Source organism: Pseudomonas sp. Irchel 3A5 (assembly GCF_900187575.1).
Classification (GTDB): domain Bacteria; phylum Pseudomonadota; class Gammaproteobacteria; order Pseudomonadales; family Pseudomonadaceae; genus Aquipseudomonas; species Aquipseudomonas folii.
This window is the reverse complement of record NZ_FYDU01000027.1, coordinates 1-46352: the sequence shown is the minus strand read 5'-3', so window position 1 is coordinate 46352 and position 46352 is coordinate 1. Positions and strand designations below refer to the sequence as shown.

Sequence of the window (46352 nt, the reverse complement as noted above, 5' to 3'; positions counted from 1 at the left end):
GCAGCAACCCAGCGACGTAACAAGCTAACGTCGATTGAGAAGTGTCGAGCGACCTTTCGATAGCCATCAACGTCATTCAGATAGGTCTGGACGGCTGTGTGTTTGAACTGCGCTGAATACTTACCCATGGAAAACACCCCAAAGTCTGACTAGGTGTCCAACTTTTGGGGTGCAGTTCAGCGATGTGGGACCGGCTTTAGCCGGGAAGGCTGCATTTCTGACGACAGAGATGTATTTGAACGTCCCGGCCTTTTCCCGGCTAAAGCCGGTCCCACGAATGGATTGTTCAATCCTGATCCAGCAAAACCGGTCCATTACCCTGTTCCCCCAACTTGTCCCCCCAATTGCGCAACGGGCAGGCTTGCATCGACAGGCAGCCGCAGCCGATGCAGCCGGTGAGCTGATCACGCAGGTCTGTCAGGCGGGCGATGCGCTCGTCGAGTTCTTCTTTCCACTGGGCCGACAATTTATTCCAGTCAGCCGCCGTCGGCGTGCGCTTTTCCGGCAGTGTTTGCAACGCGGCATGAATACTGGCCAGTGGGATACCCAGGCGCTGGGCGACTTTGATCAGGGCCACTCGCCGCAGCATTTCTCTGGGGTAGCGGCGTTGATTGCCCGCATTACGCTGGCTGCTGATCAACCCCTTGGTTTCATAAAAGTGCAGGGCAGTGACCGCAACCCCACTGCGGGCCGCCAGTTGGCCGACGGTCAGTTGTTTACTGGCAGGGCCAGACTTTTTGCTGGTTGTCATAAGTGACTGCTTGACCTCTAGTTAAGTAGAGGTTTTACCCTTCGAGGCCTCGGTTGGCAACACCGTGTTGTCACGGCAAACACAATCCCCTTTATGGGCTGCTTACACCACGCTGTCGCACAGTAGACAAGAGATCTGTAGGAGCGCACGAGCACCGCGAGGCCGCGATGGCGTCCTGCCTGATACACCGCCATCGCTGCCTCGCGGTGCTCGTGAGCTCCTACAAAAAATCTCAAAAAATCAGGTAGTCATATTTTTTTGACGGGAGGCTGTCATGCAGTCAGCAGAAGAGAATCCACGCTTCAACCAGCTCATTGAATTCACCGTAACTCCCGCTCAACAGTCTAGCCTGATGACGGCATTAACAGAGCAGTTCGAGCGCTATACCTGCACCTATCCCGGATTTATCAGCGCCAGCGTTCAGGCCAGCGATGATGGCTGCCGTGTGCTCGGTCAGACCCTCTGGCAATCACGGCGAGCCAGCGAAGAGGCGTTGCTCAATGCCGAGGCGAATGAGCAGGATTTTATCGCACTGCTGCGTCGGCATCAGGTCAGCGCAGTGACCTTCAATACCTGGCAGGTCACTCGGACCATCCCGGCCAGGAGCTGACAGGCACAGCACTGTTCAGACCGAAACCTGCATCACCCGGTCACCCTGCAAGTTTTCACCGGGCCGCCGCTTGTTCACCGCCAGTTCGCCAATCTTGATCAGTCGGGTACGAGTGACGTTGCGGGTCAAACCCAGTAGCGCAGCGGTGTGGACCTGGTTGCAGTGACTGAAACGGTAAGCCGCCCGCAGCAATGCGTCTTCGACTTTTTCATGCAGCGCGCCAGCCTGTTCCTCGAACAGTTTATGGAAAGCCCGCTCCAGTAACGCGTCGACAGATTCGTCGATTGCGGGTTGATCGTCCTGGCGCTCGATACGCAGATTGGTCAGACGCAGGTCATCACGTTGAATCAATCCGTCACGACAGATCAGCAGCGTGTGATGAATGACGTTTTCCAGCTCGCGAATGTTTCCGGGCCAGCTATAGTTTTGCAGCTTGCGCTCGGCTTCGGCAGTAATCCGGATCGGCCCATATCCCAGGCGCTGGCTGTAGGCGTCGATGAAGTGCCTGACCAACGGCAGGATATCGCCGGGACGTTCGCGCAACGGTTGCAGTTCGAGGTTCACCACATCCAGGCGGTAATACAGATCCTCGCGGAAATGCCCGGCATTGATTGCCTTTTCCAGCTGCACGTTGGTTGCCGCCAGTACCCTGACATTGATGGGAATACTTTTGCGCGAACCCAGCCGCACCACTTCGCGCTCCTGTAGCACGCGCAGCAGTTTGACCTGAATCGGCATGGGCAGATCGCCGATTTCATCGAGAAACAGCGTGCCGCCATTGGCCTCTTCGAACCATCCCGCCTTGGCGTTCAAGGCACCGGTGAAGGCACCTTTCTCGTGGCCGAACAGCTCGGCTTCCACCAGTGACTCGGCAAATGCCCCGCAATTGACTGCAACGAACGGCTGGTTACGACGTTCGCTGAGGTTATGAATGTGCCGCGCAACCAACTCCTTGCCGGTGCCGGTTTCGCCAATGATCAATACGCTGGCATCGCTGGGCGCTATCTGCTTGAGGTGGGCCAGCAAGGCTTTTGATTTCGGATCTTCGAACACCTGAGCCGTGGCGCGGATTGAAGTCGCCAGTGCGGGGTTCGGCGGTAGGGTCAGTAGCTGCATGGGGCTCACTTGTTTTTTGTTGGAGTCGACATTTACCTGTAGGAGCCAACTTGTTGGCGAGGCATTGGACCTGATTGCTCAGAAGCTCCGTCCCTCTAACACGTTGGCGTCTACTGAAACCTGACTCCTACTTCTGCGGCGGCAAATCGTTGGCAATCATTTCCCCGAACGGTCCGGTCAGGTTGGTGATGCCACGCCCGGCCAGGCTGCGATACGGCTCAGGCAGCAACGGGAAGACCAGTTCGGCGAAGCGATAGGCCTCTTCCAGATGCGGGTAGCCGGAGAAGATGAAGCTCTCGATACCCAGGTCGGCATATTCCTTGATGCGTGCGGCGACCTCCTGCGGGTTACCCACCAATGCAGTACCGGCGCCACCCCGAACCAGACCCACGCCTGCCCACAGGTTTGGCGCAATTTCCAGATTGTCCCGGCGGCCGTCGTGCAAGGCCGCCATGCGGCGCTGGCCTTCAGAGTCAAAGCGCGAGAAGGACTTCTGTGCCGCCGCGATGGTTTCGTCGCTGATGTGCTCGATCAGGGTGCTGGCTGCTTTCCACGCCTCTTCACTGGTTTCGCGGACAATAACGTGCAGGCGAATACCGAATTTCACCGTGCGACCTTTGCGTGCCGCACGCTCTCGAACATCGGCGAGTTTTTCTGCGACGGCGGCGGGCGGCTCGCCCCAGGTCAGGTAAACATCCACCTGATCAGCCGCCAGTTCATGCGCGGCTTCGGACGAGCCCCCGAAGTACAACGGCGGATAAGGTTTCTGAATCGGCGGATACAGCGCCTTGGCGTTCTGCACGCGCAGATGCTTGCCTTCGAAATCCACGGATTCGCCTTGCAATACACGGCGCCAGATCTGCAGAAATTCATCGCTCACTTCATAGCGTTCGCTGTGATCAAGGAAACTGCCGTCACCGCGATTTTCATCAGGGTCACCGCCAGTGACAACGTTGATCAACAAACGGCCGCCAGACAGACGATCCAGGGTTGCCGCCATGCGCGCCGAAACGGTAGGTGAAATGATGCCCGGACGAATCGCCACCAGATACTTCAGTTTTTCGGTCAACGGCACCAGCGCCGAGGCAATCACCCAGGAGTCTTCGCATGAACGACCCGTCGGGATCAGTACGCCGTGGTAGCCCAGATCGTCTGCCGCTTGAGCCACCTGTTTTAGGTAGTTCAAGGTCACCGGGCGAGCACCTTTGGTGGTACCCAGAAAATGACCGTCGCCGTGAGTCGGAAGAAACCAGAAAACATCCATGACAGAACCCTTGAGCCGCAAGCGGCGCTGATGTGTTGGTTGGCTGTTGCTCAGCCAGCAGTAGGTGGCTAGTTATAAAGGGTTGGATTTATTCCTCAAAAGAACGGATATCCATATTTTTATATCGTTTTAGAATATAAAATTTATTTGCAGATACTTGTCACTCAATGAGGTTAATCAAAAAACCGATGAGGTTGACAGTTTGGCAACGGGCATTTAAGGTTGCCAAAAAGTCAACAGGGATGATGGATGAGGGTTTTCAAAAAAATTGCGTTTGATGAGGCTTCGAGGCGGTATCCCAACGATGCAGCGAACCTTGATGCGACTTATCGCTTGCTCAGCCGTTCAGTGGCCTATACCTCTAGCGAGCTCAGAACTACATTCAATACACTGGATCGCTTCACCCATAGAAATGGCTGGTACGTGATCGATATCGGCGGCAACAATTTGCGTTTGATTGCTGCTATTGAATTCAGCAAGCAACTGGTTTTTGTGAAGCACATCTACACGCATGCCGAATACACCAAGGCCAACAAGTGGTACCAAAAACAGAAGACGGGGATCCGACCATGAGTCCTGTATTAGCCGAACGAACCGTAGATAAAACAGCCATTCGCGAATTGGCGCAGCGTATGGAAACACTTCGTCTGGACATGGATCGTCTGGGCGCGCATTTCATGCACCACATCGATTCCCCCGAAGACTATCAGCAGGCGTTAAAGGTCATTGATGAGCTTACGGACGGCCAGGAACTGACGTCTGTTGAAAATAATCTGCTCGAGACTCTCTGTGACACTGTTGAACGTTACGAAAGCAACGCGCCGCAGTTTTCGGCATTCAATGCACGTATAGCCGGATTGACGGAAGTAGATCTGCTCAAGGCATTGATGCTGCAAAATCAATTGACCGGTGCAGACCTTCCGGAAGTTGGCGATAAAAGTGTGGTGTCGCGCATTCTCAGCGGGCAGCGTCGTTTGACCATCGAAATGGTTGCCAGGCTTGCAGCGCGGTTCCATGTCGATCCCGGAGCGTTCGTTCCTCGCATCGCATAAGATCATTTGCTGACTGCGTTGAATAAACCCGCCAAGGCGGGTTTTTTCATACTCCACAACACCCCGTCACTCCCCTCGAAACTTTTGTCCTATCGCCCCGGTCACTTTTAAACACCTCATAAAGGGAATCAGGCGATGGCAAGGGCAATCTGGAAGGGCGCGATCAGTTTCGGGCTGGTGCATATACCCGTTGCGCTGGTTTCGGCGACCTCTTCGCAGGGGGTGGATTTTGACTGGCTGGACAAGCGCAGCATGGATCCAGTGGGTTACAAACGCATCAACAAGGTCACCGGCAAAGAGATGACCAAGGAAAATATCGTCAAGGGTGTGCAATACGAGAAGGGCCGCTATGTAGTCCTCAGCGAAGAGGAGATCCGCGCCGCTCACCCCAAATCGACCCAGACCATTGAAATTTTCGGTTTCGTCGCAGGCGATCAGATCCCGCTGCAAAACATCGAGACACCTTACTACCTGGCCCCTGACAAGCGCGGTGAAAAGGTCTATGCCTTGCTGCGCGAAACCCTCGTGCAAACTAAAAAAGTCGCCCTGGCCAATGTCGTCCTGCATACCCGCCAGCATCTGGCTGCGGTAATGCCGCTGGAGTCGGCCATGGTCCTGGTGTTGTTGCGCTGGCCGTCGGAAGTGCGTGGTCTGGACACGCTGGAACTGACTGACGCGGTCACCGATGTGAAGCTCAATAAAAGCGAACTGGCCATGGCCAAGCGTTTGGTGGAAGACATGAGCGCTGACTGGACGCCGGAGGAATACCGCGACACGTTCCAGGATCAAATCATGGAGCTGGTGGAAACCAAGGCCCGGGAAGGCAAGCTCGAAAGTGTCGAAACCGAGCCGGAGGACACAGATCGTAAAAGCGCCGACGTCATCGACCTCACCGAGCTGCTTAAACGCAGCCTTGCGGGTAAAGGGTCGGTCAGTAAGAAACCGGCAAAACCCGCCGCCAAAAAAGCCGAACCTGCAGAGAAAGCACCGACCAAACGCCGCACACCACCTCGCAAGAAAACCACCAAGGCATCTTGAGGAGTATTGCCTGACGTCGCAGAGGAACATCCATGGCCAAGCAGCCTAGCGAATACGCCCGCAAACGTAATTTTGATATCACCAGTGAACCTGCCGAGGCGCCGGTCAAGGCCAGGAAAGGCAAGGCCGCTCACGCCCTGAGTTTCGTGATCCACAAGCACGATGCGCGCAACCTGCATTACGATTTTCGACTGGAGCTGGATGGCACTCTGAAAAGCTGGGCAGTGCCCAAAGGGCCGAGCCTTGATCCGACCCATAAGCGTCTGGCGGTCCATGTCGAGGATCACCCGCTGGGTTACGGCAGTTTTGAAGGCAGTATTCCCGAAGGTCAATACGGTGCCGGTGATGTGATCGTCTGGGATAGGGGGATCTGGCAGCCCCATGGCGATCCGCAGCAAACGTATAAAGACGGCAAGCTCAAGTTCACACTGGTCGGGGAGAAACTCACCGGTGAATGGGCGCTGGTTCGTACTCACCTCAAGGGCAGTGGCGACAAGGAGCAGTGGTTGCTGATCAAGGAGAAAGACGAGATCGCCAGGCCCGGCGCTGAATACGACATTGTCGCCGATCAGCCGCAAAGCGTGATCAGCGGCAAGTTGGTGGGCAAACCGGCGTCAGGTAAAAAAGCGGCGTCGGCCAAAGCGACGGCGTCTAAAGCTGAACCTGCCAATGCGCAATCTAGAAAGGCAAAAGCTGCAAAGGCCAGCCAGGCCGCAAGCGTGGTCCCTGAAACGCTCGCCCCGCAACTCGCCACGCTGGTGGACGCTCCCCCCAACGGAGAATGGCTTTACGAAATCAAATTCGATGGCTACCGGATCATGACCCGGATTCTTGACGGTGAGGTGCGGTTGTTCAGCCGCAACGGCAATGACTGGACCGACCGTCTGCCGTTGCAGGCCAAGGCGCTGCAATCGCTGGGGCCAAAAGACAGTTGGCTCGACGGCGAAATGGTCATGCTCAACGATGAAGGCCTTCCTGATTTTCAGGCTCTTCAGAACGCTTTTGAAGTCGGCCGCAGCAAAGACGTGGTGTATTTCCTTTTCGATGCACCGTTTATTGAAGGGCAGGATCTGCGGGAAACCCCGGTGGAGGACCGCCGCGCTGCGTTGAAAAAGCTGCTTGGCAAAAGTCGTAGCAAGCTGTTGCGCTTCTCGGATGCGTTCATGTCCCGCCACAAGGATATTGTCGAGAGTGCCAGCGCCATGGGCCTGGAAGGCGTAATTGGCAAACGGGCCGGCAGTCTCTATCTCAGCAAGCGCAACCCGGACTGGATCAAGCTCAAGTGCCGCTTACGCCAGGAGTTCGTCATCGTCGGCTTTACCCAGCCACAGGGCTCCCGCAGCGGCTTTGGTGCATTGTTGCTGGCGGTAAACGGGGACGATGAGGGCTCGGGGCTGGTATATGCCGGTCGAGTCGGCACGGGGTTCTCCGAGCGGACGCTCAAACAAATCAGCGAACGCCTGAAAAAGCTGGAGCGCGATTCGTCGCCGCTGGCAAAAAAACTCACCAGCGCTCAAGGGCGTGGCGTTCACTGGATTGAGCCTGAACTGGTCTGCGAAGCGGAGTTCGCTGAATGGACGCGGGAAGGCATTATTCGGCAAGGGGCCTTCATCGCGCTGCGCAGTGACAAGCCTGCCAGTGAGGTCTTTCATGAGTATCCTCAGGCGGCCAAAAAACTCAAAAAGCCATCTCGATCCAAACCCGCAAAGGCTGAGAAACCTGCGGTTGTGAGCAAAGGCCGGGTAGTGATTGCCGACGTGAGTATCAGCCACCCAGAGCGGGTGATTGATACCGACAGCGGCACGCAGAAAGCCGAGCTCGCCCATTACTATGCAGAGGTTGCCGACTGGATCCTGCCGTATCTGAAAAGTCGCCCGGTGTCCCTGTTGCGCTGCCCGGAGGGTGTGGCAGGCGAGCAGTTCTTCCAGAAGCATTCTGAAAAGCTCGCCATTCCCAACATCAAGCAGCTTGAACCCGAACTGGACCCGGGACATGCACGCCTGATGGAAATCGATACCGTGCAAGCGCTGGTGGGCGCTGCCCAAATGGGCACTATCGAATTGCACACCTGGGGGGCGACCAGTGATCGCATCGAGAGCCCTGACCACTTTGTACTCGACCTTGACCCGGACGACGCGCTGCCATGGCGCAGCATGATCGAAGCCACGCAAATGACACTGGCAGTGCTGGATGAGTTAGGCCTGCAGGCCTTTATCAAAACCAGCGGCGGCAAGGGCATGCACATCATTGTGCCGTTGCAGCGCCAGGCAGACTGGGAAACAGTAAAGGCCTTCGCCAAGGCCATTGCTGAATTCATTGCCCGGCAATTGCCGGAGCGCTTTACCGCGACCATGGGGCCGAAAAACAGGGTGGGGAAGATCTTCATCGATTACCTGCGCAACAGCCGTGGCGCCAGCACCGTGACCGCCTATTCGGTGCGCGCCAGACCTGGATTGCCGGTGTCGGTCCCGGTGGCCCGCGACGAGCTGGAAGGCCTGAAGTCTGCGCAGCAATGGAACATTGGCAACCTGCAGCAGCGCTTGCGCAAGCTTAAGGCGGATCCGTGGAAGGGCTATGCCAATCGCCAGCGGATTACCAAAAAGATGTGGAAACAGTTGGGCGTTGAAAGGCGGTAAGCAGTTCGATTTGATGTGCGGGGAGCCGGGCTTGGTCTGGGCTGCATCCAGATGATCGGGTTTATAAATTATCGCGGGCAAGCCCGGCTCCCACAGATTTCCGCAATTCTGCGGGACCAGCTTTAGCCGGGATGAGGCCCTGACAGACGCTGAATCTTCATCTGCAGAAATACCGCCTTCCCGGCTATAGCCGGTCCTACGTCGTCAATCAGCTTGCAGGCCAACACTGAATCCCCCACCGGGAATCGCACTTTAATTGGATAGTGCGGTGATTTTACTCTCGGGTATTCGCCAGCTCCGCCGGGTAAAAATGGCCTTCCATACCCATGTTTTTCAGCAACTCCCGAACCTTGGCTTCGATGCCGACCACGGTTGCCTGGTCCTCGATGTCATCCACTTTTACCAGCAGGCGGCTGCTGTTCTGGTCGTGAGTGCCTTCGCTGAGCATGTCGTGAGTAAACACCTGCTCCGCGCGCCATAAACACAGCTCGGTGGATCCCCTCAGCCAGATCTCGTTGATTGTTCTAAGGTCAGTGGTAGCTAGTTGATCCGCAGTGATTGTCTTGTCCATGGTCTCGTACCTGTCAGTGAGTCGATACAGGTCTGACGTGCCCTTGTCACTCGTCGTTCAACCTTTCGAAACAGTTGCTGTTGAACCGGTACTCGTCATTTGAGTCGATCACTCAACGGTGCGAGGCAAGACACCAGCAAACAAAGGGGAACTCCATGACGCACCCTGCTGTTTTTACGCGCAGAAAGATACTCACCCTGGCCGCCGGTGCTTCGGCGGTGTTCACGTTCGATTCGGCTGCTGCGCAGCCCAGCCCGCCGACGATATCGTCGCCAACTTCGCCTTCGACCCTGGACACAGGAGCAAACACCATGCAGACCCGAGCCATCCCGTCGAGTAACGAGCCGCTGCCCATGATCGGGCTGGGCACCTACCGCGGTTTCGATGTCGCGACTTCAAGTCCGGCGTACAAGAGTCTCTCGGCAGTGCTCGATGCGCTGTTCGAAAAAGGCGGCACGCTGATCGACAGCTCGCCGATGTATGGCCGTGCCGAGCAAACTACTGGTGAACTGCTGTCGATACATAAACCTCGTTCTCCCGCGTTTCTGGCCACCAAGGTCTGGACCCGAGGTCGTCAGGAGGGGATTCAGCAGATGGAAGAGTCTTTCAAACTGTTGCAGACCGACCGCATTGATCTGATGCAGATTCACAACCTGCTGGACTGGAAAATCCACTTGCCGACGTTGCGTAAATGGAAGGAAGAAGGGCGCATCCGTTATGTCGGCATCACCCATTACACGTCGTCGGCGTATGACGATGTAGAAGCGGTGCTAAAGGCTGAGCAGATGGACTTTCTGCAGATCAACTACGCGCTGGATGATCGCGCCGTCGAGAAACGAATCCTGCCGCTGTGCAGGGAGAAGGGCGTGGCGGTGATCTGCAACCGGCCGTTTGGCGGTGGTGGTTTGCTGGGGCGGTTAAAAGGAAAACCGTTGCCGGGCTGGGCAGCGCAAGTGGGTGTGACCAGTTGGGCGCAACTGGCCCTCAAATTCCTCCTGGCGCATCCGGCGGTTACTTGTGTCATCCCCGGCACCGGGAATCCGAAATACATGCTGGAAAACGCTGGCGCCGGGTTCGGCCCGATGCTGACGGGCGCGCAGCGTGAGCAGTTGATTGATTTGGTTTGAAAATACAGGTGCGGGCTCTGGGATTTTCCTTTGTGGGAGCGGTGCTTGCCCGCGATAAGGCTGGGCGCGATCTTAAGTGAACCGCGTCCAGCCTTATCGCGGGCAAGCACCGCTCCCACAGGGCGATACCATCCCAAATCAACTGCCTCAGCGATTCACCAGCTTCGCGGGCAACGCAATCACCAGAAAGCTGCTCAGGATCAGGCACCCGGCGAAGAACCACATGGCGCCAGCGCTGCTGCCGGTGATGTCGATGGCGATCCCCATCAGCGAGTTGCTGACCAGCCCGGCGATGTTTGCCAGTGAGCACGCCAGTGCGAAACCGGTGGCGGCGGCGCGGCCTTTGAGGAAGGTGGCGGGCAAGCTGAAGAACACCGGCACCGCACCGATGATCGCCGCCGAGGCAATGGCAAAAAGCGCCACCGTCGCCACCAGGTTATGGGTGAAGAAGGTGCTGCTGGCCATGGCTACCGAGCCGATCAGGAACGGCACGATGATGTGCCAGCGACGCTCGCGATAGCGGTCCGAACTGGCACCGATCAGCAACATACCCAGCAACGCTGCAATGCTTGGCAAGGCTGTCAGTACACCGATATGAAACGTATCGACTACACCTGCATTGCGAATAAACGTCGGCATCCAGAAGCCCATGGCGTAGGCGCTGAGCAGGATCGAGAAGTCGATACCGCCGAGCATCCAGACCTTGAGGTTGAAAAAACCGTCGCGGAAGCTGTGCTTGCTGTCTTTGGCTTCAGCCTCATCCAGGCGCAGTTCGCTTTCCAGCAAGGTCCTCTCTTCGGCGTTCATCCATTTGGCTTCATTGTGGTTGTTCGGCAATGCCCAGAACGTGAGGATGCCCAGCGCCACACTCGGAATCGCTTCGAGGATGAACAGCCACTGCCAGCCGCGCAGCCCGGCAGTCTGGTCAAAGTGGCCCATGATCCAGCCGGACAGCGGGCCGCCGATCACACTCGACAGCGGCAGGCCGATCATGAACAGGGCAATGATGCGTCCGCGTCGATACGTGGGAAACCAGGTGGTCAGGTAAAACAGCACCCCAGGCAGAAAACCGGCTTCTGCGGCACCCAGCAGAAAACGCAGGATGTAGAACTGCATGGGCGTGGTGACGAGCATGGTGCAGGCCGACAGCAGACCCCAGGTGATCATGATACGGGCGATCCAGATCTTTGCGCCGACTTTCTCCAGCACCAGGTTGCTTGGCACTTCGAAGAGGATGTAGCCCACGAAGAACAGCCCGGCACCCAGGCCAAACGCGGTTTCGCTGAAGTGCAGCTGGTCGAGCATCTGCAGCTTGGCGAAGCCGATGTTGATCCGGTCCAGATAGGCAGCCAGATAGCAGAAGCACAGGAACGGAATCAGCTTCCAGGTGATCTTGCGATACATCGCTTTGATGGGGTCAGCGATGTCAGTCGCCGTTGTATTCACATTCGCAGAGGGCATGGTGGTCTCCTGGCGGAACCTATCGTTTTTGTTTAGCCGCATGTATCAGGCACTTCGGCAGCGCTGGCATGCGGCTTCCAAAGGCAGTGTCAGAAGACTGGAAAGCGCTCTTTCGAAGCGTCCACCCAGTGGGGTTGGCCGGTGTCGACCTGACCAGAGCTCTGTGGCCTGGTTCTTAACGGCAGTTGCGAGCTTCAAGCTATAAGCTGCAAGAGGCGGTGAGTTCAGCTTTTTTCTTGTAGCTTGGCGCTTGAAGCTTGCAGCTGCTTCATCGCCTCCACCTTGTTAACCACATCCCCATACTTGCTGTCGATATCGAACAGGTTCGCTTCATGGGGAGCGGGGTGGCGGTCGCCAACACATTCGCGGACCACGATGGTCCGGAAACCATGTTGAACCGCATCCACTGCCGTCGCCCGAATGCAGCCGCTGGTGGAGCAACCGGCCAACACCACGGTGTCGATCCCTTGTGCGTGCAGCATCGATGCCAGGCTGGTGCCGAAAAACGAACTGGCGTATTGCTTGCTGATCACCACCTCGTCGGCGTTGGGCAAAACTTCTTCGCAGAATGCGGCCAGCGGGTTGCCTTCCACCATGTCTTTCATGACCGGGGCCTTCTTGACCCAGATACCGCCGTCAGCGAAATGCCCGGCATGGTAGCGGATATTGGTGTGTACCACCGGTATCCCGTGCTGTCTGGCACAGGCCAGTAGTTCGACGCTCTCGGCGACCGCACTGACCACGCCCGGTGCATACAGCGGCGCGCCCGGTTGGGTGTAGCCCTGCATGAAGTCGATCATCAACAAGGCCGGCTTGTTGCCGAAGCCAATACGCTGGCCCCAGACGCCCTGATAGTTGGCATCGGCAGATTGTTGCTCGCTCATATCGTGCACTCCGTTTTCAGTTCCGCTCAAGGCTGCAGGTTCAGGCGATGGTTTCACCGAGGAAGTCACCGAAAGCTGCAAAGAATCCTTCCAGATCATCCCAAGGGATCATGTGCCCGGCGTTCGCGACATGGGCGATGCGCATGCCCGGTTGCAGCTCAAGGATTTCCGCCTCGTCTTCAGCCAGAATCACACCGCCACGGCCCGCGACGATCAGCAGTGCAGGCACCTGCAGCTTTGGCAGGTCCTGATGAAAATCGACTTCGTGAAAGTCATTGAACGCGCGGACGATCGCCGGTTCGTAACAGGTGTGCAGCCATTCGGCGCGCAGTTGCAGTTGCTCATCGGTCCAGGTGGCGCAGAACGCGCGCATGGCCTCGGCGTCCATTCCCGACTGCGCCTGGCGAATCGAGTCTACGTACCACGGCAGTTTTGACGGGTATTCGCGGCGGCCGGGGCCAGAGACGGGCGGGTCAATCAATACCAGCTTTTGCAGGCCTTGAGGTTGGCGCACAGCGCTGCGGGCGATAAACCGTGCGCCCATGGAATGGCCGACCAGGTGATAGGCGCCGAGGTCCATGGCCGCAGCAAACGCCGCGATGTCATCGGCGCAGGTGTCGACGCTGTAATCCAGCTCCGGCCCGGTGGAGGAGAGCCCGCGCCCGCGAGCGTCCAGCACGTAGGTATCGAAGTGCTGACCCAGCCGTTCGGCAACAAAGCCCCAGGTGATCGCCGGGCTGGTGATACCCGGGATCAGAATCAGCGCGGGCTTGTTGTTGTGGGCCGGCCCGCCGTAGCGCAAGTAATGTTGACGGATACCGTTGGCCTGGACGTTGCCGCCGTAAATAAAAGTACTCACGCTGGCACCGCCGATTTCAGTTCGTGACCATACAGGTCGTAGCCGAATACCCAGGCCGGATCTTCCTGGGTGCGCAGCCAGGTGTTGGCGTTGGAGACGGCCTGAACACGTGAAGCGCGATCCTTGCGGGCGGTTTCGTAAAGGTCGAATGCAGTGCTGTAATCGCTCAGACCGGTGGCTTGCAGGCAGCGGGTCAACATCGCGGCGTCCTCAATCGCCATGCCTGCGCCCTGGGCCATGTGCGGCTTCATGGGGTGGCAGGCGTCGCCCAGCAGCACCATGCGCCCGCGACTCCAGATTGGCAGCGGATTGCGATTGAGCAGTGGCCATTTGGTCACTGTTTCGCTGGACTCGATCAACGCCTGCACGGTGGGGTGGTAACCGGCAAACGCTTCGTACATTTCCTCGCGGCTGCTGTCGATCCAGTTGCCCTCGAACTCCCACGCTGGATGAGGCACGCCGGTGACGTAGTAGTACTCATCGCGTTTACCCGTGGTGTGGTAAACCATCATGTGCCGGTCGGCACTCCACCATTTCACACAGTTTTCGAAATCCAGGTTGTATTTGCTCAGCACGTGATTGGGAATCAGCGCCCGATGCGCTACCCAGCCGCTGTACAGCGGTGCTTCCTGACCGAGCAACTCTTCACGAATTTTCGAATTGATGCCGTCGGCACCGATCACGATGTCCGCCTCTGCGGTACTCCCGTCGGTGAAGCTCAGGCGCACGCCACTGGCAGTTTCCTCCAGGGTGCTCAGGCACTTGCTGAAGTGCACGCTGCCGGGTGCAATGCTCGACATCTGCAAGGCATGCAGGTCGCCGCGATGCACGGTGATGTAGGCCGCGCCGTATTCCTTGCGAGCGAACTCACCCAGCGGAATACGTGACATGTAATCGCCGCTGGCACCGTCACGGCTGAACCAGAAATCAGGGTGCGAGCCCATGTCGCTGAGTTGCTGTTCGATGCCCATGCGGCGAAAGATTTTCATGATGTTCGGACCCATATGGATCCCTGCACCGATCCGCGAGAACTCCGGCGCCTGCTCGTAGATGTCGACTTTGAAGCCCGCCTGCTGCAATAGCGTGGCGGCTGCTGCCCCACCCAGACCTGCACCGACGATGGCTATTTTTTGCGTATCTGGCATGGGCTGTTTCCTTCGTAACGGAGTCTTTGACGGTCGGGAGGTGATGGCCGTCCCGAGGTGTTTTTAAAGTGTATACGCTCTTTTTTTATGATTGGAATAGCTTTGTCGAAAAAATAATTCGCGGGTTATTTATCGATGTCACTCAATGTAACCCTCGTTTTATTGGTTTGTGTGAGTGGGTAACAATCTGGCGTGGCTATTGCAGACCGCTTCCGATTGATGTCTTATCGTAAATATAGGGTGTATACACTATAAAAATGCACTGACTTGTAGCGCTGCGCCTTTCTTTGGTGCGTGAAGGCGGCGAAAGCAGATACGAAACATCACAGCGTCGAGGCACGACGAAGGAGAAATGAAATGGCGGTAAGCGATTGCGAATTAACTCAGATGTTCGAGCACGTGCTGGCCTTGTCCAAGGTCGATGCGACCCAGAGCGTGGCGGTGCTCAAGAGCCATTATTCAAACCCCAGAACCGTGCGTGCTGCGATGGAGGCTTCCCAGCGTCTGGGGGCCAAGGTATATGCCGTTGAACTGCCATCGTTCAACCATCCCAAGGCCATGGGTAATGACATGACCGCTTACTGCGGCGACACCGCGCTGACCGGCAATCTTGCGGCGCAACGGGCCCTTGAAGCGGCTGATTTGGTGATCGACACCATGATGCTGCTGCACTCCCCGGAGCAGGAGCAGATCCTCAAGACCGGTACACGGATTTTGCTCGCGGTAGAGCCACCGGAAGTGTTGGCCCGCATGCTGCCGACCCTGGCTGATAAGGAGCGGGTGCTGGCCGCCGAGCAGGTGCTCAAGGAAGCCCGCTCCATTCATGTGAAGTCCAGGGCGGGCAGCGATTTTCGCGCTCAACTCGGTCAGTATCCGTCTGTCACCGAGTATGGGTTTGCCGATGAGCCAGGACGCTGGGATCACTGGCCCAGCGGCTTTCTGTTCTCTTGGCCAAACGAAGAAACCGCGGAAGGCGTGCTGGTTATCGACGTAGGCGACATCTTGCTGCCGTTCAAGAATTACTCCCGGGAACAGATCATTCTGGAAATCGACAAGGGCTTCATTACCGAGATCAAGGGCGGTTTCGAGGCTGAATACCTGCGCGATTACATGAAGTACTTCAATGATCCCGAGGTGTACGGCATCTCCCACATTGGCTGGGGTTTGCAGCCGCGCGCGCAGTGGACCGCTATGGGCCTGCATGACAAGAACGACGGCATGTGCATGGATGCCCGGGCGTTCTACGGCAACTTCCTGTTTTCTACCGGCCCCAATACCGAAGTTGGCGGCACCCGCAAGACGCCGTGCCACATGGACATCCCGCTACGCCGTTGCGATATCTATCTGGACGACAAGGCCGTGGTGCTGGGCGGGGAAGTGGTTGCGCCAGAGGCGTCGCTGGCGAAGTTGTGAGCCTGTTGGAGCGAGGCTTGCCCGCGAAGGAAGCGACGCGATCAGGAAGATACAACGCGTCATCATTCTTCGCGGGCAAGCCGCGCTCCAACAGAATATCTATATCGTCTGGATTTTCTAATTCCGCGCCCACAGGTTAACGTAACCCTCTTTCCCTCCTGCCCCGAGCTGCGCCGTGCCCGATCCAACACCAGACACCCAGAACAATTACACCTTCTCCGAACAGGTCGGCCATTTGCTGCGTAAGGCGTATCAACGGCACATGGCGATTTTTCAGCAGAACGTTGGCGACTCCCAGCTCACCGCTGTGCAATTCGTCACCCTGTGCGCCGTGCGTGATCGCGGCCCCAGTTCCCTGACCGAGCTGGTCAAGGCGACGGCGGTGGATCAGGCCACGATTCGCGGCATCGTCGAGCGCTTGAAAGCGCGTGATCTGATTACGCTGGAGCCAGATCCCGAGGACCGTCGCAAGGTCATCGTTGGCCTGTCCGACAGCGGTCGGCAACTGGTCCAGGCAACCGTGCCCCACGCAGCGCAGATCACCGAACTGACCATGAGCAACCTCAACCCCGCCGAGCGCGTGGCGGTATTGTTTCTGCTGCGCAAGATGATTGGTGGGGACGGGGAAGACTGATTGCGTGGACCTGTAGGAGCTGCCTAAGGCTGCGAAAACCATTCCCATGACACACCGCTTTCGCAGCCTTCGGCAGCTCCTACAGGAATAGTGCTCCCCTGAAGTTTTTGGCTGGCACGCTTCCTGCTCTCATTTCATGAAGTAAACACTTCATCAAATACCCCGTAGGGTCTCGGGTAACGGAGCAGGCATGAGTGAGCAAGCGCTGGCGCTGGAAAAGACCATGACGCTCAAGGTCAATGGGCAGACCGCTGAGATCACGGCCATGGCGGACACACCGTTGTTACTGGTGTTACGCAATGACCTGCAGCTCAACGGTCCCAAATATGGCTGCGGCCTGGGCGAGTGTGGCGCTTGTACGGTGATTATCGACGGCCTTGCGGCGCGCTCCTGCGTGTTTCCGGTAAGTGGTGCTCAAGGTCGGGAGATCACCACGCTGGAAGGCATCGGCACTCGCGCGTGTCCGCATCCGGTGCAACAGGCGTTCATTGATGAGCAGGCCGCGCAATGCGGCTATTGCATGAACGGCATGATCATGACCGCCAAGGCCCTGCTTGATCGCATCCCCAATCCCAGCGAAGCGCAGATTCGTAACGAGCTGTCGGCCAACCTCTGCCGTTGCGGCACCCACATTGAAATCCTCCGTGCGGTGCTGCGTGCCGCCCGCCAGAAGCCTTGAACGGACGTTGCCATGACCCAGACCTTGCTGACTCGCGATCAACTCATGAGCAAGACCGGCGTTCTGCTGATCGTCGATAACATCCAGCCGCCGTCCGGCCCGGTCGCCAAAGGTGGCGTCCCGGTGATCAAGCCCATGGAGCTGGCGCTGTTCATCGCCATCACCGATGACGGTCAGGTCTACGCGTTCAACGGGCATGTGGATTTGGGCACCGGAATTCGCACCTCGCTGGCGCAGATTGTTGCCGAGGAGCTGGATGTCGAGCCGGGTCAGATCAACATGATCCTCGGCGACACCGCCAGCGCGCCCAATCAGGGGGCGACCATTGCCAGCGCCACCTTGCAGATATCCGCCATTCCACTGCGCAACGCTGCTGCCGAGGCACGGCGCTTTCTGTTGCAGCGCGCCGCCGAGCGCATGAATGTTGCGCTGGAGACGCTGGCCATCAATGCCGGTGTAGTCAGCGCGCCTGACGGCCGTCAACTGAGCTTTGCCGAGCTGGTGGCCGATGAACATGTCGAGCTGAGCATCACGGGTAACGCGCCGCTTAAACCGATTGAGGACTACCGAATCGTCGGCAAAGACGCCGCACGGGTCGATATTCCCGCCAAAGCCACGGGCGAACTGACGTATGTGCATGACATGCGTCTGCCAGACATGCTCCATGGCCGGGTAGTGCGTCCGCCTTACGCAGGACTCGACAGCGGCGACTTCGTCGGCAACAGTCTGCTGGAAGTCGATGAGTCTTCCATTGCGCACATTCCGGGGATTGTTCGCGTGGTGGTGATTCGCGATTTCGTCGGCGTAGTGGCGTTGCGCGAAGAGCAGGCGGCCAAGGCGGCGCAGGCACTGAAAGTCACCTGGAAAGCCTGGAACCACAAGTTGCCGGACATGAGTGACATTGCCCAGGCGATTCGTGATAACCCTAGCGTGCAGCGCGTGGTGCTGGACAAGGGCGACATTGAAACGGCCCTTGATCAGGCCAGTCAGCGCATGCCGCGCACTTACCTGTGGCCCTATCAGATTCATGGCTCCATTGGTCCGTCCTGCGGACTGGCGGATTATCACGAAGAGGGTATCCGCGTCTGGTCCGGCACCCAGAACCCGCATTTGCTGCGCGCTGACCTGGCCTGGCTGCTGGAGTGTCCGGAAGAACGCATCGACATCATCCGCATGGAGGCGGCTGGTTGCTACGGGCGTAACTGCGCCGATGATGTGTGTGCCGATGCGGTGTTGCTCTCCCGGGCAGTCGGTTTGCCGGTGCGGGTGCAACTGACCCGCGAGCAGGAGCATGTCTGGGAGCCCAAAGGCACCGCGCAATTGATGGAAGTCGACGGTGGCGTGAATGCTGACGGCAGCGTCGCCGGTTACGACTTTGCCAGCAGTTATCCTTCCAACGGTGCGCCGACCCTGGCGCTGCTGCTGACCGGGCGGGTTGAGCCAGTGGCGGCGATGTTCGAAATGGGCGACCGCACCTCGATACCGCCTTACGATTTCGAGCATATGCGGGTCACCATCAACGACATGTCGCCCATCGTCCGGGCCTCATGGATGCGTGGCGTCTCGGCGCTGCCCAATACCTTCGCTCACGAGTCCTATATCGACGAATTGGCGTTCGCTGCCGGGGTCGATCCGGTGGAATACCGCCTGCGTTATCTGCATGACGAACGCGCCGCCGAACTGGTTCGAGCCACGGCCGCCCGGGCTGAATGGACGCCGCGTACCGAGCCGATGCTGACCCCGGAGCACGACAACGTGCTGCGCGGCCGTGGCTTCGCTTACGCGCGCTACATTCACAGCAAGTTCCCCGGCTTCGGCGCGGCATGGGCCGCCTGGGTCGCGGATGTCGCGGTGGACAAGCTGACTGGCGACGTTTCGGTAACCCGCGTGGTCATCGGCCACGACGCGGGCATGATGATCAATCCGGCAGGCGTCCAGCACCAGATTCACGGCAACGTGATTCAGTCCACCAGCCGGGTGCTCAAGGAACAGGTGACCTTCGAAGAGTCCACCGTGAGCAGCAAGGAGTGGGGCGGGTATCCGATCCTGACTTTCCCGCAGGTGCCGAAAGTCGATGTGCTGATGATGCCGCGCCAGAATGAACCGCCGCTGGGTGCGGGGGAGTCGGCCGCCGTGCCCAGTGCGGCGGCGATTGCCAATGCAATCTACGACGCTACCGGGATTCGCTTTCGTGAATTGCCGATCACCGCCGAGCGCGTGCTGGCAGCGTTGAAGGGCGCGGGTGAGGAGGCCAACAACAATCCGCCACAATCGCCAAAAGCCAAACGCTCCAAATGGCTGTTCGGTTCATTGTTTGCGGCTTTCGGCGCGATTCTCGGCGTCGCGGCAACCGCTTTGCCCTGGCGCGCGGAAATTGCTCCGATCACGCCGCCTGCCGCGGGCACCTGGTCAGCAGCGACCCTGGAGCGTGGGCGTTTGCTGGCCGCCGTGGGCGATTGCGCTGTGTGTCACACCGCACCGGGTGGCGCGACCAATGCCGGTGGTCTGGCAATGGATACGCCGTTCGGCACGCTGTACAGCAGCAATATCACCCCAGACCCGCAAACCGGCATTGGCAACTGGTCATATCCGGCGTTCGAACGCGCCATGCGCGAGGGCATCAGTCGCGATGGCAAGCATCTTTATCCAGCGTTTCCTTACACCGCTTTTCGCAATATCAACGACGCCGACATGCAGGCGCTGTATGCCTACTTGATGGCCCAGGATCCGGTCAGCCAACCGGCCAAGGCCAATGACATGCAGTTCCCGTTCAACCTGCGGCCGCTGATGGCTGGCTGGAACGCGCTGTTCTTGCGCAAGGGTGAAATCCAGGTGCAACCGCAGCAAAGCGCCCAATGGAATCGCGGCGCATATCTGGTCAACGGTCTGGGGCATTGCGCGGCCTGTCATTCGCCGCGCAATGCGCTGGGTGCAGAGAAGGGCGGGGCTTCGTTTCTGGCCGGTGGCACGGTCGATGGCTGGGAAGCACCAGCCTTGAATGGCCTGTCGAAAGCGCCGACGCCATGGACTGAAGATCAGCTATTCAATTATTTGAGCAGCGGCTATTCCGATGCTCACGGGGTTGCCACCGGACCAATGGGGCCCGTGGTCAGCGAGCTATCGAAACTCCCTAAGGCTGATATCCGCGCCATGGCGGTTTACCTGACGTCGCTGGACGGGGTGGCGCAAGCGGCTCCGGCTCCGGAAGCGGTTGCGCAGCCGAGCGCTTCGCAGCTGGCATTGGGCAATGGCAGACGGATTTTCGAGGGCTCGTGTCAGGGGTGTCATGCGGATGGCAGTGGCCCGACACTGTTCGGCGTCAGCCCATCGTTGGGCAGCAACACCAATGTCCACAGTGCGCAGCCGGACAACCTGATCAAGGTCATCCTGCAAGGCATCGCCACGCCTGCGACGCCGGATTTGGGTTACATGCCGGGGTTCAAGGACAGCTTGTCCGACACCCAGATCAGTGAGCTGACTGCCTACCTGCGCAATCGGTTTGCGCCGAACGAATCGCAATGGCAGGGCCTGCCGGAGAAAGTCGCGCACCTGAGGGCGAATCCGGGAACTCATTGAGTGTGTCAGGGCACAGATCAATGTGGGAGCGAGGCTTGCCCGCGATGAGGCTTGACGCGGTTCACTTTAGATCACTGAAACCTTATCGCGGGCAAGCACCGCTCCCACAGTCAGTGCTCGCTTGAGAACTCCATAACCCCACGCACCACCAGATCACTGATGAACCGCAGCCAGTCAGCTTGCTCGCTCGGCTGCGCGAGGTCATGGCCGAGGAATGAGGTCAGGGTGTGCTGGTTGGAGTTATAGAAATAACAAAGCGAGGCGATCATCAGATAAACGTGCTTGATGTCCAGATCCTGGCGAAACACCCCTTGTTGCTGACCCGCTTCGATGATTGGCCGCAGCACATCCACCGCTTCACCGGACAGCCTGCGTAACTCGCTGGACTGCTTGGCGTGCTTGCCCTTGTGCAGGTTTTCGATGCTTAGGATGGCGACGAATTCCGGGTGCTCAACGTAGTAACTCCAGACGAACGCCACCAGTTCGCGCAAGGTCTGCTCGGGTGTAGAAGGATCCAGTTTCAGCAGGCTTTCAGCATGGTTGAACTGCTCGTAGGTGTGTTCCAGCACCCGCACGAAGAGTTTTTCCTTGCTGCCAAAGTAGTAATAAAGCATCCGGTCATTGGACTCGGCTTCGCTGGATATCTGCTCGATCCGCCCCCCGGAATAGCCATCACGGGTGAACACCTTGATCGCCGCCTTGAGGATACGGGCGCGAGTCTGGTCGGCCTGTTGCGCCCTGACGCCGGTTTTCTTGTTCACGCGCTTATCCCTTATGCGTCAGAGGATGCGATACAGCAAACGCTCGGCGCGAACACGGCTGACTCGTCGCAGAAAAGTCCTCACGGCGTCTGGATACTCGTCAAGGGTGTCCAACTCATCGTATTTGCCGACGCGCTGGGTATTGCGCATCAAATGCTCCACCTCTGCTTCCCGTGGTGCGATCCACTGGCCTTTGGGGTCGTCGATCAACAGACCGTTTTCCAGATCCAGATTGAACGCCCGCGGATTGAGGTTATTACCGGTCAGCAAGGTATAACGATCATCGATCCACATGCCTTTGAGGTGGAACGTGTTATCGCCGTCCTTCCACAGATGCAGATTCAGCTTGTGGCGGGCGATAGCATTCTGGTGCTTCTGGGCAAACCGTCGCAGGCTGATTTCATAGAGATAGGGCAAGGCGGAAATGACTTTGAACGGCTCGTCGGCCGGAATGAAAAAGTCGTTGGCGGTCTTGTCGCCAATGATGATGTCCACCGTCACGCCACGCTTGAGGGCACGATTGATTTCGCGCTTGATCGACAGCGGCACGTTGAAATAAGGCGTGCAAATAGTCAGACGGGTTCTGGCGGCGGCAATCAACTCCACAATCGTGCGGTTGAGGGCATTACGCGGACCCACTCCAAGCAGCGGAATCACTCGCAGCTCGCCGTTCTCACGCTCGCCCTGATGGGTGTCGTAACTCGCGCGTTTGAGGTGATTACGGAAGGTGCGAATCTCGCTGCGCAAGCTGCGAGACGTCGGTGGCGACGGCAGGTCCAGACGATGCACCGCACGTGACGGCAGAATGTCGCGCTGCACCATGTCCTGGAACGAGTCTGCCAGCTCTTTACTGCTCAGAACGTGATAACGATCCAGACGATACTTGTCGAGCTTGTGCAGGTACACATTGTTGATGCTGGCGCCGCTGTAGATCACACAGTCATCGATCACGCTGCCTTTCAAATGCAGGACGCCGAACAGCTCGCGTGTCTGCACCGGAACGCCATACACCGGCACTTCCTGGTCGTATTCCAGATGCTGCGCCTGATACCAGGCCGCATTACCCAACTGCCGTCCGGCCCCGATCAGGCCGCGCTGAGCCCTGAACCAGTCGACGAGCACCACCACATCCAGCTCCGGCCGTGCAGCCTTTGCGGCATACAGCGCATCGAGGATTTCCTGACCGGCTTCATCCTGCTGCAGATACAGGGCGATCACGTAGATCCGCCGGGTCGCCGTGGCGATCTTTTCCAGCAGGCAACGACGGTAATCGGCAGCAGAGGGCAGAATTGTGATTGCATCGCCAGGCAGAGTAAACCCGCGCAAAGCGGCAAGGGTAGAACGACGGAAGTTGGACCGCATAAGCCTCTCGTGGGGTTAAACCAACAGTCTGTGAGCTTACACGAGAGCAGCGGGCTGGTCGTGGGCTGTTGTTGTGGGTAGGGTGAGTTTGAAACGCTTGCACCTGAAGCCGCAAAGCCTTAGGACACGGCTCAGATGAGGCCGGGCTAATTTAAGGCGCATTGTATTAGAGTGTGTCAAAACGTCAGATTAGTTTTTATATCGACGTCAGAGGTCCAGGCATGCCTGGATCTGCTGAATATATAGCAATTTCATAGCCCATAAAAAAGCGGGAGTCGTAACTCCCGCTTTGTTCGCTATCAACCTGTTTTTTTCAGTTAGAAATCGACTGACGCGCTGACCGAAAGCGTGCGCGGTGCACCAAGGACAAGGTAGTTGGAGCCTGGATATCCGCCTGTGGACGCCCAGTAGTCACGACCAGTAACGTTATCCACGCGTGCTCGCAAGGTGACATCTTTTTGCTCGACCTTGAAGCCATAGCGGGCGCCGAGATCCAGACGTGTCCATGATGGAATATCGAGGCTGTTGGCTTCATTGACGTACTGACTGCTGGTGTAGATAACACGGCTGGTCAGAGTCAGGCCATTAAGCCCCGGCACATCCCATTCACCGCCAATATTGGCCTGGGTCTTCGGTACGCCAATCGGTTCGTTGCCATCATTTGTTCCGTTTTGAGTCTTGCTCAACTCTGCATCCAGCAGGGTCAAACCGCCCAATAGACGAACGCCTTGCGCTGGCTCGCCAAAGAGGGAGAGCTCGACACCGCGATTGCGCTGCTCGCCGCCTTCTTTGAATACCTGATTTTCAACTATACCGACTGGCTTTTTGGTCTGGAACACTGCAACGCTACCGCCTATACCACCGCCGTCATACTTCAAGCCGATTTCAGTCTGCTTGGCGACGTAGGGCGCCAGCGACTGGCCCTCGTTGAGAACCGGCGCGGTAGAACCATCGGGTAGTGTAGTAGTGGCACCCGCAGTATCGCCTTTGGTCAAGCCTTCGATGTAGTTCGCGTAAACCGAGAATTGACTGTTCAGCTGGTAAACGATGCCTGCAACCGGCGTAGTTTCGTATTGCTTGTACTGCGAGTTTCGCGCCCCGGTATTACCGTCATACCCAGTAGTATCCAGCCCTTGGCGGCGGGCTCCCAAAGTGACCTGCAGCTTGTCTTCGAAGAAACCCAGAGTGTCAGCAATTGCGAGGCTTTGCGTGTGCGTGCGTGCCGTGATATTGGGGTCTGACATTGATCCGCTAAAGGTTACGTTCTCCGGCTTGGCAGCTTCAGAGGGGTTGTAAAGATCACCGGCAATTGAATCGGAGAAGTTGCCTGCCCATGCGTTTTTATCTTTAGTGTCGTACATGGATCCAGAAACGACCCACTGGTGAGATATCGGGCCGGTCTGCAGACTGAAACGCATGCCTACCTCACCTGTGGTGACGGTTTCCTCTCGGTAGTTGTCGAAGCGAGTTGCAGAAGTCACACCGGAAGCGTTTGAGGAGGGGTTGGCGAGAGAGTTCTTTTCTTCGCCCTTACGCATGCCAGCGGCTGCCCACGCGGTGACCGCATCTGAAAGATCGTATTCCGCGCGGAAAGTCCCGAACGTCTGCTTCTCTTTGGAGTATGTCCAGGACTGGCCGTAGTTTTTATCTGCGTCCGGCGCACTCGGTACCCCCCCGATAGGGGTAACGCTCGGCAGCGGGTTGTCGATGAAGTGATACTGATGGCCGACATCGGCAGATAGCCGTAGACGATCACCCTGATAGTCAAGACCCAGCGCGAACATGTCGAGTGAACGATCCTGATCCTCCACCGAGGTCTCACCGTCACGCTTGGCAACGTTCAGACGAACGCCGAAGCGATCTTCTTCACCAAAGCGGCGGGCAACATCTGCTGCTACGGTACCAAAACCATTGTTTTCCGCCCCTACGGTGAGTCGGGTCAGGGGCTCGGCTGGCGCGCGCTTGGGCAGGATATTGATTGCACCGCCGATGCCTGTTCCCCCCGGGGCCGCGCCATTGAGGAAAGCGTTTGCGCCACGAAAAACCTCTACGCGCTCGATAAACTCCGACGCCACGTACTGCCGAGGCAGCAGTCCATAGAGTCCATTGTAAGAAATGTCATCGGAATACAGCGGGAAGCCCCGCACCATGTAAAGCTCCTGGAAGTTGCCAAATCCACGAGCGATGCGAACTGAAGGATCATTCTGCAGGATGTCTGCGACGCTATGCGCCTGTTGATCCTGAATAAGCTGATTGGTGTAGGACGTGGAGGTGAACGGTGTCTCCATATAATCTTTGTTGCCCAGAATGCCAACCCGGCCGCCACGAGCCACTTGCCCGCCTTCGAATTCTGGTACCAATCCATCCTTTGAGGCGTCGGCACTCGCAGAGATTGCAGTCTCTTCCAACTCCATCGTGGCGCCTTGACTGGCGCCGTTTTCTGCCTGCTGCGTCTCCTGTGATGGAATCTCTACTGCTGTCTGCGCATATACAGCTGCAGAGGAAAAGCTGGCCATGAGGCATATAGGCAGCCACACGGAGTTGACTGCCAACTTGAGTGGAAAAGAGGGGGTAGACATGCGCAATCCTGCTGATTGTTAAGGGGCGTTTAGATGGGTATTTGGAGGCTAAACGACAGCATTATAGCGAATAGGAATCTTTCGCATAGACATTATTGATAGGGTGCTTGCACATGTCGCTTTTGAGATCGCAATTACGACCGTGCGCACTCCAGAACTATCGATTTCTGAAGCCTGCTCTAAACAGTTGTGGGAGCCGAGCTTGCTCGCGATGCAGACGCCGCGGTTTTCAGTTGAACCCGGTCGCCTTCATCGCGAGCAAGCTCTGACCACAGGACACATTGGCGACGTGGGACCGGCTTCAGCCGGGAAAGCTACCTGTCAGACGCCACACATCCAGCGATTGTCCCGGCCTCTTCCCGGCTAAAGCCGGTCCCACGTCGTCACATTAGCTTGCAGCCCAACATGGAATTACCCACAGACCGCTTGCCCGTCATAGGCGAGGATGCAGCGCGTCTCCTGAACTTACCCCGCACTCACCACCGCCGCACCCGCTTTTGCCACTTGCGCGTCCTGCGCCGCCTGAACACCTGACACGCCAACTGCGCCAACCACCTCGCCATCGACAATCACTGGTACGCCGCCTTCCAGCGAGGTCAGCAATGGCGCCGAAAGGAACGCGGTGCGTCCGCCGTTAACCGACTCTTCGTAGCTTTTCGATTCCCGACGGCCTAACGCGGCGGTACGAGCTTTTTCGATGCCGATGTAGCTGCTGATGGGCGAAGCGCCGTCCAGACGTTCGAAGCCCAGCAAATGGCCGCCGTCATCAACCACGGCGATGGACACCGGCCAGTTGTTGCTGATGGCTTCCTGGCGAGCTGCGGCTAGAATCTGGGTCACTTCGGTCTGGGTCAACACAGCTTTGGTTTTCATCGAATACTCCATGAGTTGTTGTTAAGGGAGGCTGTTAAACAATGGGCTGCAAAGCATCGTCAAGCAGTTCGATCCAGTGCCGCACCGGGGTTCGACCTGCTCCGGACAGATGGGTCTGGCAACCGATGTTCGCCGTGGCGATCACGTCCGGTTTGCCGCTTTCCAGCGCGTTCATTTTGTTGTCGCGCAACTGGCGGGACAGCACCGGTTGCGTGATCGAGTAAGTCCCTGCCGAGCCGCAGCATAAATGGCTGTCGGGCACGGCGGTCAGGTTGAAGCCCAGCCGCAACAATACACTTTCCACTGCACCGCCGAGTTTCTGCGCGTGCTGCAAGGTGCAGGGGCAATGAAACGCCAGGCGCAAATCGCTGCGAATGCCGAGGGTTTCCAGCGGCGCCTCGCGCAGCACTTCCACCAAGTCCTTGGCTAAGCCGCTGACCCGTTCCGCCTTGGCGGCATACTTCGGGTCGCCACTGAGCAGGTGCCCGTAATCCTTGACGAAAGCGCCACAGCCGCTGGCGGTCTGAACGATGGCCAGCGCACCGTTTTCGATGGCTGGCCACCACGCGTCAATGTTGCGCCGGGCGCGATCCAGTCCAGCGGCCTGAGCATCCAGATGGTAGTCCAGCGCGCCGCAGCAACCGGCCTCAACGATGGGCGTGACGCTGATCCCCAGGCGATCCAGCACCCGCGCCGTGGCGGCGTTGGTATTGGGTGACAAAGCGGGTTGCACGCAGCCTTCAAGCATCAGTACTTTGCGCGCGTGCCGTACGGCTGGGCGGGCTTTGGGTTGAGCGATGTGGGTCGGCAGTTTTACTTTCAAGCTGTCCGGCAACAGGGGCCGGAATGTCGTGCCCAGTTGCGTCAGCGATTTGAATAATCCGGCATTGGGCAGCACATGGCGCAGGCCTTCACGCAGAGCCCGCTGTCCCAGTGAGCGAGGCACGGCGGCGTCCACCACGGCGCGGCCGATGTCCAGCAGGTTGTGATAATCGACACCGGAAGGGCAGGTGGTTTCGCAGTTGCGGCACGATAGACAACGGTCCAGATGGAGCTGGGTTTTTTCGGTGACTTCGTTGCCTTCCAGCACCTGCTTGATCAGATAGATGCGCCCGCGAGGGCCGTCCAGCTCATCACCGAGCAATTGATAGGTCGGGCAGGTCGCGTTGCAGAATCCGCAGTGCACACAACTGCGCAGAATGCTTTCGGCTTCTTCGGCACGGGGCAAACTTCGGGCCTGGTCGCTCAGGGTGGTCTGCATGGTCAGATCTCCGCGTACATCCGCCCCGGATTGAATATTCCGTGGGGATCGAGTTGGGCCTTGAGCTGGCGGTGGTAGCGCATCAACGGTGCGGGCAGCGGCTGGAACGGGCTGTCTTGCAAGCCATGGTTGTAGCAGATGGCATGGCCGCCAGCGGCGCTGAACGTGGCGCGAATGACTGCGCCGTCGGCATCGGACTTCAGCCAGCGTTGGGCTCCAGCCCAATCGATCAATTGCTCGCCGGGCACATCCAATACGCCGGTGTTGTTGGGCAGTGATACGCGCCACAACGGTAAACCACTGGTGAAAAAATCCAGTTGATGTTCGTTCAGTTCCTGCCAATAACCGGGGTCGATACGTTCGCCGCCAAGCCGTTCATGGGCGGCCGCCACCGAGCCTTCTCCGCCTTCCAGACGCAGGCGCAGAACGTCGTTTTCAAAACTGGCAGCGCTGATGGGCAATGGCTGCTGGCCCCATTCAGCAAGGCGTGCCAAGGCGCGAGCACTGTCCATTTCCAGCGCGATGCTGCTGCATAAACGCGGCTTGGGCAGGACCTTCAGGGAGACTTCGGTGAGGACACCCAGACAACCAAAGCTTCCTGCCATCAAACGTGAAAGGTCGTAACCGGCGACGTTCTTCATGACTTCGCCGCCGAAGCGCAAATGTTTGCCCAGGCCGGTGATCACCCGCGTGCCCAGCACAAAATCCCGGACGGAGCCGGCCCAGGGGCGACGTGGCCCGGACAGCCCGGACGCGACCATGCCACCCACCGTCGCTTCGCCAAAATGCGGCGGCTCACAGGGAAGCATCTGCCCGGCGGCATCCAGCGCCGCACACAATTCCTGCAGCGGCGTTCCGGCACGGGCGGTGATCACCAGCTCAGTCGGGTCGTAGCTGACGATGCCGCGGTGTGCGCGTGTATCGAGTATTTCCCCGGCCACCTCGCGGCCGAGAAATGCTTTGCTGTTGCCTCCCTGGATTCGCAGCGGCGTCGCCGTCTGCAAAGCTTGATTGACCTGCTCCAGCAGCGCGGCGCTGGCGTCGTTGTCCGGGTGATGACCAAGCGAATCGGCGATCATCAGAAGCGCTCCAGTTCAGGGAAAGGCAGCTTGCCCATGTGCACATGCATCGCGCCGAATTCCGCGCAGCGGTGCAGGGTCGGGATGTTCTTGCCGGGGTTGAGCATGCCGCCGGGATCGAACGCGGCTTTAACGGCATGAAACAAGGTCAGTTCGTCGCTGTTGAATTGGGCGCACATCTGATTGATCTTCTCGCGGCCCACCCCATGCTCGCCGGTGATGCTGCCGCCGACTTTTACACAGAGCTCGAGAATCTTGCCGCCCAGTGCCTCGGCACGCTCCAGTTCGCCGGGCTGGTTGGCATCAAACAGGATCAACGGATGCATGTTGCCGTCACCGGCATGGAATACGTTGGCAACCCGCAGGCCGTATTCCTCGGACAAGGCCGCAATGCCTTGCAGCACGCCGGGCAGCTCCCGGCGCGGTATGGTGCCGTCCATGCAGTAGTAATCCGGCGACAGTCGGCCGACTGCCGGAAAGGCATTCTTGCGACCGGCCCAGAAACGCACGCGTTCGGCTTCATCTTTGGCCTGGCGCAACTCCGTCGCACCAGCTTTGGTCAGCACCTCGCGAACCCGTTCGCAATCGTCATGAACGTCGGCTTCAACCCCGTCCAGTTCACAGAGCAGAATGGCTTCGGCATCGACCGGATAACCGGCGTGAATGAAGTCTTCAGCAGCGCGAATCGCCAAGTTGTCCATCATCTCCAGGCCACCGGGGATGATCCCAGCCGCAATAATTTCAGCCACGGCGCGCCCGGCTTTTTCCACGGAATCGAATGCCGCCAGCAGTACTTTCGCCACCTGAGGCTTGGGCAGCAGTTTGACCGTGACTTCGGTAATGATGCCAAGCATGCCTTCCGAGCCAGTGAACAGGGCCAGCAGATCAAAGCCCGGGGAGTCCAGCGCCTCGGAGCCAAGCGTCAGATGTTCACCTTCGACGGTGAGTATTTCCACTTTGAGCAGGTTGTGCACGGTCAGGCCGTACTTCAGGCAGTGCACACCGCCCGCGTTTTCCGCGACATTGCCGCCGATAGAGCAGGCGATTTGCGAAGACGGGTCGGGCGCGTAATACAGCTCGTAAGGCGCGGCCGCCTGGGAAATCGCCAGATTACGCACGCCGGGCTGTACCCGGGCGAGACGTGCGGCGGGATCAATTTCGAGGATTTTATTAAAGCGCGCCATGACCAGCAGCAGTCCCTTTTCCAGCGGCAGCGCGCCACCAGACAAACCCGTACCCGCGCCGCGAGCTACCACTGGAACGTGGTGTTGGTGACAGATTTTCAGCAGGGTTTGTACTTCTTCAAGGTGCCGAGGCAGGGCCACCAGCATGGGCGTGGTGCGATACGCTGACAGCCCGTCGCACTCGTACGGGCGCAGTTCTTCCGGGCGATGGAGGATGTCCAGGTCCGGCAACTGGCGTTGCAACTCAGCCAGCAATTGTTGCTTGTCGACAACCGGCAGCACGCCATCGACGCGTTCGTCGTAGAGGATGTTCATGATCCGTCGTGACCCTGTGTTGTTTTTATAGGGCAGTCTTGGGACATCAGGCAGCTTGCATCATTAAGGGTTTCGGGCGGATCTGTCCATGTTTTCGACTCGGCCTTTAGTCTGAGGCGCGATTGACAGCTTGATCGTAATCGCGCAATTTACGCATAACGTAAATCGTTTACGTTATTTGCCAAGGGCTTTGGCGGGATGTGAATACGCGAGCCTCCTCCCGGCTAAAGCGGAACGCCGCCCGGCCGGTCCCACAGAATAATAAAAATGACTCAACCACTGGATCTGTTCACCTATTACCGTTCGACATCCAGTTACCGGGTGCGCATTGCGCTGGCGTTGAAAGGTCTGGAGTACACCGCGATCCCGGTCAACCTGATTCGTGACGGTGGTGAACATCTCAAACCTGAATACCGGGCTATAAATCCGCAGGGCCGTGTGCCCGCTTTGCGCATCGACGGTGGTCACGTCATCACTCAATCCACAGCGATCATCGAATACCTCGAAGAGCGTTTTCCCGAGCGTCCGCTGTTGTCTTCAAATAGAGAGCTGCGTGCCCGACAGCGTGCGGTTGCGTCGCTGATCGCCTGCGACATCCATCCGCTGCACAACGTCTCGGTACAGAATCATCTGCGAGGGCTCGGTCATAGCGAGGGTGAGGTCCATCAGTGGATCGGTCATTGGGTCGGCGAAGGTTTTGCGGCGGTGGAGCAGATGATCGACGACCAGGGCTACTGCTTTGAGAGGGAACGCCCAAGCGTCGCCGATGTTTATCTGCTGCCGCAAATTTACGCAGCCCGCCGTTTCAACGTCGATTTGACGCCGTACCCACGCATCCTGCGGGTTGAAAAGCTTGCACTGGACCATTGGGCATTTCAGGCGGCGCATCCCGATGCGCAACCGGACAAGCCGGAGTAGTCTGTCCCTTATGAAAATTCTTGGCCTGCAATTGATCTTTGGTGATTTTCTGGCACGCAGCGTGCGGGGCATCGCCTGTGCGCCGCCCGCTGGAAAGGGACGTTGAAGAAACGCTAATCCACTTTCCAGCACGGAGCCAGACCATGGCTGATTTATATGAGAACCCAATGGGCCTGATGGGCTTTGAGTTCATCGAGTTCGCTTCGCCGACGCCCAATACCCTTGAGCCTGTGTTTCAGATCATGGGCTTTACCAAGGTGGCGGTGCATCGCTCCAAGGATGTGGTGCTGTATCGCCAGGGCGATATCAACATCATCCTCAACAACGAGCCCAACAGCCCGGCTTCGTACTTTGCCGCCGAGCATGGGCCGTCGGTGTGCGGCATGGCTTTCCGCGTCAAGGATTCCCACCTCGCCTACCGGCGGGCACTTGATCTCGGCGCCCAGCCCGTGGAAATCGCCACCGGGCCGATGGAGCTGCGCCTTCCAGCCATCAAAGGCATTGGCGGTGCGCCGCTGTACCTCATCGACCGCTTTGGCGAAGGCACTTCGATTTATGACATCGACTTCAACTTCATCGAAGGCGTAGATCGTCACCCCGTGGGCGCAGGCCTGAAGTTTATCGATCACCTGACCCATAACGTCTATCGCGGGCGCATGGCTTACTGGGCGAACTTCTACGAAAAACTATTCAACTTCCGCGAGATTCGCTACTTCGACATCAAGGGCGAATACACCGGCCTGACCTCCAAGGCCATGACTGCGCCGGACGGCATGATCCGCATTCCGTTGAACGAGGAGTCGTCCAAAGGGGCAGGGCAGATCGAAGAGTTTCTGATGAAGTTCAATGGGGAGGGCATCCAGCACGTGGCGTTCTTCACCGACGACCTGATCAAGAGCTGGGATGCGCTGAAAGCCATCGGCATGCGCTTCATGACCGCGCCGCCGGAAACCTACTACGAAATGCTCGAAGGCCGCTTGCCCAACCACGGCGAGCCGGAGGCCGAACTGAAAAGCCGCGGCATTTTGCTGGATGGTTCTTCTGATGGGGGCGAGCGGCGTTTATTGCTGCAGATCTTCTCGGAAACCCTGATGGGGCCAGTGTTCTTCGAATTCATCCAGCGCAAGGGCGATGACGGGTTCGGCGAGGGCAACTTCAAGGCGCTGTTCGAGTCGATTGAGCGCGACCAGATCAAGCGTGGGGTTTTGGCGGTGGAGTAGGGCTGGAAAGTGTTTTAACTGTGGGTTCGAGGCTTGGCTGAGATTGGGTTAACACACCATCGCGGGCAAGCCTCGCTCCCACAAGTAGAATGTATTTACACGCTTCTTGAGTTGAAAATACGGCCCTGTGGGAGCAGAGCTTGCTCGCGATGATTTGCGAACCCAATCCAAGGCAACCACTGCTTTCCCAGTTAAAACCCATTCCAGATAACGCCCTGCATCCATCACTGGAACAATGAAACATCCCCACCCATCCGCGAGCTGATCACCCGCGCCGTCGCCCGCAGCCGCTGTGCTGCTTTAGCCTGGCGTTCGTCGGTAAACACTGATGCCGATCCCACCATGGTGATCACCCCGGCGAGCTTGTTGCCGACGCTGAAGAGCGGTGAGGACACCGCATTGACTCCCGCCATCAACAACCCGCGAATCTGATGCACACCGTTGCTGCGGATATCGCTGAGGTGTTGTTCGATCTCACGCAATTGCGCAGCGTTTAAATGAGCCGACTCCTGATCTTGCAGCTCAGCGGTTTCGCTGTTCGTGAGGAAGCTGTCGAACACCAGTCCTGTAGAAGAACCGAGTAACGGCAGCACCGAGCCGACCTGAGTCACCAGGGTCACCGCACCGCTTGAAGGTTCGACATAAACGACTGTCGGGCCCTTATTACCCCACACCGCCAGAAAGCAGGTTTCATTCAGCTCGTCGCGCAACACCGCCAAATGCGGTGCGGCGATTTTCAGCACATCCAGGTGACCCACCGCAGCCAGGCCCACATACAGCGCCTCACGGCCCAGTGCGTAGTGGTTGGTAACCGCATCCTGCTCGGCGAAACCACTGGCAATCAGCGCCTGCAGATAGCGATGCACTTTGCTGGCGGGCATGGCCACGTGTTCAGCCAGCTTCGACAGTGAAGTGGAGGGTGCCAGTTCGGCCAGCGCCTTGAGGATGCCCATGCCGACTTCTGCGGCCTGAACCTTTTGCTGACGCCCGCCTGCGGGGCTTTCGGTGTCTGTGGTCATTACGCTCATTTCAAAAAGGGACGAGCTACGCCGGTCTGAGGAGGCTGCTTTATAGCTTGACCGGCTTTCAAACTCAAATTACGTTATGCGTAATCGTTTTCTGTTAAATGTAATTTTTTGCCCGTGCTGCCCCTGAAAAAAGATGCAATTTGCGGAATTGAAATGCATTCCTGTAGGAGCTGCCGAAGGCTGCGAAACATTTATCCTGACACACCGTCATCGCAGCCTTCAGCAGCTCCTACAGGTCATTCGGTGTCATGGACACAACGCAATAACTTATAAAAACAAAAAGAGGTTCCGATGTTTACTCATCAGTCTCCCGAGCCGCTGGTTTATCAATCGGGCTTCGGTAATCAGTTCAGCAGTGAAGCGCTGCCTGGGGCATTGCCGTTGGGGCAGAACTCACCGCAGAAGCACACTTTGGGTCTTTACGCTGAATTGTTGTCAGGCACCGCGTTTACCGTACCCCGTGCAGAAGCCCGACGAACCTGGCTTTATCGCATCAAACCCTCTGCTGCCCATCCCCATTATCAGCGGCTGGATCGACAGATCATCGGCCAGCAAATGGGGCCGGTTACGCCTAATCGTCTGCGTTGGAATGCTTTTGACTTACCGTCCGAACCGACGGACTTCATCGATGGTCTGCAGGTCATGGCCAGCACCCACGCCGCCGATCAGACTGAGGGCGTGACGCTCTACAACTATGTCGCCACGGCCTCGATGCAGCGAGCTTTTTTCAATGCCGACGGTGAATGGCTGATCGTCCCGCAGATGGGCCGTTTACGCCTTGTCACTGAACTGGGCCTGCTCGATATCGAACCGCAAGAAATCGCTGTGTTGCCCCGTGGCATGCGCTTCAGCGTGCAGTTGCTGGATGCGACGGCCCGAGGTTACGTGTGTGAAAACCACGGTTGCGCGTTGCGCCTGCCTGAGCTGGGGCCGATTGGCAGTAACGGGCTGGCCAACCCTCGGGATTTTCTCGCGCCCATCGCCTGGTTCGAAGAGCGCGATGAGCCGGTAACCCTGGTGCAGAAATTCCTCGGCGAACTGTGGAGCACGCAGCTCGATCACTCACCCTTCGACGTGGTGGGGTGGCATGGCAACAACGTGCCGTACAAGTACGATCTGCGCCGTTTCAACACCATTGGCACCGTCAGTTACGATCATCCTGACCCATCGATCTTCACCGTGCTGACTTCTCCGGGCACCGTGCATGGCCAGGCCAATATTGATTTCGTGATCTTCCCGCCGCGCTGGATGGTGGCCGAAAACACCTTCCGGCCGCCATGGTTTCACCGCAACCTGATGAATGAATTCATGGGCCTGATCGAAGGTGCCTACGATGCCAAGGCCGAGGGCTTCATGCCCGGCGGCGCATCGCTGCACAACTGCATGAGCGCCCACGGCCCGGATAACGCCACGGCTGAAAAAGCCACGGCTGCGCAATTACAGCCACACAAGATCGATAACACAATGGCCTTCATGTTCGAGACCAGCAAAGTCTTGCGCCCGAGCCTGCATGCCCTGCAATGCCCGCACCTGCAAACCGATTACGACGCCTGCTGGACCGGCATGGCGAAGACCTTCACTAAGGGAATGCCGAGATGAATACGCCTGCACACAGCCGCAGTTGGGTGACTTCCGCCAACGGCCATGCTGATTTTCCATTGCAGAACCTGCCGCTGGGCGTTTTCAGTCGGGGCGATTCTGCCAGGCGTGGTGGCGTAGCGATCGGGGATTCTATTTTCGATCTGCAAGCGGCCCTGGCAGCGGGCTTTTTCAATGGCGCTGCGCGTGGGGCTGCCGAGGCTGCCAGTCGCGATCAGTTGAATGATTTTTTTGCCCTCGGTGCTCATGGCCGTCGAGCGTTGCGCAGTGAATTGCTGCATCTGCTGGACGAACACAGCCCACAGCGGGCGCGTCTGCAAGCGTCCAGCGAGTTGCTGCTGCATCCCATGAGCGAATGTCAATTGCACATGCCTGCTCGTGTTGGCGATTACACCGATTTCTATGTCGGCATTCATCACGCGATGAACGTCGGCAAGCTGTTCCGTCCCGACAATCCGCTGCTGCCCAACTATAAATACGTACCGATTGCCTACCATGGCCGCGCTTCGACGCTGTGTGTGTCCGGCAGCCCGGTCAAACGTCCCGATGGCCAGACGCTTCCGCCCGGTCAGGACGTCCCCCAGTTCGGCCCATGTAAACGACTGGATTACGAACTGGAAATGGGCGTCTGGGTTGGTCCAGGCAACCCTGACGGAGAGCCCATCGGGATCGCCGATGCGCAGCAGCATATCGCGGGGTTGTGCCTGCTCAACGACTGGTCGGCCCGCGATCTGCAAGCCTGGGAATACCAGCCACTTGGACCCTTTTTGTCGAAGAGCTTTGCCACGACCCTTTCTCCCTGGGTGGTCACGGCCGAAGCGCTGGCGCCGTTCCGCTGCCCGCAACCGGCGCGGCCCGAGGGTGATCCTCAGCCGTTGCCATACCTGCTGGATGAAGCCGATCAGCAGGGTGGTGCGCTGGATATCGAACTGGAGGTGCTTTTATTGACCCGGCAGATGAAAGCCCAGGGTTTACCGGCTCAGGTTCTGGCTCGCAGCAACACCTTGAACATGTACTGGACCGTGGCGCAGATGCTCACCCACCACAGCGTCAATGGCTGCAAACTGCAACCCGGCGACCTGTTCGGCACCGGCACCTTGTCTGGCCCGCAGCCGGGGCAATTTGGCAGCCTGCTGGAAATGACCGAGGGCGGTAAGCACACCGTCGAGTTACCGAGTGGTGAAGTGCGGCGTTTTCTGGAAGACGGTGATGAGGTCACCCTGCGTGCCCGCTGCCAGCGGGAAGGGCAGGTGTCGATCGGGTTTGGCGAGTGCCGGGGTGTGGTGGTGGGTTAGTTCTGGTTTGGAGTGGGTTTTAACTGTCAGTGTTTGTGCTTGCCTTAGATTTGGTAACCCAATCTAAGGCAAGCACAATTCTTACAGCTAGACCCCATTCCTATAGAAACCCCTCGATAAGCGACCCACTCCTCGGCAAAAACCTTCCTTGCCGCTCACCCTGCGCCTTGCCGTCTGCATAGCTCAATTGTCCATTGACCCAAACCCCGTCGATGCCTTCGGCGGCGCGTTGTGGGTCTTTGAAGTCGGCGACGTCGCGCACGGTTTCAGAATTGAACAACACCAGGTCCGCCCAGTAGCCTTCGCGAATCAGGCCGCGTTCATGCAAGGCAAAGCGCGCTGCCGATAGTCCGGTCATCTTGTGCACGGCGGTATGCAGCGGGAACAGCCCCAGATCGCGGCTGAAATGCCCGAGCACACGGGGAAACGCTCCCCATAGACGTGGATGCGGAAACGGATCTTCCGGCAGTCCGTCAGAACCGATCATCGACAGCGGATGACTCATGATCCGTTCGACATCCTGCTCATCCATGCCGTAATACACCGCACCTGCCGGTTGCAGCTTGCGGGCGGTATCCAGCAGCGACAGTTGCCAGTCGGCGGCGATGTCTTTCAGGTCGCGGCCGCTCTGATCCGGGTGCGGTGTTGACCAGGTAATAGTGATGCGAAACGCGTCAGTTACCTGCTTGAGGTCCAGTGTCGACGAACTGGCGGCGTAGGGATAACAGTCGCAGCCCACCGGATGAGTCTGAGCGGCTTTTTCCAGCGAGGCGAGTAACTGCGGGCTGCGTCCCCAGTTACCGGCGCCTGCGCATTTCATATGGGAAATGACCACCGGCGATTTGGCGTGGCGACCGATATCGAAGGCCTCATCCATGGCGTCCAGCACCGGCTCGAACTCGCTGCGCAAGTGAGTGGTGTACACCGCACCGAACGCGGTCAATTCTTCGGCCAGTTGCTTGACCTCGGTGGTCTCTGCGGAGAACGCGGAAGCGTAAGCCAGGCCGGTAGACAACCCAAGCGCACCGGCTTCAAGGCTGTCGCGCAACTGTTCGCGCATGGCGCTGATTTCTTCCGGGCTGGCGGTGCGCTGCAGATCGTCCATATGATTACTGCGCAGCGCCGTATGGCCGATCAGTGCGGCGACATTGACTGCAGGACGCGCTTCGTCCACGGCATTGCGATAGTCGCTGAAACGCGGGTAAACGAATGCGGCGGCGCTGCCGAGCAGGTTCATCGGATCAGGTGGATCCCCGGCCAGGGAAACCGGTGAGGCGCTGATTCCGCAATTGCCGACGATCACTGTCGTGACCCCCTGGCTGATCTTGGGCAGCATCGCGGGATGGCGAATCACGACCGTGTCGTCGTGGGTGTGCACATCGATAAAGCCTGGCGCCAGGACGCGGCCTGCGGCGTTGATTTCTTCTTTTGCCTTCGCGCCGTCGAGGGGGCCGACACGCAGGATGCGGCCCTCGTAAATTGCCACGTCGGCGCGGAAACCGGGGCTATCGCTGCCATCGATCACCAGCGCGTCGCGAATGATCAGGTCATAAAGCATGGTTCAGTCTCCAAGCGGCAAGCCGTCTTCACCGCCGCGATAGTCATCGAGGGCCAGCTTGATCCGCCGCAGTCGCTCCTGATTTTCTTCAGGGGCGAGCAGGGCCAGTTCGGTGGCGAGCACGTCGATGGTCAGCAGCATGCCGTAGCGGGCGGCGGTGGGTTTGTAGATGAAATTGGTTTCGGCAATCTGCAACGGCAACACCACATCGGCGATTTGCCCCAATGGTGAGTCGGGCAGGGTGATGGCCAGGATTTTAGTGCCATAGCTGCTGGCCAGTTTCACAGCGTCCAGCAGCTCCGGCGTCCGACCGCTGAGCGAACAGGTAATCAGGCTGTGTTCCGGCCCAAGCGTTGCGGCGATCAGGCGCATCATCACCGGATCACGGCTGGCGGCGATGGGATAACCCAGACGCACCAGTCGGGTCTGCAATTCTTCGCTGCACAGGCTGGAACAGCCGCCCATGCCAAACGCATGAATCATCCGCGCCTTGCTGACCAGTGCGACGGCGGCGGCAAAGCGCGACTCGTCAAACCCGGCCAGTTGCTGACGCAGCGTGGATTCAATATCGCCGACGATCTGCGTGAAAAACGCCGACTGCTCTGGCGCTTGCTCGGGCTTGAGAAAGCGGCTGCCGACGCCACTGGCCTGAGCCAGTTGCAGGCGCAGGTCGCGCAGGTCCCGGCAGCCGATGCTGCGAGCAAAACGCGAGAGGGTGGCACTGCTGACTTCAGCCCGTCTGGCCAGCTCGTCGAGGCTGGCGCTGGCGGCAAACGCCATGTCACTGAGGATCAGTCTGGCAATCCGGCTTTCTCCCGCGCTGAGTGAGTCCTGACGCGCGCGGATCTGGTAAAGAATATCCACTCAGAGCACCTGAGCCAGGCCGAGCGTCAGGGCGAATGCGACAATGGAAATCAAGGTCTCCAGCACCGTCCAGGTTTTGAAGGTTTGTGCCACGGTCATGTTGAAGTACTCCTTGATAAGCCAGAAACCACCGTCGTTGACGTGGGAAAAGATCACCGAACCTGCGCCTGTTGCCAGCACCAGCAACTCCGGATGGGGATAGCCAAGACCGAGCGCCACGGGGGCAACGATACCCGAAGCCGTGGTCATGGCCACCGTCGCTGAACCCGTAGCAACCCTCATCAATGCGGCGAACAGCCAGCCCATGAGCAGCGGCGAGAGATGAAACTCTTGAGCCAGACCGACGATTTCATTGGTGACGCCGCTGTCGATCAGAATCCGGTTCAAGCCACCACCGGCACCCACCAGCAGCGTGATGCTCGCCGTCGGCGCCAGACATTCATTGGTGAACTTCAGAATCGAGTCGCGGTTGAAGCCTTGGGCGATACCCAGTGTCCAGAAGCTTAGCAAGGTGGCCAGCAGCAGGGCGATCACCGAGTTGCCGATGAACAGCAGGAAACTGTTGAAGGCACTGCCCGGCGTGCTGATCAGGTTGGCCCAGCCGCCCAACAGCATGAGCACCACGGGTAACAGAATCGTGGCCATGGTCAGGCCAAAGCTTGGCAGTTGCTGACGCGGTTCTCGGTCCAGAAACTGCTTGCCCAGTGGGTTCTCGGCGGGCAACTGGATACGCGGCACGATGAACTTTGCGTACAGGGGACCGGCAATGATCGCGGTAGGAATGCCGATCAGAATGGCATAGAACAGGGTTTGCCCGACCGACGCCTGATAGGCCTGAACCGCCAGCATCGCCGCAGGGTGCGGCGGCACCAGCGCATGCACCACCGACAGACCGGCCACCATCGGCAGGCCGACCATGAGGATCGAAACACCAACCCGACGCGCCACGGTGAAGGCAATCGGCACCAGCAGCACGAAGCCGACTTCGAAGAACAGCGGCAGGCCCACAAGGAAGGCGATGCAGACCATGGCCCAGTGCGCATTGCGCTCGCCGAAGCGGTCAATCAAGGTCCGCGCCACCTGCTCTGCACCGCCGGATTCAGCCATCATTTTGCCGAGCATGGTGCCCAGTGCCACGACCAGAGCAATGTGCCCGAGGGTCTTGCCAACACCGGCTTCATACGACGCAACGACCCCCGTGGCAGGCATGCCGGCGACCAGAGCCAGGCCTACTGAAATCAGCGTGATGACAATGAACGGGTTGAGGCGATAACGGGCAATCAACACGATCAAGGCGATGATCGCGACGGCAGCGTAAACCAACAGTGAAATACCAGCGGACGGCGGCATAGAGCGGTTCCTTGCAGAGAGAGGTGATCGAATGGCTCAGCACAGGCAGGAGTAACCCGTCAGTGAAGAGGCGTTCCGGAAAAACTCGGCAGAGGTATCGCTAAAGGTTTGCACGCTGGAGCAGGGGTGGAGCAGCGGCGATCACAGGCAGTCATTATTGTTATCTCTGTTTTCGTGATGAAAATAAATTACACGAAATCAAAAATAGAAATCAATATATGAAAATAGTTTTCTTTTAAGGAGGGCTATGTTGTCAATGAGTTTGTGGGGGATTCCATGTTTGCCCGCAAGCTGACGTGGGACCGGCTTTAGCCGGGAAGGCTGCATTCCTGACGATAGAAATGCTGCGCCTGTACCGGCCCTTTCCCGGCTAAAGCCGGACCCACGACTGTTATTCCTGTGGGAGCAGAGCTTGCTCGCGATAAGGCTGGACGCGATCTGAAGTGAACCGCGTCCAGCCTTATCGCGGGCAAGCACCGCTCCCACAGGACCGCATTCCAAGCTGGAGTCTTGAGATTCATCACCCGCTAAACCGCTCCCGATAAGCCATCGGCGTCACCCCAAGCCCTCGCAAGAAGCTACGGCGCATGGTCTCTTCACTGCCAAACCCACAGCGCGCCGCCACGCGTTTGATGGGCAGTGTGCTGTCCGCCAATAACCGTCGGGCCGCTTCAACCCGCAGTTGTTCGATGGTCTTGGCCGGGGTGATGCCGGTTTGCGCGCGGTAGTGGCGGACGAAACTGCGTTCGCTCATGCCCACCTTTGCGGCCAGAGCGGCAACGCCGAGGTCGCTGGTCAGATTTTCGATGATCCAGCCATGCAGATCGGCAAAGCGTCCATCGTCCGTGACGCTGGCGTGTTGCATCGACAAGGTGGCGCTGAACTGCGACTGGCCGCCCGGTCGCTTGAGGAACACCACCAGATCACGCGCCACGGCCAGTGCCATGGCGTGGCCTAGATCCTCCTCGACCAATGCCAGGGCCAGATCGATACCCGCCGTTACCCCTGCCGAAGTCCAGAACCCTTGGTCATTGATGAAGATCGGATCGGGATCGACCCGTAGCGCCGGGTATTGCCGGGCCAGCGCCTCGCAACTGTGCCAATGGGTCACAACGCGGCGGCCGTCGAGCAAGCCGGTCGCGGCCAACAGAAACGCGCCACTGCACACCGAGGCGACGCGTCGGCTTGCACCGGCGCGCTCATGCAGCCAGTGCACCAGTTGAGGATCGCTGGCCGCCACCTGAACGCCACGACCACCCGCGACGATCAACGTGTCACTGCGTTCGCTGGCCGCAGGCAGAGGAAAGGTCAGCAAGCCCAGCCCTGCTGACGATTCGATGGTGTGGTCCTGGGCGGCGATGACCTTCATTTGATAAGGCACGGGGAGACCCTGTTGTTGGGCCTGAAGGTTAGCCGAGGCGAAGACTTGCAGCGGTCCGCAGACATCCAGCAACTGAACGTTGGGGAACGCAAGAATGTGCACGGATCGTGGCTGATCGCTCATTGGCTTTATCTGAAGTCGTTGGCGTGAAAAGTGGGTACTATGGCGTATCCGCCAAAGGCTAAACCGCTAGAGTTATCGCGTCTACCCCAACCTCAAGCGGACTTCATATGACTCTGCACATCGGCTTGCTCATATTTCCAAAAGTGCAACAGCTGGACTTGACCGGCCCTTATGACGTATTTGCCTCGACGTCCGACGTGACTGTGCACTTGATCTGGAAAGACCTTGACGCGCTGCATTCCAGTACCGGCCTGCAACTCAAGCCCACTCAGACTTTCGCCGGTTGCCCGCCACTCGATGTTCTTTGCATTCCCGGCGGTCAGGGCATCGACCCCTTGCTGGAAGACGAACAAACCCTGGCGTTCATCCGCAAACAGGCCCTGACCGTTAAATACCTGACGTCGGTCTGCACCGGCGCTTTGGTACTGGGCGCAGCCGGGCTATTGAAGGGCAGGCGGGCGACGACTCACTGGGCCTCGCATGAATTGCTGGAGAGTTTTGGCGCAATCGCGGTGCATGAGCGGGTGGTCCGCGATGGCAACCTGATGACCGGTGGCGGGGTGACCGCAGGAATTGATTTCGCCTTGACGCTGGTCAGCGAATTGTTCGGAGAGGTGCGGGCGCAGACCGTGCAGCTGCAGCTGGAGTACGCCCCGGCAGCGCCTTTCAACGCAGGTCATCCCTCAACCGCACCCGCCGAAGTCCTGGCATTGGCCAGCGAGCGACTCCGGGAATCCATTGAGCAACGCCGCGCAATCGTGGCGCGAGTGCTGGCAAAGTCTTAGGTTTTTGCTACCGGGATTTCGTACCAGCCAAGAAACATGTCCAGCGTCGATTCAATGACATCGGCTTGTTGTTCTGCACTCAATATCGGCCTGTTGAAAGTCACTTGAGGCCAGAACGCAAAGCCCTTGAGCAGACCATGCATCTGGGTGGCGGCGAACGTCGGGTCGGCGGCCTTGAGTCGACCATCGGCCTGGGCGGCGCGGATCCAGGCGGCGAAGGTTTCTTCACGCTCATCCAGGCGTGCCAGCCAGACTTGTGCACGTTCGGGTGAATGAATGGTTGCCCCCAGCGCCACTCGCGCAAGGTCCAGGCAGTTGGTATCAGAGAGCGTCTGCATTTTGGCCTGCAACATAACGCGCAACTGATGACGCAGTGTCACACCCGGCCGATAGATTGAATCCCGATTCTCGCCAATACGGCACCAGAGGCGCTGGAGGATTTCCGCGAACAGTTCTTCCTTGCTGGGGAAATGGTTGTAGACCGTGCGTTTGGAAACCTCGGCCCGTGCGGCAATGCGGTCCATGCTGGTCACTTCAAACCCGGTGTCGCGAAACTCGGCAATGGCTGCCAGCACGATAGCTTCGCGTTTTCGGTCGGTGAGTCGCAGGGGAGCAGTCATAGGTCTCGCTTCAAACAAGTGTTTTGATAAAAAGTACACCCGGCAGTTTACTTGTCATCAATGATGATGCAAGCTTAAAACTACACTGTGTAGTGTAAACGCAGGTTACACATTATTTGCCTTTTCCGCTATTGCAAAGCGGCGGCGATGATGAGCAGCGCGGCAAACTCCCGGAGTCAGCAGACCATGACCAAGATCACAGAACATTCGTCAGCTCAGCCTTTACCAACCCTGCAAAAGCACGAGGGCCGTTATCGCAACCCCGTGCCCATGAGTCGGATGGGCTTTTTCAAGACGCTGGGGATTTTCTGGAACATGGCTTTCAAGAAGCCCTCGGTTACCCGACCTTCGGGGGAAATTCCAGTGCAATCACTCTCGCGCCAACAGCTTCTGGCTGCGCCGGACTACACGGTCTACCGCTTGGGACACTCCACGGTCTTGCTGAAAATGCGCGGGGTTTTCTGGCTCACTGATCCGGTGTTCGCCGAGCGTGCATCGCCGGTGCAGTGGGCGGGGCCGCAGCGCTTCCACCAGCCGCCGATCAGCCTGGAAGAACTGCCGCCGATCAAGGCAGTGATTCTGTCCCATAACCATTACGATCATCTCGACCACATGACGATCAGGGCACTGGAGGCTAAAACCGAGCACTTCCTTACGCCGCTGGGCGTGGGCGATACCTTGATGGAGTGGGGCGTACCGGCGCACAAGATTCAGCAACTGGACTGGTGGCAATCCACCGAAGTGCATGGCATGCAGTTTGTCGCAACGCCTTCCCAGCATTTCTCCGGCCGTACGCTGCTGGACGGCAATCGCAGCCTTTGGGCGTCATGGGTTATGCACGATGAGCATCAGCGGATTTTCTTCAGTGGCGATACCGGTTACTTCGACGGCTTCAAAACCATCGGTGAGCAATACGGGCCGTTCGACCTGACGTTGATGGAGACCGGTGCCTATAACGTCGACTGGCCCGACGTGCACATGCAGCCTGAAGAAACCCTGCAGGCGCACATTGACCTGCGCGGTCGCTGGTTGCTGCCGGTCCATAACGGCACCTTTGACCTGGCCATGCACGCCTGGCACGAACCTTTCGACCGCATTATCGCGCTGGCCTGGGAGAAAAATGTCTCAATCACCACGCCGCAAATGGGACAGCCGTTTTACGTGCAATTCCCATGTCGCGGTACTGCCTGGTGGCTGGGCATGGAAGGCGTGCGGGAAGTGCCGTCGGAGAACATCCGCGGTTTTCAGTACGTGCGGCGCAATGCTTGAAGCCTGTCTGTGCAGGCGAACTCGCTGCCACTGACAACGCGCGGAGTCCTGTGGGAGCGGTGCTTGCCTGCGATTGGGTTTGCAAATTATCGCGGGCAAGCACCGCTCCCACATGAGATCACCGGTACTACCCTCAACCCTGCTTCGGATCCGCCGGCGTACCTGGTCTCGGCTGCTCACCCTGTTCATTCATCTGCTTGTTCTTCTCGCCAATCTTCCCGGCATTTTCCGGTTTGTGGTCGAGGTCTTCGCGGTTCGATTCCTGATCTTTCGTTTGCTCGGTCATCACGGCATCTCTTGTTGTCTGTGGGCTGGTTTGTAGTCGTTAGAGATTGGGCAACACAGCACGCGCAAGATTCGCAATATTTTCCGGATTGATCGCATCCGATCCAGACCGTTGAGCGTTATTATCAGCACCCCGCGGCCGCTGGGGGGGAGATACATATCGCAACGAATCAGTTGAATGGGGCAGCAGGGATGAAGAGTTGGAACGTTATCAGGGTTTTATGGGGCGCGATGATACTGGCCTCGTCCTCTGCTGTGCATGCCTACACGGTGAATGAGTGCACCGAAAAATGGTACCCACTGGCAAAGCCTGGTCAGCAAAACTTTAAGCAGCATCCTGAGAAGACCGTAACTTGCGTGAAACACAACATCAACATGAAAGGTCGCCAACTAGCCGAGATCGATGGAAAAGGGTATTACATCACTGACTCAAAGACGGAAAGCACGGCGTGCCCGCGCGCTGGCGTATACGTACCCGTCCCTGCGTGCATACTCCCATCAAAGATGCAGCGCAATGTGGTGCGTGAAGAGCGTGGTTATTATCTGTTGACGCCCCATGGCACCGACTTGCGACGCTTGGGTGATTCCTGGTATTCGACTGATGGCCGTAAGGTGTTTCTCCTGACTACTCCCATTGAAGGCGCGGACCCAGCCACTTTCGAGGCATTTGATACATCGGGCGCCGACGGGCACGAGGATTGGGCAAAGGATCGCAACCACATTTATCACGGTGACGAGCCGATGCCGGACATGGCGTTGGGGGAGATGCAGTTCGTCGGGCCCTTCGTGATCAATGCCGGCCGTGTATTCGAGGTTGGCCTGAGCAGCGTGAAGGAGAGACCCGATGTCCTGCCGACGCTGACTATGCTTGTTCCTGAAAACTCTCGTAGGAGTCTGGTCAGCGACGGGCGTCGTCTCTATCTGAGAGGAAAGGCAGTGGACAGCCTTAGCGAACTCGATGGCTTTAATGGCGCTGACATCAAAACCTTATCTCCAACCTGTCCAATAGCGGGCCATCCTGACCTTCGCTGCAAGGCGAATCACCCTCAGGTTTTCGATAACGGCCCGGAATCACGCCTCGCCCTTGCAGGGAATGATGTGCTGTATTTTCGTGGCGTGAACGATGTGAAGCGCATCTCGAGCGTGCCCGACCTGGTGTTCTTCCGGCCGGACAATACGCCGTATGTTCTTGGGATCAGTGGGCAGCGCTTGTACTACATCAGCGGTCCTGACACCTCTCCGGTTGCCGGTCCATCCTTTCGTGGACACCTCAGCGGTCCGATAGCCGGGGCGCTTGTCGACGAGGAGGGCTTCATCACCTCTTTCCCGCAGTCGAATCTGAAGAAGTGCTCTGCAAATTCTCGCGTGCCAGCCTGGCCGAAAGCGGGCGATTCGAGTCGTCTCGGCGCACTGCGTCAACTGGCTGAGACAGAAACACCCGAAGGCTTTGCAGTGGCGCTGGAAAACGACCGCTACCGTTACCTATTTGTCAGCCGCGAGAAACGAAGCGCTGGCGATACCGTGATAGATCGCAACGATGGCCGGCTCGTGCTTGCTGATTGCCGTCAGGACTAGGCGGGGTTCTATCGAACCTCGCCGTCGCGCAGCAGACATAGGACCTGTAGGAGCGCACGAGCACCGCGAGGCCGCGATAGCGATTTATCAGAAAGACCGCCATCGCTGGCCTCGTAACCTCGGTGAGCTCCTTATCTGTTAGCAATCTGTCAGATTAGGTGCCGAGAGTCGACGTGGACGATCGCTCGCTCCTCGATTTAGCCGATCGTTCTGTAGCAAGGTCTCCACGTCGATATCTCCTCACACACGCCC

At 58.2% G+C, this 46352-nt stretch carries 40 protein-coding genes; 17 read left to right on the top strand and 23 right to left on the bottom strand.

All coding sequences use genetic code 11. The features are described from left to right. The coding region (locus tag CKW31_RS29715) for a transposase (RefSeq protein ID WP_141230203.1) at positions 1-128 on the bottom strand (128 nt) is incomplete at its 3' end. A gap of 158 nt (positions 129-286) precedes the next feature. After that, complete coding sequence (gene soxR, locus CKW31_RS28880) at positions 287-751, bottom strand: redox-sensitive transcriptional activator SoxR (RefSeq protein WP_095102566.1); 465 nt, start codon at positions 749-751, stop codon at positions 287-289. Between the two features lie 274 nt (positions 752-1025). On the opposite strand from soxR, the gene CKW31_RS28875 reads away from it, so the two are divergent. Next, positions 1026-1361 (top strand): antibiotic biosynthesis monooxygenase, encoded by a 336-nt coding sequence (locus CKW31_RS28875; RefSeq protein ID WP_095102563.1) that lies wholly within the window; start codon positions 1026-1028, stop codon positions 1359-1361. 15 nt (positions 1362-1376) lie between these two features. On the opposite strand, the gene CKW31_RS28870 is transcribed toward CKW31_RS28875, so the two are convergent. Both CKW31_RS28870 and ssuD read right to left on the bottom strand, forming a co-directional pair. After that, complete coding sequence (locus tag CKW31_RS28870; protein WP_095102561.1) at positions 1377-2477, bottom strand: sigma-54-dependent Fis family transcriptional regulator; 1101 nt, start codon at positions 2475-2477, stop codon at positions 1377-1379. A gap of 127 nt (positions 2478-2604) precedes the next feature. Then, positions 2605-3741 carry an FMNH2-dependent alkanesulfonate monooxygenase gene (ssuD, locus tag CKW31_RS28865; RefSeq protein WP_095102558.1) on the bottom strand — a complete coding sequence of 379 codons (1137 nt, stop codon included), beginning with the start codon at positions 3739-3741 and terminating at the stop codon, positions 2605-2607. A gap of 249 nt (positions 3742-3990) precedes the next feature. On the opposite strand from ssuD, the gene CKW31_RS28860 reads away from it, so the two are divergent. From CKW31_RS28860 to ligD, 4 genes are all read left to right on the top strand, one after another. Beyond that, positions 3991-4314: a type II toxin-antitoxin system HigB family toxin gene (locus CKW31_RS28860; protein WP_095102555.1), complete on the top strand. Its 324-nt coding sequence runs from the start codon at positions 3991-3993 to the stop codon at positions 4312-4314. Next, complete coding sequence (locus tag CKW31_RS28855; RefSeq protein WP_095102552.1) at positions 4311-4793, top strand: type II toxin-antitoxin system HigA family antitoxin; 483 nt, start codon at positions 4311-4313, stop codon at positions 4791-4793. Before CKW31_RS28860 ends, CKW31_RS28855 begins: the two co-directional genes overlap by 4 nt. Positions 4794-4928: 135 nt before the next feature. Continuing rightward, a complete protein-coding gene (locus tag CKW31_RS28850; protein ID WP_095102550.1) occupies positions 4929-5831 on the top strand; it encodes a Ku protein in 903 nt (300 codons plus the stop codon). A 32-nt stretch (positions 5832-5863) separates the two neighbouring features. Next, a complete protein-coding gene (gene ligD / locus CKW31_RS28845) occupies positions 5864-8467 on the top strand; it encodes a DNA ligase D (RefSeq protein ID WP_095102547.1) in 2604 nt (867 codons plus the stop codon). A 274-nt stretch (positions 8468-8741) separates the two neighbouring features. Here the strand turns inward: ligD and CKW31_RS28840 are convergent, their stop codons facing one another. After that, a complete protein-coding gene (locus tag CKW31_RS28840) occupies positions 8742-9038 on the bottom strand; it encodes a hypothetical protein (RefSeq protein ID WP_095102544.1) in 297 nt (98 codons plus the stop codon). 155 nt (positions 9039-9193) lie between these two features. On the opposite strand from CKW31_RS28840, the gene CKW31_RS28835 reads away from it, so the two are divergent. Beyond that, positions 9194-10165, top strand: coding sequence for an aldo/keto reductase (locus CKW31_RS28835; RefSeq protein WP_095102541.1), 972 nt, complete (start codon positions 9194-9196; stop codon positions 10163-10165). Between the two features lie 147 nt (positions 10166-10312). Here the strand turns inward: CKW31_RS28835 and CKW31_RS28830 are convergent, their stop codons facing one another. The 4 genes from CKW31_RS28830 to CKW31_RS28815 form a co-directional block, all read right to left on the bottom strand. Continuing rightward, complete coding sequence (locus CKW31_RS28830) at positions 10313-11626, bottom strand: MFS transporter (protein WP_095102538.1); 1314 nt, start codon at positions 11624-11626, stop codon at positions 10313-10315. A gap of 224 nt (positions 11627-11850) precedes the next feature. Further along, a complete protein-coding gene (locus CKW31_RS28825) occupies positions 11851-12510 on the bottom strand; it encodes an N-carbamoylsarcosine amidohydrolase (protein WP_095102535.1) in 660 nt (219 codons plus the stop codon). Between the two features lie 40 nt (positions 12511-12550). Next, on the bottom strand, positions 12551-13369 hold the full coding sequence (locus CKW31_RS28820; RefSeq protein WP_095102533.1) for an alpha/beta fold hydrolase: 819 nt from the start codon (positions 13367-13369) through the stop codon (positions 12551-12553). After that, on the bottom strand, positions 13366-14514 hold the full coding sequence (locus CKW31_RS28815; protein ID WP_095102530.1) for an FAD-dependent monooxygenase: 1149 nt from the start codon (positions 14512-14514) through the stop codon (positions 13366-13368). The genes CKW31_RS28820 and CKW31_RS28815 overlap by 4 nt, the downstream gene beginning before the upstream one ends. 357 nt (positions 14515-14871) lie before the next feature. Between CKW31_RS28815 and CKW31_RS28810 the strand changes: the two genes are divergently transcribed. The 4 genes from CKW31_RS28810 to CKW31_RS28795 all read left to right on the top strand — a co-directional run bounded on the left by CKW31_RS28810 (position 14872) and on the right by CKW31_RS28795 (position 20816). Continuing rightward, entirely contained in the window at positions 14872-15927 is a 1056-nt protein-coding gene (locus CKW31_RS28810; protein WP_095102528.1) for a 2,5-dihydroxypyridine 5,6-dioxygenase, read from the top strand. A 175-nt stretch (positions 15928-16102) separates the two neighbouring features. Then, a complete protein-coding gene (locus CKW31_RS28805; RefSeq protein WP_256582751.1) occupies positions 16103-16561 on the top strand; it encodes a MarR family winged helix-turn-helix transcriptional regulator in 459 nt (152 codons plus the stop codon). 190 nt (positions 16562-16751) lie between these two features. Next, the gene (locus tag CKW31_RS28800; RefSeq protein ID WP_095102526.1) at positions 16752-17240 is read left to right on the top strand and encodes a (2Fe-2S)-binding protein; all 489 of its coding nucleotides are present in this window, start codon (positions 16752-16754) and stop codon (positions 17238-17240) included. A 12-nt stretch (positions 17241-17252) separates the two neighbouring features. Continuing rightward, the gene (locus CKW31_RS28795) at positions 17253-20816 is read left to right on the top strand and encodes a molybdopterin cofactor-binding domain-containing protein (RefSeq protein ID WP_095102523.1); all 3564 of its coding nucleotides are present in this window, start codon (positions 17253-17255) and stop codon (positions 20814-20816) included. Between the two features lie 110 nt (positions 20817-20926). Here the strand turns inward: CKW31_RS28795 and CKW31_RS28790 are convergent, their stop codons facing one another. From CKW31_RS28790 to glcD, 7 genes are all read right to left on the bottom strand, one after another. Next, positions 20927-21577 (bottom strand): TetR/AcrR family transcriptional regulator, encoded by a 651-nt coding sequence (locus CKW31_RS28790; protein ID WP_095102521.1) that lies wholly within the window; start codon positions 21575-21577, stop codon positions 20927-20929. Between the two features lie 18 nt (positions 21578-21595). Continuing rightward, positions 21596-22939, bottom strand: a complete 1344-nt coding sequence (gene pssA / locus CKW31_RS28785) for a CDP-diacylglycerol--serine O-phosphatidyltransferase (RefSeq protein ID WP_095102518.1) — start codon at positions 22937-22939, stop codon at positions 21596-21598. A 317-nt stretch (positions 22940-23256) separates the two neighbouring features. Beyond that, positions 23257-25518, bottom strand: a complete 2262-nt coding sequence (locus CKW31_RS28780) for a TonB-dependent siderophore receptor (protein ID WP_095102516.1) — start codon at positions 25516-25518, stop codon at positions 23257-23259. 465 nt (positions 25519-25983) lie between these two features. Next, positions 25984-26391, bottom strand: coding sequence for a heme-binding protein (locus CKW31_RS28775; protein ID WP_095102513.1), 408 nt, complete (start codon positions 26389-26391; stop codon positions 25984-25986). 34 nt (positions 26392-26425) lie between these two features. Beyond that, complete coding sequence (gene glcF, locus CKW31_RS28770) at positions 26426-27652, bottom strand: glycolate oxidase subunit GlcF (protein ID WP_095102510.1); 1227 nt, start codon at positions 27650-27652, stop codon at positions 26426-26428. A gap of 2 nt (positions 27653-27654) precedes the next feature. Beyond that, a complete protein-coding gene (gene glcE, locus CKW31_RS28765; protein ID WP_095102507.1) occupies positions 27655-28731 on the bottom strand; it encodes a glycolate oxidase subunit GlcE in 1077 nt (358 codons plus the stop codon). Continuing rightward, the gene (glcD, locus tag CKW31_RS28760; RefSeq protein WP_095102503.1) at positions 28731-30230 is read right to left on the bottom strand and encodes a glycolate oxidase subunit GlcD; all 1500 of its coding nucleotides are present in this window, start codon (positions 30228-30230) and stop codon (positions 28731-28733) included. The genes glcE and glcD overlap by 1 nt, the downstream gene beginning before the upstream one ends. Positions 30231-30509: 279 nt before the next feature. On the opposite strand from glcD, the gene maiA reads away from it, so the two are divergent. Both maiA and hppD read left to right on the top strand, forming a co-directional pair. Next, positions 30510-31148, top strand: coding sequence for a maleylacetoacetate isomerase (gene maiA, locus CKW31_RS28755; RefSeq protein WP_095102570.1), 639 nt, complete (start codon positions 30510-30512; stop codon positions 31146-31148). Between the two features lie 143 nt (positions 31149-31291). Further along, positions 31292-32368 carry a 4-hydroxyphenylpyruvate dioxygenase gene (gene hppD / locus CKW31_RS28750; RefSeq protein WP_095102500.1) on the top strand — a complete coding sequence of 359 codons (1077 nt, stop codon included), beginning with the start codon at positions 31292-31294 and terminating at the stop codon, positions 32366-32368. A gap of 224 nt (positions 32369-32592) precedes the next feature. Here hppD and CKW31_RS28745 read toward each other — a convergent pair whose 3' ends face one another. Further along, on the bottom strand, positions 32593-33387 hold the full coding sequence (locus CKW31_RS28745; protein WP_095102498.1) for an IclR family transcriptional regulator: 795 nt from the start codon (positions 33385-33387) through the stop codon (positions 32593-32595). Between the two features lie 300 nt (positions 33388-33687). On the opposite strand from CKW31_RS28745, the gene hmgA reads away from it, so the two are divergent. Together hmgA and fahA are read left to right on the top strand one after the other, a co-directional pair. Further along, on the top strand, positions 33688-34995 hold the full coding sequence (hmgA, locus tag CKW31_RS28740; protein ID WP_095102495.1) for a homogentisate 1,2-dioxygenase: 1308 nt from the start codon (positions 33688-33690) through the stop codon (positions 34993-34995). Then, positions 34992-36290: a fumarylacetoacetase gene (fahA, locus tag CKW31_RS28735; protein ID WP_095102492.1), complete on the top strand. Its 1299-nt coding sequence runs from the start codon at positions 34992-34994 to the stop codon at positions 36288-36290. The genes hmgA and fahA overlap by 4 nt, the downstream gene beginning before the upstream one ends. Before the next feature lie 100 nt (positions 36291-36390). On the opposite strand, the gene CKW31_RS28730 is transcribed toward fahA, so the two are convergent. From CKW31_RS28730 to CKW31_RS28715, 4 genes are all read right to left on the bottom strand, one after another. Next, complete coding sequence (locus tag CKW31_RS28730; protein WP_095102489.1) at positions 36391-37848, bottom strand: amidohydrolase family protein; 1458 nt, start codon at positions 37846-37848, stop codon at positions 36391-36393. 3 nt (positions 37849-37851) lie between these two features. Beyond that, positions 37852-38712 (bottom strand): MurR/RpiR family transcriptional regulator, encoded by an 861-nt coding sequence (locus CKW31_RS28725; RefSeq protein WP_095102486.1) that lies wholly within the window; start codon positions 38710-38712, stop codon positions 37852-37854. Further along, positions 38713-40062, bottom strand: a complete 1350-nt coding sequence (locus CKW31_RS28720; RefSeq protein ID WP_095102483.1) for a gluconate:H+ symporter — start codon at positions 40060-40062, stop codon at positions 38713-38715. It abuts the gene before it with no gap. A 520-nt stretch (positions 40063-40582) separates the two neighbouring features. Beyond that, positions 40583-41566: a GlxA family transcriptional regulator gene (locus CKW31_RS28715; RefSeq protein ID WP_095102480.1), complete on the bottom strand. Its 984-nt coding sequence runs from the start codon at positions 41564-41566 to the stop codon at positions 40583-40585. Between the two features lie 107 nt (positions 41567-41673). Here CKW31_RS28715 and CKW31_RS28710 point away from each other — a divergent pair, with 107 nt between their 5' ends. Continuing rightward, on the top strand, positions 41674-42351 hold the full coding sequence (locus CKW31_RS28710) for a DJ-1/PfpI family protein (protein WP_095102477.1): 678 nt from the start codon (positions 41674-41676) through the stop codon (positions 42349-42351). Here the strand turns inward: CKW31_RS28710 and CKW31_RS28705 are convergent. Beyond that, on the bottom strand, positions 42348-42971 hold the full coding sequence (locus CKW31_RS28705) for a TetR/AcrR family transcriptional regulator (protein ID WP_095102474.1): 624 nt from the start codon (positions 42969-42971) through the stop codon (positions 42348-42350). The two genes, CKW31_RS28710 and CKW31_RS28705, sit on opposite strands and share 4 nt — an antisense overlap. A 186-nt stretch (positions 42972-43157) precedes the next feature. Here CKW31_RS28705 and CKW31_RS28700 point away from each other — a divergent pair, with 186 nt between their 5' ends. Then, a complete protein-coding gene (locus tag CKW31_RS28700) occupies positions 43158-44240 on the top strand; it encodes an MBL fold metallo-hydrolase (RefSeq protein ID WP_095102568.1) in 1083 nt (360 codons plus the stop codon). Positions 44241-44373: 133 nt separating this feature from the next. Here CKW31_RS28700 and CKW31_RS28695 read toward each other — a convergent pair whose 3' ends face one another. Next, a complete protein-coding gene (locus CKW31_RS28695) occupies positions 44374-44526 on the bottom strand; it encodes a hypothetical protein (RefSeq protein ID WP_095102471.1) in 153 nt (50 codons plus the stop codon). A 191-nt stretch (positions 44527-44717) separates the two neighbouring features. Here CKW31_RS28695 and CKW31_RS28690 point away from each other — a divergent pair, with 191 nt between their 5' ends. Continuing rightward, positions 44718-46100 carry a DKNYY domain-containing protein gene (locus CKW31_RS28690; RefSeq protein ID WP_095102468.1) on the top strand — a complete coding sequence of 461 codons (1383 nt, stop codon included), beginning with the start codon at positions 44718-44720 and terminating at the stop codon, positions 46098-46100. The last annotated feature ends 252 nt before the right edge of the window (positions 46101-46352 follow it).

What these genes read in the sequence shown, in the direction of transcription:
- fahA (WP_095102492.1), top strand. Translation starts at nt 34,992, where the DNA reads ATGAATACGCCTGCACACAGCCGCAGTTGGGTGACTTCCGCCAACGGC.
- CKW31_RS28815 (WP_095102530.1), bottom strand. Translation starts at nt 14,514, where the DNA reads ATGCCAGATACGCAAAAAATAGCCATCGTCGGTGCAGGTCTGGGTGGG.
- CKW31_RS28835 (WP_095102541.1), top strand. Translation starts at nt 9,194, where the DNA reads ATGACGCACCCTGCTGTTTTTACGCGCAGAAAGATACTCACCCTGGCC.
- ligD (WP_095102547.1), top strand. Translation starts at nt 5,864, where the DNA reads ATGGCCAAGCAGCCTAGCGAATACGCCCGCAAACGTAATTTTGATATC.
- pssA (WP_095102518.1), bottom strand. Translation starts at nt 22,939, where the DNA reads ATGCGGTCCAACTTCCGTCGTTCTACCCTTGCCGCTTTGCGCGGGTTT.
- CKW31_RS28855 (WP_095102552.1), top strand. Translation starts at nt 4,311, where the DNA reads ATGAGTCCTGTATTAGCCGAACGAACCGTAGATAAAACAGCCATTCGC.
- CKW31_RS28860 (WP_095102555.1), top strand. Translation starts at nt 3,991, where the DNA reads ATGAGGGTTTTCAAAAAAATTGCGTTTGATGAGGCTTCGAGGCGGTAT.
- CKW31_RS28800 (WP_095102526.1), top strand. Translation starts at nt 16,752, where the DNA reads ATGAGTGAGCAAGCGCTGGCGCTGGAAAAGACCATGACGCTCAAGGTC.
- CKW31_RS28825 (WP_095102535.1), bottom strand. Translation starts at nt 12,510, where the DNA reads ATGAGCGAGCAACAATCTGCCGATGCCAACTATCAGGGCGTCTGGGGC.
- glcE (WP_095102507.1), bottom strand. Translation starts at nt 28,731, where the DNA reads ATGATCGCCGATTCGCTTGGTCATCACCCGGACAACGACGCCAGCGCC.
- glcF (WP_095102510.1), bottom strand. Translation starts at nt 27,652, where the DNA reads ATGCAGACCACCCTGAGCGACCAGGCCCGAAGTTTGCCCCGTGCCGAA.
- CKW31_RS28690 (WP_095102468.1), top strand. Translation starts at nt 44,718, where the DNA reads ATGAAGAGTTGGAACGTTATCAGGGTTTTATGGGGCGCGATGATACTG.
- CKW31_RS28780 (WP_095102516.1), bottom strand. Translation starts at nt 25,518, where the DNA reads ATGTCTACCCCCTCTTTTCCACTCAAGTTGGCAGTCAACTCCGTGTGG.
- CKW31_RS28840 (WP_095102544.1), bottom strand. Translation starts at nt 9,038, where the DNA reads ATGGACAAGACAATCACTGCGGATCAACTAGCTACCACTGACCTTAGA.
- CKW31_RS28775 (WP_095102513.1), bottom strand. Translation starts at nt 26,391, where the DNA reads ATGAAAACCAAAGCTGTGTTGACCCAGACCGAAGTGACCCAGATTCTA.
- CKW31_RS28830 (WP_095102538.1), bottom strand. Translation starts at nt 11,626, where the DNA reads ATGCCCTCTGCGAATGTGAATACAACGGCGACTGACATCGCTGACCCC.
- CKW31_RS28875 (WP_095102563.1), top strand. Translation starts at nt 1,026, where the DNA reads ATGCAGTCAGCAGAAGAGAATCCACGCTTCAACCAGCTCATTGAATTC.
- CKW31_RS28870 (WP_095102561.1), bottom strand. Translation starts at nt 2,477, where the DNA reads ATGCAGCTACTGACCCTACCGCCGAACCCCGCACTGGCGACTTCAATC.
- CKW31_RS28710 (WP_095102477.1), top strand. Translation starts at nt 41,674, where the DNA reads ATGACTCTGCACATCGGCTTGCTCATATTTCCAAAAGTGCAACAGCTG.
- CKW31_RS28795 (WP_095102523.1), top strand. Translation starts at nt 17,253, where the DNA reads ATGACCCAGACCTTGCTGACTCGCGATCAACTCATGAGCAAGACCGGC.
- CKW31_RS28695 (WP_095102471.1), bottom strand. Translation starts at nt 44,526, where the DNA reads ATGACCGAGCAAACGAAAGATCAGGAATCGAACCGCGAAGACCTCGAC.
- CKW31_RS28745 (WP_095102498.1), bottom strand. Translation starts at nt 33,387, where the DNA reads ATGACCACAGACACCGAAAGCCCCGCAGGCGGGCGTCAGCAAAAGGTT.
- CKW31_RS28850 (WP_095102550.1), top strand. Translation starts at nt 4,929, where the DNA reads ATGGCAAGGGCAATCTGGAAGGGCGCGATCAGTTTCGGGCTGGTGCAT.
- ssuD (WP_095102558.1), bottom strand. Translation starts at nt 3,741, where the DNA reads ATGGATGTTTTCTGGTTTCTTCCGACTCACGGCGACGGTCATTTTCTG.
- hppD (WP_095102500.1), top strand. Translation starts at nt 31,292, where the DNA reads ATGGCTGATTTATATGAGAACCCAATGGGCCTGATGGGCTTTGAGTTC.
- hmgA (WP_095102495.1), top strand. Translation starts at nt 33,688, where the DNA reads ATGTTTACTCATCAGTCTCCCGAGCCGCTGGTTTATCAATCGGGCTTC.
- soxR (WP_095102566.1), bottom strand. Translation starts at nt 751, where the DNA reads ATGACAACCAGCAAAAAGTCTGGCCCTGCCAGTAAACAACTGACCGTC.
- glcD (WP_095102503.1), bottom strand. Translation starts at nt 30,230, where the DNA reads ATGAACATCCTCTACGACGAACGCGTCGATGGCGTGCTGCCGGTTGTC.
- CKW31_RS28705 (WP_095102474.1), bottom strand. Translation starts at nt 42,971, where the DNA reads ATGACTGCTCCCCTGCGACTCACCGACCGAAAACGCGAAGCTATCGTG.
- CKW31_RS28720 (WP_095102483.1), bottom strand. Translation starts at nt 40,062, where the DNA reads ATGCCGCCGTCCGCTGGTATTTCACTGTTGGTTTACGCTGCCGTCGCG.
- CKW31_RS28715 (WP_095102480.1), bottom strand. Translation starts at nt 41,566, where the DNA reads ATGAGCGATCAGCCACGATCCGTGCACATTCTTGCGTTCCCCAACGTT.
- CKW31_RS28730 (WP_095102489.1), bottom strand. Translation starts at nt 37,848, where the DNA reads ATGCTTTATGACCTGATCATTCGCGACGCGCTGGTGATCGATGGCAGC.
- CKW31_RS28810 (WP_095102528.1), top strand. Translation starts at nt 14,872, where the DNA reads ATGGCGGTAAGCGATTGCGAATTAACTCAGATGTTCGAGCACGTGCTG.
- CKW31_RS28700 (WP_095102568.1), top strand. Translation starts at nt 43,158, where the DNA reads ATGACCAAGATCACAGAACATTCGTCAGCTCAGCCTTTACCAACCCTG.